Here is a 55,966-nt window from a genome sequence, read left to right as displayed (position 1 = left end):
CGGAACTTACCCGACAAGGAATTTCGCTACCTTAGGACCGTTATAGTTACGGCCGCCGTTTACCGGGACTTCAATCAAGAGCTTGCACCCCATCATTTAATCTTCCGGCACCGGGCAGGCGTCACACCCTATACGTCCACTTTCGTGTTTGCAGAGTGCTGTGTTTTTATTAAACAGTCGCAGCCACCAGTTTATTGCAACCCCTTCACCCTCCTGGCGCAGGCCAGTCAAGCTACAGGGGCGTACCTTATCCCGAAGTTACGGTACCAATTTGCCGAGTTCCTTCTCCCGAGTTCTCTCAAGCGCCTTAGAATACTCATCTCGCCCACCTGTGTCGGTTTGCGGTACGGTCTTGTTAAACTGAAGCTTAGAGGCTTTTCTTGGAACCACTTCCGATTGCTTCTTCGCCTAAGCGAATGGCCTCACACCCTTGAATTACGCGCCCGGATTTGCCTAAGCGCCTTCTCCAATGCAAGGACCGGGACTTCCAACACCCGGACAACCTTCCGCGATCCGTCCCCCCATCGCATTTAACAATGGTGCAGGAATATTAACCTGCTTCCCATCAGCTACGCATTTCTGCCTCGCCTTAGGGGCCGACTCACCCTACGCCGATGAACGTTGCGTAGGAAACCTTGGGCTTACGGCGAGGGGGCTTTTCACCCCCTTTATCGCTACTCATGTCAGCATTCGCACTTCCGATACCTCCAGCACACTTTTCAATGCACCTTCACAGGCTTACGGAACGCTCTCCTACCATGCGAGATAAATCTCGCATCCGCAGCTTCGGTATATTGCTTAGCCCCGTTACATCTTCCGCGCAGGACGACTCGATCAGTGAGCTATTACGCTTTCTTTAAAGGGTGGCTGCTTCTAAGCCAACCTCCTGACTGTTTTAGCCTTCCCACTTCGTTTCCCACTTAGCAATATTTGGGGACCTTAGCTGGCGGTCTGGGTTGTTTCCCTCTTGACACCGGACGTTAGCACCCGATGTCTGTCTCCCGTGATTGCACTCTTCGGTATTCGGAGTTTGCTATGGCGTAGTAATCCGCAATGGACCCCACAACCATGACAGTGCTCTACCCCCGAAGGTGATACACGAGGCACTACCTAAATAGTTTTCGGAGAGAACCAGCTATTTCCAAGTTTGTTTAGCCTTTCACCCCTATCCACAGCTCATCCCCTAATTTTTCAACATTAGTGGGTTCGGTCCTCCAGTACGTGTTACCGCACCTTCAACCTGGCCATGGATAGATCACTTGGTTTCGGGTCTACGCCCAGCAACTGAACGCCCTATTCGGACTCGCTTTCGCTACGGCTGCCTTAATCAGTTAACCTTGCTACTGAACGTAAGTCGCTGACCCATTATACAAAAGGTACGCCGTCACCCCTTGCGAGGCTCCGACTGTTTGTATGCATGCGGTTTCAGGATCTATTTCACTCCCCTCCCGGGGTTCTTTTCGCCTTTCCCTCACGGTACTGGTTCACTATCGGTCGATCACGAGTATTTAGCCTTGGAGGATGGTCCCCCCATCTTCAGACAGGATTTCACGTGTCCCGCCCTACTTGTCGTACACCTAGTTCCACACATCCGCTTTCGCCTACAGGGCTATCACCTGCTATGGCCACACTTTCCAGAGTGTTCGGCTAACGGTCGTGCTAAAGAGTACAGGCTGATCCCATTTCGCTCGCCACTACTTTGGGAATCTCGGTTGATTTCTTTTCCTGCGGTTACTTAGATGTTTCAGTTCACCGCGTTCGCTTCACTGAGCCTATGTATTCAGCTCAGGATGACCCAGAAGGGCCGGGTTTCCCCATTCGGACATCGACGGATCAAAGCTCGTTTGCCAGCTCCCCGTCGCTTTTCGCAGGCTACCGCGTCCTTCATCGCCTGTGATCGCCAAGGCATCCACCACATGCACTTGTTCGCTTGACCCTATAACGAGTGTGTCTCCGAGAGTTCGCTCTACACCGAACCGAAGTTCAATGCCGATGAAACCTCTTTCACACCGCTATAGGTTGAGTATTCGTGTTGCGCCGTATTCCAAAGCAATCTTTCGATCACCTTTTCATACATTGATACAATCACAACCCTGATTCACCTACTCACACACCCATCTCTAAGTGTATTTTCGTGAATCTCTTTACTACTTCTTCCAGATTGTTAAAGAACGACAGCACAACTTAAAGCGCTATGCCTTAAATTGCTTACTGACTGGCTCAATCGCCAATGCATAATCACTCTCGTGTGCAAAGAATGCTATGCGTTGGTGATTGGTGGAGGATGACGGGATCGAACCGACGACCCCCTGCTTGCAAAGCAGGTGCTCTCCCAGCTGAGCTAATCCCCCAAGTACCTTGATGCCTGAGGGTCTGCATTTATCATTTCACGTTCTTTCAAACGCTCAAGAGTAAATGGTGGGTCTGGTTGGATTCGAACCAACGACCCCCGCCTTATCAAGACGGTGCTCTAACCAACTGAGCTACAGACCCTTAGCCTGTCTTCTTACAGCCGATAAGCGTGAGCGCTTTAGCACTTCACTTCAATACGTTTGAGCTCGAGAAAGGAGGTGATCCAGCCGCACCTTCCGATACGGCTACCTTGTTACGACTTCACCCCAGTCATGAATCCTACCGTGGTGACCGTCCTCCTTGCGGTTAGACTAGCCACTTCTGGTAAAACCCACTCCCATGGTGTGACGGGCGGTGTGTACAAGACCCGGGAACGTATTCACCGCGGCATGCTGATCCGCGATTACTAGCGATTCCAGCTTCACGTAGTCGAGTTGCAGACTACGATCCGGACTACGATCGGTTTTCTGGGATTAGCTCCCCCTCACGGGTTGGCAGCCCTCTGTTCCGACCATTGTATGACGTGTGAAGCCCTACCCATAAGGGCCATGAGGACTTGACGTCATCCCCACCTTCCTCCGGTTTGTCACCGGCAGTCTCCTTAGAGTGCTCTTGCGTAGCAACTAAGGACAAGGGTTGCGCTCGTTGCGGGACTTAACCCAACATCTCACGACACGAGCTGACGACAGCCATGCAGCACCTGTGTATCGGTTCTCTTTCGAGCACCCCCACCTTTCAGCAGGGTTCCGACCATGTCAAGGGTAGGTAAGGTTTTTCGCGTTGCATCGAATTAATCCACATCATCCACCGCTTGTGCGGGTCCCCGTCAATTCCTTTGAGTTTTAATCTTGCGACCGTACTCCCCAGGCGGTCAACTTCACGCGTTAGCTACGTTACTAAGTCAATGAAGACCCAACAACTAGTTGACATCGTTTAGGGCGTGGACTACCAGGGTATCTAATCCTGTTTGCTCCCCACGCTTTCGTGCATGAGCGTCAGTATTGGCCCAGGGGGCTGCCTTCGCCATCGGTATTCCTCCACATCTCTACGCATTTCACTGCTACACGTGGAATTCTACCCCCCTCTGCCATACTCTAGCTCGCCAGTCACAAATGCAGTTCCCAGGTTAAGCCCGGGGATTTCACATCTGTCTTAACGAACCGCCTGCGCACGCTTTACGCCCAGTAATTCCGATTAACGCTCGCACCCTACGTATTACCGCGGCTGCTGGCACGTAGTTAGCCGGTGCTTATTCTTCCGGTACCGTCATCCCCTCAGGGTATTAGCCCAAAGGTTTTCTTTCCGGACAAAAGTGCTTTACAACCCGAAGGCCTTCTTCACACACGCGGCATTGCTGGATCAGGGTTTCCCCCATTGTCCAAAATTCCCCACTGCTGCCTCCCGTAGGAGTCTGGGCCGTGTCTCAGTCCCAGTGTGGCTGGTCGTCCTCTCAGACCAGCTACAGATCGTCGCCTTGGTAGGCCTTTACCCCACCAACTAGCTAATCTGCCATCGGCCGCCCCTATAGCGCGAGGTCCCGAAGGATCCCCCGCTTTCTTCCGTAGATCGTATGCGGTATTAATCCGGCTTTCGCCGGGCTATCCCCCACTACAGGACACGTTCCGATGTATTACTCACCCGTTCGCCACTCGCCACCAGGATTACTCCCGTGCTGCCGTTCGACTTGCATGTGTAAGGCATGCCGCCAGCGTTCAATCTGAGCCAGGATCAAACTCTTCAGTTCAATGCCTGTTACTGTTTTCTATTCTTGCGAATAGGTCGCTCACTCAACGTACTGACAAGTTCCTCCCATCTTCCAGTTACCCGAAAGACGCTCAAAACCTACCTTAATACTAGTGTGAGACTTGATACTTTCGCTTCACGGCAGCACCTCCCGGGTTACCCCGGAAAACACCACCACGCTTAAAGCAAAACACCAAGCGCCCACACTTATCGGCTGTTAGTTTTTAAAGAACATTCGCTACCCACCGCACGATCCCAACCCTCAGAACCCTGCCGCTTTCGCGTCGCTGCATCTGCAGCACAGAAACGAGATTATGTCCTGCGTTTCGCTTTTCGTCAACAGGTTTTTTACCGCTTCGTGACAAACATCATCTCGACCACCTGGACTTTTCAATTCCGTCGAAGCGCCGTCCTGCTTGGCTCTCCGGGTACCGAAACTGAACAGCTAACGCCTTACTTCCCGCTTCTCTTCGCCTCATCCAGAAGCGAAGAGGCCGAATTCTAGTGCCCCCTCAGACGTTGCGCAAGGGGTTTGTGAAAAGAATATTAATGGCACGTGAACAACGCATGCGATACGGCGAAATACGACGAAGAACCGAGACTAGCCGAACGTGTTTGATGCCCAAGACTTTTGATGGACGCTGGCCTTCACGGGAACGCCTCCGCAAAACGCGCGGCAGGACCACCACCCATCGCACATCGCGCTATTCAGCCTCACACGATTAACGCCCGCCGAAAAACAAAAACCCCGCGAACCGTTACCGGGCGCGGGGTTTGATACAACTTGATGCTTCACGAAAAGCTAAACTGGTGCCGGCTGCAGGACTCGAACCCGCCACCTTCTGATTACAAATCAACTGCTCTACCTGATGAGCTAAGCCGGCGAAGTCAGCGATTTTACTTCATTTGACGACCTTGAGGTGGCCTCGACCCGATGATTTAGAACCATCGTCGTCAGGAGGCAACTCGTCGTCATCTCGTGCGTCTCGCGCAGACGCCATTGCGCCACGGTTCTCGATCCGCTCAGTCCCACTTTCCTCCGGCCCCAGCTCCGACGAACGCGGCCCGTTTTCGCCCGACAGATCCGGCGCCGCGCCAATTGCAGCGGGGTCGACGGGAAAAGCCATGCCCTGGCCATTCTCCCGTGCATAGATAGCCAGCACGTTGGTGACCTGCACCTCGATCTTGTGCGACTTGCCAGAAAAGCGCGCACTGAACTCGATCCACTCATTGCCCATCTGCAGCTGGCTTGTGGCCTCGAAGCTGATGTTCAGCACGATCTCGTCATTGCGCACGAACTGGCGCGGTACGCGCGTGCCGTTGTCGACCCGCACCGCGATATGCGGCGTAAAGCCGTTATCCGTGCACCACTCGTAGAGTGCGCGCAGCAGATAAGGCTTGGTGGATATTTCTTGCATCGACTTGCCCTCTATCGATGGAAGGCGCCGCCGGTCGAGCCGGCACGCCCCGCCATCGAAAATATTAGCGACGCATCACTTTCTCAGAAGGCGTCAGCGCTTCGATGTATGCCGGCCGGCTGAAAATCCGCTCGGCGTACTTCATCAACGGCGCAGCGTTCTTCGACAACTCAATGCCATAGTGGTCCAGGCGCCACAGCAGCGGCGCGATGGCGACGTCGAGCATGGAAAACTCTTCGCCGAGCATGTACTTGTTCTTCAGGAAGATAGGAGCAAGTTGCGTCAAACGATCACGAATGGCGTTGCGTGCCTTCTCGTGATTCTTCTCTGCAGCCTTGCCCTTCTCGTTTTCCAGCGTGCCAACATGCACGAACAGCTCTTTCTCGAAGTTCAGCAGGAACAAGCGAGCGCGGGCGCGCTGCACCGGATCGGCGGGCATGAGTTGCGGATGCGGAAAACGCTCGTCGATGTATTCGTTGATGATGTTCGATTCGTACAGGATCAAGTCGCGTTCGACCAGAATGGGAACCTGGCCGTACGGATTCATCACCGCGATGTCTTCCGGCTTGTTGAACAGGTCAACGTCGCGGATTTCGAAGTCCATGCCCTTTTCGAACAACACCAGCCGGCAGCGCTGGGAGAACGGGCAGGTAGTGCCGGAGTACAAAACCATCATGATTAAAAGTCCCTTCAGAAAAACATAAGGGCCAGCGTGCGAAAAGCGCCTGCTAGGAGGCGCTTCGACGACGCTGACCCACACCGATCGCGGCGTGTTATTTAATTTGCTTCCAGTATGCCGCGTTGAGGCGCCACGCCAAAAAGCTCAAAACTCCCAAGAACATCAGGACCCAGACGCCCAGTTGCTTTCGCTCCTGCTGGGCCGGTTCCGCCATCCACGAAAGGTACGAAACCAGATCGGCCATAGCCGAATCATAATCTACTGGCGACATCGTCCCCGGAGTCACTTGGGTATAACCCGCGAAATGTTTGACCTTTTCGCCGGTTTTTTCGTCGATTTCGGTATCGAATTTCGCCGTTCGGACACCCTGCAACTCCCACAGCACGTGCGGCATGGCGACATTTTCATACACGAGATTGTTCCAGCCGGTCGGCCGGGTATCGTCGCGATAAAAACTGCGCAAGTACGTGTAGATCCAGTCCTTGCCGCGCGCCCTCGCTTCCACCGACAAATCCGGCGGCGCCGCTCCGAACCACGTTTTTGCATCGTCGGGACGCATGGCGATGGTCATCGTGTTGCCGACCTTGTCAGTCGTGAACAGCAGATTTGCCTGAATCTCCTTCGGATCGATGCCAATGTCCGTCAGCCGGTTGTAACGCATCAAACTCGCGCTATGGCAATTCAGGCAGTAGTTTACAAACAATTTTGCACCATGTTGAAGCGACGCAAAATTTTCGGAGCTATCGGGCGCGGCGTCCAGCGGCACTTCCTGCGCGTGCACCGGCGTCAAGCCGAACGACAACAGCGCCGCGCCAGTCACCATAAGGGTAGAAAACCATTTTTTCATCGTTATGTCTCCTTTGGGGTCAATGCGGCTTGTACCGCACGCGGTCCGGCGGCTGCTTGAAGCGGCCGCGGGTCGTCCAGAAGGGCATGCCGAGGAAAAACGCGAAATAAATCAACGCACAAATCTGCGCTATCAACGTGCTGGAAGGCGACGGCGGTTTCGTGCCGAGATAACCAAGTACAAGGAACGCGAACACGAAGACGCCGTAGAACACTTTGTGGAAAAACGGCCGGTATCGAATGGATTTGACAGGACTTCGGTCAAGCCACGGTAAGAAAAACAGCGACACCACGGCCGTACCCATGACCACTACGCCCCAGAATTTCGATTCGGTCAGCGCCATGAACACAATCAGCAGCAACGCCAGCACCGGCAAACCGATCCGCCATTTGCCACGCGCCCGCAACAACGCCAGCACGCCCAGCAGCGCGACCACGATCATCAGCACGATCTTGAACGGGTCGGTGGTCGCGCGCAGCATCGCGTAGAAAGCGGTGAAGTACCACACCGGCGCGATTTCGTTCGGCGTCTGCAGCGAGTTTGCCGGGACGAAGTTATTGGCTTCGAGGAAATAACCGCCCATTTCCGGCGCGAAGAAAATGATCGCGGCGAAGATGAACAGGAAGATGCAGACACCCATGAAATCGTGGACGGAGTAGTACGGATGGAAGGGAATGCCGTCGAGCGGAACGCCCTTTTCGTCCTTCTTCGCCTTGATTTCGATGCCGTCCGGGTTATTCGATCCCACTTCGTGCAACGCGACCAGGTGAGCGACAACCAAGCCGATCAGCACAAGCGGAATGGCGACCACATGGAACGCGAAAAAGCGGTTGAGCGTCACGTCCGAGACTACGTAATCGCCGCGAATCCAGAGCGACAGATCCGGGCCGATAAACGGAATCGCCGAGAACAGGTTCACGATCACCTGTGCACCCCAGAACGACATCTGGCCCCACGGCAGGAGGTAGCCGAAGAACGCTTCGGCCATCAGGCACAGGAAAATCGCGCAGCCGAAGATCCAGACAAGTTCACGCGGCTTGCGATACGAGCCGTATAACAACCCGCGGAACATATGCAGATACACGACGACGAAGAACATCGACGCGCCCGTGGAATGCATGTAGCGGATCAGCCAGCCCCACGGCACCTCCCGCATGATGTATTCGACCGATGCGAACGCGAGCGTCGCATCGGGCTTGTAGTTCATCGTCAGGAAGATGCCGGTGACGATCTGGTTCACCAGCACCAGCAACGCCAGCGAGCCGAAGATGTACCAGAAGTTGAAATTCTTCGGTGCGTAGTACTCGGAAACGTGCGCTTTCCAGGTCGATGTCAGCGGAAAGCGCCGGTCGATCCAGCCCAGAAACCCCGTTGTTTCCACTTCCTTGTCGGTAGCCGCCATTACGCCTCTCCCTTTTCGTCCTTGCCAATCACGAGTGACGTCGCCGATGTGTACATATAAGGCGGGATGTCCAGGTTGTCCGGCGCAGGCTTGTTCTTGAACACACGGCCGGACAGGTCATAGGTCGAGCCGTGGCACGGGCAGAGAAAACCGCCGGGCCAGTCGTCAGGGAGATTGGGCTGGGCGCCTTCCTGGAAGCGCGGTGTGGGGGTGCAGCCGAGGTGCGTACAGACGGCCACGGCAACGAGCAGGTTCTTGTGTTCGGCACGCGAACGGTATTCGTTATTACAGTATTCGGGCAGCGGCATGCTGAACGCTTTCTTCGACTGCGGATCGGCGAGCTCGGGATCGGCCTTCTTGACGTCGGCGAGCATTTCGTCGGTACGGTTGAGGATCCAGACCGGCTTACCGCGCCAGGCAACCGTCATCAGGTCGCCAGGCTTGAGACCTGATATATCGACTTCGACCGGCGCGCCCGCTGCCTTGGCTTTTTCCGACGGTGCAAACGACCCGACGAACGGGACGCAAGCCGCTACGCCACCGATTCCGCCCATTACGGTCGTCGTGATCAGCCAGGTTCGGCGGCTGCCGTCGACGCGTTGATCTTCGTTGTCTCGCATCACACGCCCCACTTCTGAGTTGGATTTATACCGTCAGTTCGTTCTACCGACGCTAGTGTGCGCGAATGGAGTCGTCATTTACAAGAGTTGAATAGCAAAAAACGCTCGAAGTCCTTCATTCTTAAGGGTTTCCCCGCACTTAATCGTGACTGTCGAATGAAGGGGTTATTTACCGCGCTCGATTATTTATTGCACCGCAAGATAATCAAACCGGATTATCGATATCAATAAACACATGCTCGATATCGAAATGCTCGGCCACATGCGCGCCGAGCGCCTGGACGCCGTATCGCTCGGTGGCATGGTGCCCTGCCGCAACGTAAGCCACGCCGCTTTCCGCCGCGATGTGCATGGTCTGCTCGGACACTTCACCGCTGATGTAGACGTCCGCGCCGGCTGCAATCGCTTGGTCGAAGAACCCTTGCGCGCCGCCCGTGCACCACGCCACGCGGCGCAACTCCCAATCCGGATTGCCGAACACGAGCGGCTTGCGCCCGACTTCGTTTTCGACCGTTGCGGTGAAATGCTCAAGCGACAAAGGCACGGGCAACGACGCGATCCAGCCGAGATCCTGATCGCCGAAGCGGTTGTCCGCGATCAAGCCAAGGCGTTCACCGAGCTGGGCATTGTTGCCAAACTCGGGATGTGAATCGAGCGGCAGGTGATACGCGAACAAGTTGATGTCATGTTCGAGCAGCGTCTTCAGCCGCCGGTACTTGCGCCCCGTGACCTGCGGCGCCTCGTTCTTCCAGAAGTAGCCGTGATGTACGAGCACGGCGTCCGCGCCCCACTCAATGGCCGCGTCCAGGAACGCTTGCGACGCTGTGACGCCAGTCGCCAGTTTGGCTACGCGGCGTGATCCCTCAACCTGCAGACCATTCGGGCAATAGTCCTTGAAGCGCCCGATTTCCAGCAGATTGTTCAGATACAATTCCAGTTCGATCCGATCCATGAATTCCTCTATTCCATCAAATGCTTAGACGCTTCTGGCTGTTTTTTGCCCAAGCGGTGACCGTGCTTTTGGCGCTGATGTTCATCGTCGCGACCTTGAAACCGCAGTGGCTTCAACGCCAGGGAACGTTCGGCAAGCAACTCGCCGAACCGATCGTCGCGTTGCAGGAAGTTGCGCCAAGCATCGGTTCCCGGCCCGCTCAGTCGTCGTATGCGGATGGCGCGCAGAAAGCGATGCCCGCCGTGGTCAACGTGTTTTCGAGCAAGGACGGCACATTGCCGCCCGATCCGCGCGCGAAAGACCCGCTGTTCCGCTATTTTTTCGGCGACAAGAACAAGCGTAAGGGCGACGAAACGCCGGCGTCGAATCTCGGCTCAGGCGTGATTGTCAGCTCCGAAGGCTACATTCTAACGAACCAACATGTCGTCGATGGGGCCGATCAGATCGAAGTTGCTTTGGCGGACGGACGGACGTCGTCGGCGAAAGTGATCGGCGTGGATCCGGAAACCGATCTCGCCGTGCTGAAGATCAACATGACGAACCTGCCCACCATCACGCTCGGCCGAATGGACCAGACGCGCGTGGGCGACGTGGTGCTGGCGATCGGCAATCCATTCGGTGTAGGCCAAACGGTGACCATGGGGATTGTCAGCGCGCTCGGGCGCAATCACCTCGGCATCAATACGTTCGAGAATTTTATCCAGACCGACGCGGCTATCAATCCGGGTAATTCGGGCGGTGCGCTGGTGGATGTGAACGGTAATCTGCTCGGCATCAATACTGCAATCTATTCGCGCAGCGGCGGCTCGCTGGGGATTGGCTTTGCGATTCCTGTGTCGACGGCGCGCAGCGTGCTGGAAAGCATCATCACCACAGGGACGGTCACGCGCGGCTGGATTGGCGTCGAACCGCAGGACGTGACGCCGGAAATCGCGGAATCGTTCGGGCTCGAGCAAAAGTCCGGCGCGATCGTGGCGGGCGTATTGCAAGGCGGACCGGCCGACAAAGCCGGCATCAAGCCGGGCGACATCCTGATCAGCATCAATGACGACACCATCACCGACACCACGCGCCTGCTCAATGTTGTCGCGCAGATCAAGCCCGGGACGTCGGTGAAGGTGCATCTGATGCGCAAGAGCAAGGAACTCGACTTGAACGTGGTGATCGGCAAGCGGCCAATGCAGCCCAAGCAACCCCAGCCGCCAGACGATGACAACGGCGGTGGCGATCAAAACGACGAGTAAGGCAATCTCCAGTTCATCGCGAAGTGCCGTAATGCAAAGGGGCCGTTCCAACTCACGTCTGGAACGGCCCCTTTTGTTTTCCTACCCATCATCCGCCAGCTGGAACCTTCACTCCCCGTCCCGCTTCGCATCCTCTGCAGCTTCCACTTCCTGCTCGATGATCTTGTCCTTGCCCACGATCAACCGTGCCGCAATGATGCCGACCTCGTAAAGAATGATCAGTGGCACAGCCAGAATCAGCTGTGAGAACACGTCGGGCGGCGTCACCACAGCGGAAATCACGAACGCGCCGACGATCACATACGGCCGGATCTGCCGCAATTTCTTGATGGTTACGAATCCCATGCGCGCCAAGATCACCACGATGATCGGGACCTCGAAGGTCACGCCGAACGCGAGGAACATGGTGAGGACGAAGCTCAGGTAATTATCGATATCCGTCGTCATTTCCGCGCCGAGCGGCGCGTTGTAATGCGCCATCACGCGGAAAATAGTCGGGAACACGACGAAATACGCGAACGCCATGCCGCACAGGAACAGGAAATAGCTGCTCCCGACTAGCGGCACGACCAGCTTCTTCTCGTGCTGATACAAACCCGGTGCGATAAACGCCCAGATCTGGTACAGCACGATAGGCAGCGCGATCACCAGCGCGACCATCATGGTCACTTTCATTGGCACGAAGAACGAGCCGGTGACGTCGGTGACGATCATCTTGCCGTCCTTCGGCAAGTTCTGCATCAGCGGACGCGCGAGCAACCGGAAGATATCCGGCGCCCAATAAACCAGCCCGATGAACACGACGATGACTGAAGCGCCTGCGCGGATGATACGGTCACGCAGTTCGACCAGGTGCGAGATAAACGTCTCTTCGACGGGCTCGTCTTTAATCTGTTGCGGGTCGCTCACGCCGGCCCTCTGCTGGGATTCATCGATGGAAGGGAAGTTGGTGTTCGCGAGATGGGAGCGGCGCAAACATCAGAAAAACCGCGTGGGACGGCGCAGCGTCTCAGGCGTATGCCGCGCCACGCGCGCCGCGCCTGATTGAACGCGCGTCTTGCGCAACGTGGTGCGCTTATACCAGTTCGGAATGGCGGCCTGTTTGACACGCCAGTTCTTGCGTTTCCCGGGCGACGCGTTATTGCTGCTGAACGTGTTGTCCGGGCTCGAACGCCAGGTGTCGCCTGAAACATGCGTCAGATTCGGGTCGCCCCCGCCCGCGACGCTGTCCGAGACCGATGTGCCCTGGTTCCAGGCGTCGTTGAGTTCGTTTTCGTGCTGGCGAAGATTGTCGTGAATCTTGTTCTCGACATTCGCTGCCGCCGTTTCGAACTCGGTGCGCATTTTCTTCAGCTCGTCGAGTTCCATCTCGCGCGAGACTTCGGCCTTGACGTCGTTGATATACCGCTGTGCGCGACCGAACAGCGCGCCAGCCGTTCGTGCCACGCCGGGCAAGCGTTCCGGCCCGAGCACTACCAGCGCGACAACGCCGATCAGCGCCATTTTGGTCAGACCAAGGTCGAGCATGGAATCGAAGATCCTGAGGGTGGCAAGTGGAGATGGCCGATGCCGGGCTTAATCGCTACGCAGGCTGAATCAGCTTGATTAGCGGTAGTCGCCCGAGCGGGTCTTGTCCTTCGCTTCCACGTCGACCGCGCCGTTGCGCGGCAATTCGCGCTGCTCGGCCGGCGCTCCTTCGCCTTCCTTCATACCTTCCTTGAAACCCTTTACCGCGCCGCCCAGATCGCCGCCAATGTTACGCAGCTTCTTCGTGCCGAAAACCAGCGCCACGATCAACAAAACAATCAACCAGTGCCAAATGCTCAACGAACCCATGACTGAAAACTCTCCTTGGCTTCGCCGCGCGAGTCGCACGCGACGAAGAATGTGAACCTTGCGGTCCGAGTCGAAGCGTCGACGCTCCGATGACTAAACCGATAGTGTGCGCGCCTAATATTGCGATGGAAAGACGCTTTCGTTTTCATTACATTCCGGGGCGGACGATCAGGCGCATCCTATCCGCCGCAATCGACCGTTCAACCCATCCGGCGCCACGGGCGTTCCCCGGCGAGGATATGAGCGTGAACGTGATACACCTCTTGCCCGCCGCCCGGTCCGGTATTAATGACCGTTCGGAAACCGGTGTCGCCACCGGTGTACGCCACGCCCAGCTGGTCAGCAAGCCGTGCCGTCAAACTCAACATTCTACCAAGCAGCGGCGCATCGGCTTCGGTGCAGCTCGACAGCGTCTCAATATGTTTACGCGGGATCACGAGCACATGGACGGGCGCGGCCGGGTTGATATCGTGAAAAGCAACAAACTCGTCGTCTTCATGGACTTTCTTGCTTGGAATTTCTCCCGCAGCGATCTTACAGAAAATGCAGTTCTCTTGGCTCATGTGTGTCGCGGGATATCCCGGTATGAATGCATGTTGAAGATCAGGCGTTCGGTCTCAAACCCAGGCACCCGGTTGCAATGGCTTGTTCTCATACAGGAACAGCCAGCCCTTTATAACGCGATAAAGCGTCCAGATACCGACCACGAACAAAATGGGGAAACCGATAAACACCCAGAGCAACGCTATGCCGATCACATGACCGAGCAGCGCGAACCAGAAGGTGCGAATTTGCCATCGGAAATGCGCTTCATAGGGCGTCCCGGCGACGTCATCGCGCTTCAGGTAGTTGATGATGACCGCGATCAGCACGGTCAGTCCGCCGGTGAGCCAGTACGCGGCGTAAAGCGCGTACAGCACGTGAGTCAGCGTGCGCAAGCTGCGCAGACGTTCGGATTCGGGCGAGTTTTGATAAACAGGCGGCGGATACGGCTCGTAAGACTGATTCATTTCATCCTCCTCGGCGACCGGTCGAGCGGGACCCGATCTGCAGCTTAGCCGCCGTTTTCGTTTTGCTCGCGATCGCGGGATTTGCGTAACGCCTTTTCCTCGATTCCCGACATCCCTTCCCGCCGTTCCAGTTCGGCAATGACGTCGGCCGGACTGAGGTCGAAATGGGACAGCATCACGAGGCAATGGAACCACAAGTCGGCCACTTCACCGACAAGCGCCTTGGGTGCACCGCCGTGCCGCGTGTCCTTGGCGGCCAGCACGACTTCGGTCGCTTCCTCACCAATCTTCTTGAGAACGGCGTCGTCACCTTTATGAAAGAGTCGGGAAACGTAGGATTGTTCCGGGTCTCCGCCCTTACGGCTATCGATAATCGCCGCGAGGCGCAGCAGCGTGTCTTGCGTAGGAAGCGTGGCTTGAGTCATTACTTATAGATATTTTCAGGGTCCATCAAGACCGGTTCAACCGCGACCCAGTCGCCCGTTTCCACCGATCCCTCGAATTTCTGGAAAAAGCACGAATGGCGTCCGGTGTGGCACGCAATGCCCGACACCTGCTCCACTTTCAGCAAGACGACGTCTTCGTCGCAATCGAGCCGCACTTCGTGCACGTGCTGAACGTGTCCCGATTCCTCGCCCTTGAACCACAGGCGCTGGCGCGAACGCGAGTAATACACGGCGCGCTTCAATTCGATGGTTTTCGCCAATGCTTCGCGGTTCATCCACGCGAACATCAGCACGTCGCCCGTCGTGGATTCCTGCGCGATCACCGGCACCAGGCCGTTCGCGTCCCACTTGACCTTCTCGATCCAGCCCGCTTCTTCAGTTTGTGCAGTCACCGCTTAAATCCTCACCGAGATGCCCTGGTCGGCCATGAAGTGTTTCGCTTCGCCGACCGTGTGTTCGCCATAGTGAAAGATGCTGGCGGCAAGCACCGCATCGGCGTGACCTTCGGTGATGCCGTCGGCGAGATGCGCGAGCGAGCCCACGCCGCCCGACGCAATCACCGGAATGGAAATAGCGTCGGACACCGCTCGCGTTAGCGCAAGGTCGAAGCCGCTTTTCGTGCCGTCACGATCCATGCTGGTCAGCAGGATTTCGCCGGCGCCGAATTCCGCCATCTTGCGCGCCCACTCGATCACGTCGAGTCCCGTGTTCTTGCGGCCGCCGTGCGTGAAAACTTCCCAGCGCGGCGTTTCGCCCGCGGCGCTGACGCGCTTTGCGTCGATGGCGACCACGATGCACTGCGAGCCATGTTTATCCGATGCATCCCGCACGAGTTGCGGATTCGACACCGCCGATGAATTCATGCTGATCTTGTCGGCGCCCGCGTTCAGCAACCGGCGCACGTCTTCCACCGCGCGCACGCCGCCGCCAACCGTCAGCGGGATAAACACCTGCGACGCCACTTGCTCGATGATCGGCAAGATCAAGTCCCGCTGGTCGGAGGTGGCGGTGATATCGAGGAACGTGAGTTCGTCGGCGCCCTGATCGTCGTATCGGCGAGCAATTTCGACGGGATCGCCCGCGTCGCGTAATTCAAGGAAATTGACGCCCTTGACCACACGGCCAGCGGTGACGTCGAGACACGGGATGATGCGTTTAGCGAGAGCCATGTTGTTGCGAATGCCGTTGCGCTGCGAGTGAGTGCTTAGGATAAGCGAGGCGGTTCAATCGAATTTGACCGTCGTGGAAAGAAACCCGCCCCGCCTGAATGGACTTGTGGCGCGGCTTCGTCAAACCGCGTAGAAAACAGTCCGCAAGCACAGGAGGCGCTTAAAAAAACACGCTTAAGCCAGGCGTGATGAGAAGGTCACCGCATGCGCGGTCTGCTGACCACGACCCGCGGCGCCCTCACGAACATGCCGGGATTCAGGCGTCGTCGGCTTCGCGCAGTTTGTCGGCGCGCGCTTGCGCTGCGGCGAAATCCAGGTCGCCCGAATAAATCGCGCGCCCGCAAATCACGCCGGAAATACCTTCGTCTTCCACTTCGCACAAGGAGTCGATGTCGCCCAGGTTCGACAATCCGCCGCTGGCAATCACCGGAATCTTGACGGCTTGCGCGAGGCGCACAGTGGCTTCAATGTTGATGCCCTGCAACATGCCGTCGCGCCCGATATCCGTATAGATGATCGCCTCGCAGCCGTAGTCTTCGAACTTGCGGCCGAGGTCGATGACTTCGTGCCCCGTCAGCTTGCTCCAGCCGTCGGTCGCGACCTTGCCGTCCTTCGCATCCAGCCCGACGATGATATGACCCGCGAACGCGGTGCAAGCATCTTGCAGGAAGCCCGGATTCTTCACCGCCGCCGTGCCGATGATCACGTATTCCAGACCGTCGTCGAGATATCGCTCGATGGTGTTCAGGTCGCGAATGCCGCCACCCAGTTGCACCGGGATGTCGTTGCCGACTTCCTTGATGATGGCGCGAATGGCTTCTTCGTTTTTCGGCTTGCCGGCAAAAGCGCCGTTCAGGTCGACGAGATGAAGCCGCCGTGCGCCCCGGTCGACCCATAGCCGGGCCATTGCCGCCGGATCTTCGGAAAAAATGGTCGCCTGGTCCATATCGCCTTGTTTGAGGCGTACGCACTGACCGTCTTTTAGATCGATGGCCGGAATGAGCAACATAGAAATAGCGTTATCGGATAAGGGTTGATCGAACGGTTGCAAACCAGGCGCTCAGCGCCTTTGTTTCGCAAGCCGTCTCGCTAGTGTAGTACAAGTGATGCAAGGCTCGTTCGCTGCAAACGGCATAAGCCAAAACGTCAAACCGTCGCAAAAAACAGCACTGAAAACCCGAACCTTACGGTTTCCAGTGTACGAAGTTTCGATACAGCCGCAAGCCCGCGTCGGCGCTCTTCTCAGGGTGAAACTGGGTCGCGAACAGATTGTCCCGGGCAATAGCGGAGGTAAACGGTGCGCCATAAAGGGTTTCGCCCGACGTGTGCGCCGGATTGTCCGGGACACCGTAGTAACTGTGCACGAAATAGAAAAACGATTCGTCGGGCACGCCGTCCCACAGCGCATGCTGCTGCGTCTGGCGCACGCGGTTCCAGCCCATTTGCGGGACCTTGAAACGCGAGCCGTCGTCCTGCAGTTGGCCTTCCAGTTCGAAGCGCACAACCTTTCCGGGAATCAGGCCGAGACCATTCGTGCCTTTCTCGCCCCCTTCCTCGCTCCAGTCGAACAGCATTTGCTCGCCGACACACACGCCCAGCATAGGTTTGTCACGCGCAGCTTCCATCACGGCTTCTTGCAAGCCGGAGGCGCCGAGGTGCGCCATGCAGTCGCGCATCGCGCCCTGTCCCGGCAGCACAATGCGTTCTGCTGCGCGGATTGCTTCGGGCTGCTCGACGATCGCCACGTCCGCTTCCGGCGCGGCCTTGCGGAGCGCCTGATACACGGAGCGCAGGTTGCCCATGCCGTAATCCACGATTGCTATCGAAGTTTTCATCGAAGTATTCAATTCAGCACGTTCCAGAACGCTATTTCAAAGAGGGTATCAACGCCTTCAATCCATTGACGATAAATTCCACCGCCAGCGCCGAGAGCATCAAACCCATCAGCCGCGTGCCAATGTTAATGCCGGTCCGTCCCACCCAGCGCGCGATCGGTTCGGCGAGCATCAACGCACCGAAACACAGTCCTGCCAGAACCGCGCCGATCATGACCAGCCCGATCCGCTCATACCAGTGCACCACACTTGCAGAATAGACGATCACCGTGCTGATGGAACCCGGTCCCGTCAGCAGCGGAATGGCGAGCGGCACGACCGCGATGCTGTTTTTCATCTCCGCTTCGTGGCGTTCTTCCGGCGTGGAGCGCGTGTTGCCGACTTGCGCGTTCAACATGTTGATCGCCATCAGCAACATGATGATGCCGCCGCCCACTTGAAGAGAGCCGACCGAAATCCCGAAGAACGCGATGATCTGTTGCCCGAGCAGCGCCGTCACCGCAATCACGCAGAAGACCGAAATGGACGCGATCCGGATCGTGCCAGCTTTTTCCGAGCTCGACATATCGGTTGTCAGGCTCAGGAAAAACGGGATCGCGCCGACCGGATTGATCAGCGCGAGCAACGATATAAACGATTTGAGTAGATTCATTGCACGCCGGCATGGCTCGTATCGACGCGGACAGCGCGGGCGCGCTTGGAAGCACGCCCGATAGTCGCCGGTTCCGCGTTATTTAGAAGGCGCTTAAAGGCTGCCCTTGGTCGATGGAATCTGCCCTGCCGCGCGTTCGTCCAGCTCAACCGCCATGCGCAACGCGCGGCCGAATGCCTTGAACACGGTTTCCACCTGATGATGCGCGTTGATACCGCGCAAATTGTCGATGTGCAGCGTCACGCCCGCGTGATTCACGAAGCCGCGGAAAAATTCGATGGTGAGATCGACGTCGAACGTACCAATGCGGGCACGCGTGAACGGGACGTGAAACTCCAGTCCCGGCCGGCCCGAAAAATCGATCACGACGCGTGAAAGCGCTTCGTCGAGCGGCACGTAGGAATGGCCGTACCGGCGAATGCCCTTGCGGTCGCCGATGGCCTTCGCCACTGCTTGTCCCAGCGTAATACCTGTGTCTTCGACCGTATGGTGGTCATCGATATGAAGGTCGCCATGCGCCTCGACTTCAAGGTCGAAAAGGCCGTGACGCGCGATCTGGTCGAGCATGTGATCGAGAAACGGCACGCCGGTCGCGAGCTTTTGCTTACCGGTGCCGTCCAGGTCGAGCTTCACACGGATCTGCGTTTCGCTGGTGTTGCGAACGACTTCCGCAATGCGCATGGTGTTTCCTTTGAGACTTTTAAGAGATTTCAGTGCAGCGCGAGTTTCAAAGCCGCGATCATTTGCGCATTTTCTTCTGCCGATCCGACCGTCAAACGCACGCAATTTGCCAATAACGGATGCATTTTACTCACGTTTTTGATCAAAACCCGCGATGTCAGCAGGGTTTCGAACACGGCTGCAGCATCCGGAACACGAACCAGGAGAAAGTTGCCGGCGCTGGGATAAACCGTCACGCCGGGCAGCGCCTTGACGGCGTCTTCCAGACGCGTGCGCTCAGCCCGAAGTTCTGCGGCCTGGGCATCGAGCACGTCGAGGTGATCAAGCATGAAATCCGCTGCGGCCTGCGTCAGCACATTGATGTTGTACGGCGGGCGCACTTTATCGAATTCGGTTGTCCACGACGCCTTGCCCGCCAGATAACCCAGCCGAATACCCGCGAGGCCGAGCTTCGACATTGTCCGCATGACAACCACGTTGTCGAAATCAGCGGCGCGCGGCAACCAGCTTTGCTGGGCGAACGGCTGATACGCTTCATCGATGACAACCAAACTATTCGATGCCGCCGCGATCACGCATTCAATATCCGCGTCGTCGTAGAGCGTGCCGGTCGGATTGTTCGGGTACGCGAGATACACCAGAGCCGGATTGTGCGTTTCGATCGCGGCGATCAGCGCGTCCACATCGAGCGTGAAATCGTCTTTCAACGGCACGCCGATAAATTCCAGCCCCGCGAATTTCGCCGACATCTCGTACATGACAAAGCCGGGAACCGGCGCGACGACGGCGGCGCCGGGTTTCGCGCACGCCATCGACATCATGCTGATCAATTCGTCCGAGCCGTTGCCGAGCAGCAATTCGCACGCGGCGGGCACCTGCATGACGCGCTTGATCTTCTCGATCAACGCGGTCGGACGGGGTTCGGGGTATCGGTTCAAAGCGACGTCCGCCAGACGTTCGCCCAACTGAGCGGCGAGGTCCGCCGGCAATCGATACGGATTTTCCATCGCGTCGAGCTTCACGAGGCCGGTTGAATTCGGCACGGGATAACACGTCATCGCGAGAACGTCGGGGCGCAGAATGTCTTGTGGTCGTGTCATGGTATTGCCGGACGCCAAGCGCCGGACGTTGGGCGGCTCTAAGGCCGCCTCGGGTTTAACGCGTTGCTCGCGACTATTGCGACGTATTTTTCATTCGATACTCAGCGCTGCGCGCATGCGCCTGCAAGCCTTCGCCATACGCCAGTTCGGCTGCAATCTCGCCGAGCGTCTGCGCGCCTTCCGCGCTGACTTCAATCACGCTCGAGCGCTTCATGAAGTCATACACGCCCAGCGGCGATGAAAACCGCGCGGTACGCGATGTCGGCAGCACGTGGTTCGGTCCCGCGCAGTAATCGCCGAGACTTTCGCTCGTGTAACGGCCCAAAAAGATGGCGCCCGCGTGACGGATCTGCGCCGCCCAGTGATGCGGATCGAGCGCGGAAATTTCGAGATGTTCCGGCGCGATGTCGTTGGCGATCGCGCAGGCTTCGTTCATGTCGGCGACCTTGATCAGCGCGCCGCGATCTTCGAGCGAGCGCTGGATCACATCGCGACGGGGCAACGTGGGCAGCAATTCATTGATCGCGTCTTCCACGCGCTGGATGAACGTGGCGTCCGGGCACAGCAGGATGGATTGCGCGAGTTCGTCGTGCTCGGCTTGCGAGAACAGGTCCATCGCGACCCAGCGCGGGTCCGTGGTGGCATCGCAGATGATCAGGATTTCCGACGGCCCCGCGATCATGTCGATACCCACGGTGCCGAATACGCGCCGTTTCGCCGATGCCACATAAGCGTTGCCCGGGCCACAGATTTTATCGACGGCGGGGATGGATTGTGTGCCGTAAGCCAGCGCGCCAATCGCCTGCGCGCCGCCGATGGTGAACACGCGATCCACGCCGCCCAGCAACGCTGCAGCGAGCACCAGCGGATTTTTCACGCCTTCCGGCGTGGGCACGACCATCACGATCTCCTTCACGCCAGCCACGCGCGCGGGAATCGCATTCATCAACACAGACGACGGATATGCGGCCTTGCCACCCGGCACATAGATACCGGCGCGATCCAGCGGCGTGACCTTCTGGCCGAGCACCGTGCCGTCGGCTTCCGTGTATTGCCAGCTATGGCTGCCGCACTCGATCCGCTGTTTCTCGTGATAACCGCGCACGCGCGCCGCCGCCGCCTCCAGCGCGGCGCGGCGTTTCGGGACGAGCCCTTCGAGCGCCGCTTCCAGTTCCGATTGCGGCAATTCCAGTGACGCGACGTTCTCGGCCTTCAGGCGGTCGAACTTGTTCGTGTAGTCCAGGACCGCGTCGTCGCCGCGCTTTTTGACATCGGCGAGAATCTGCGCGACCGAGCGCTCGATAGCTTCGTCCTCGCTCGCCTCGAACGCGAGCACCGCGTGCAGCGCCGTGTGAAAACCGTTGGCGCTGGAATCGAGTTTGCGAATCTTGATAGACATGCTGGTATCCGGTTGTTTGCCCTGCTCTGCTTGACCCTGCTTTACGGTACTTTTATGCGCCGACCGACGCGCGTTCGAACGCATCGAGATACGGCTTCAACGCCGCGCGCTTCAACTTCAGCGCGGCCTGGTTGACGACCAGACGCGACGATATTTCCATGATTTCTTCCACTTCGACCAAATCATTCGCGCGCAACGTATTACCTGAACTGACCAGGTCGACAATGGCGTCCGCCAGACCGACCAGCGGCGCCAGTTCCATCGATCCATACAGCTTGATCAGATCGACGTGAACGCCCTTCGCCGCGAAATGCTCACGCGCGACTTCAACATATTTTGTCGCGATGCGCAGGCGAGCGCCCTGGCGCACAGCGGTTTCGTAATCGAAGCCGTTTTTCACCGCGACCGACATCCGGCAACGCGCAATGTTCAGATCGATCGGCTGATACAACCCGCCGCCGCCATGCTCGATCAACACGTCCTTGCCCGCCACGCCGAAGTCGGCTGCGCCGTATTCGACGTACGTGGGGACATCGGTGGCACGCACGATGATCACGCGCAAATTCGGGTTCGTGGTCGGCAGGATCAGCTTGCGCGACGTTTCGGGATCTTCGGTCACTTCCACGCCGGCAGCGGCGAGCAGCGGGAGGGTTTCATCGAAGATGCGTCCCTTCGATAACGCCAGCGTCAACATCGCACTCGCCGGCACCGAACTCAATGCCTTGGAAGTTTGCAGCGTACTCATTGCTCGCCCCCGCTACCCTTGATGCGCCGCACGTTCGCGCCGACGGCCGTCAGCTTGCTTTCCATCCGGTCGTAGCCGCGATCAAGGTGATAGATACGATCAATCAGCGTTTCGCCTTCCGCGCACATGGCCGCGATCACCAGACTCGCCGATGCCCTCAGGTCAGTCGCCATCACCTTCGCGCCCGACAGTTTCTGCACGCCGGTCACGAGCGCCGTATTACCGTCGATGGTAATGCTGGCGCCCAGCCGATTCAGTTCCTGCACGTGCATGAAACGGTTCTCGAAGATGGTTTCCACCGCTTGCGACGTGCCGGTCGCGAGCGTGTTGAGCGCCATGAACTGAGCTTGCATGTCGGTGGGGAACGCCGGGTATTCCGATGTACGGAAGCTGACCGCCGTCGGCCGTTTGTTCATCCGCACGCGTAGCCAGTTCTCGCCTTCCTCAATAGATACACCCGTTTCGTGGAGCTTTTCAATCACGGCTTCGAGCAGCGATGGATTTACGTTGCGCAACGTGACGTCGCCGCCGGTCGCTGCGACCGCGCACAGGAACGTGCCCGCTTCAATCCGATCCGGCACGACCGAATGGCGCGCGCCGTGCAACTTGTCGACACCATGAATCACCAGCCGGTCCGATCCGATCCCATCGATCTTTGCGCCCATCGCGACGAGCAGATTCGCGAGATCGCTGACTTCCGGCTCGCGCGCCGCGTTTTCGATAACCGTTTCGCCTTCCGCGAGCACGGCCGCCATCAGCAAATTTTCCGTGCCGGTGACGGTGATCATGTCGGTGACAATGCGCGTGCCCTTCAGCCGCTTCGCCCGCGCTTCAATGAAGCCGTGCTCGATCGTGATCTCGGCGCCCATCGCCTGAAGGCCCTTGATGTGCTGGTCGACAGGACGCGCGCCAATGGCGCAGCCACCCGGCAACGACACCTTCGCTTCGCCGAACCGTGCGAGCAGCGGCCCGAGCACGAGAATGGACGCGCGCATGGTCTTGACCATTTCGTAGGGCGCAACCAGATTGTCGACTTTCGATGCATTCAGCCAGACCTTCCCGTCCGCTGATTCAGAACGCAGGCCCATCTGGTTCAGCAATTTGAGCATCGTGCGCACGTCTTGCAGGTTGGGCACGTTTTCCAGATGCACGTCGTCAGCCGTGAGCAGACCGGCGCAAAGAATGGGCAGCGCCGCATTCTTCGCACCCGATACAACGATTTCGCCCGAGAGCTTCGCGCCCCCGACAATCACGAGTTTGTCCATGCTTGGCGTTCCTTCTACGGAGCTTCCTGCTGCAGCGCCGTTATCGGCGTCGCGGTTGTCTTGAGTGAATCGCACTAAATTTTCAGCCAGTCGGTTACGGGTGATGCGTTGACATCATCAAATGTGGGGAACGCTGCTCAGACGGGTTTCCACTCGGCCGGGGTCAGCGTTTTCATGCTTAGCGCGTGGATTTCCGCGCGCATGCGGTCGCCGAGCGCCGCGTAGACGAGTTGATGGCGAGCGATGGGCCGCTTGCCTTCGAATGCGTCGCTCACGATGGTCGCGAAGAAATGCTGGCCGTCGCCTTCTACTTCGACATGCTGGCAAGCGAGGCCGCCAGCAATGTATTCCTTCACTTGTTCCGGAGTCGGCAACATGGAAGTCTCCTGAAAATTAAGCGAACTGATTAGTGACGCAATTTGTAACCGCTTGCCAGCAAGCGCAGGGCGATTCCCGCCAGAACGATGAAAAACCCGCTGACAATGCCAAGGCTCACGAGCGGATTGATGTCGGACAGGCCGAAGAAGCCATAGCGGAATCCGTCGATCATGTAGAAGAACGGATTCAGCCGCGACACTTCGCGCCAAACTGGCGGCAGCGTATGCGTGGAGTAAAACACGCCCGATAGAAAAGTCAGCGGCATGATCAAAAAGTTTTGGAATGCGGCCAGCTGGTCGAATTTATCGGCCCAGACGCCGGCGATCAATCCGAGCGTTCCTAGAATTGCGGAGCCAAGGATCGCAAAGCCGAGAATGTAGAACGGCGCGGCAAAGCTCATGGGAATAAACCAGACCGTGACGATAAACACGCCAAAACCGACCGCGATCCCGCGCACGACGGACGCAAGCACATACGCGAAATACATTTCCCAGTGCGACAGCGGCGGCAGCAGCACGAATACGAGGTTGCCGGTGATCTTCGACTGGATCAGCGACGACGAACTGTTCGCAAACGCGTTCTGCAACACGCTCATCATCACGAGGCCCGGCACGAGGAAGCTCGTGTACGCCACGCCCGGATACACCTCGACGTGATTCGTCAGCGCGTGCCCGAAGATCATCAGGTACAAAAGCGCCGTGATGACCGGCGCGAGCACCGTTTGAAACCCAACTTTGTAGAAGCGCAGGAGTTCTTTGTAGAACAGGGTACGAAAGCCGCTCATGAAAGGCCCTCGACCACTTCCGGCTCATTCATCACCTGCACGAACACGTCCTCCAGATCGGCTTTGCGTACATCGATTTCATCGAACGCGCAGCCCGCCGCGCGGCATTTCGCCAGAATCGGCTCAACGTCGTCGTAGCTGGCGAGCCGCAGCAAATGGTTGGTCCCGGAGGCAGCGCGGGGATCGACTTCCAGCGCACGCAATTCAGCGGGCAATACGCCGTGCGAGAAACGCAACGAAAGCTGCATGCCCGCAAAACGCTGCAACAGTGTGCTGGTTCGTTCAAGCGCGACGACTTCACCGCGACGCAGCATGGCGAGCCGGTCGCACAGCGCCTCGGCTTCTTCAAGATAGTGCGTGGTCAACACGATGGTGTGGCCTTCGCGATTCAACCGGGAGATGAATTTCCAGAGCGTCTGGCGCAATTCGACATCGACGCCCGCGGTCGGCTCGTCGAGCACGATCACCGGCGGCTTGTGAACCAGCGCCTGAGCGACCAGCACGCGGCGCTTCATGCCGCCCGAGAGTGCGCGGGTATTGACGTCGGCTTTCTCGGTGAGATCGAGATTGGCCATGATTTCGTCGATCCAGTCGTCGTTCTTGCGTAGCCCGAAATAACCGGACTGGATACGAAGCGACTCGCGGACGGTGAAAAACGGATCGAAGACGAGTTCCTGCGGCACCACACCCAGCGAGCGGCGCGCCTGGCGGAAATCCGTCACCACGTCGTGGCCGAGCACGGAAATGGCGCCGCTATCGGCGCGCGCGAGGCCTGCGAGGATGCTGATAAGGGTCGTTTTACCGGCGCCGTTGGGGCCGAGCAGGCCGAAAAACTCGCCTTCTTCGACGACGAGGTTCACGCCTTTGAGCGCTTGCAGCTCTTTGTAGCGCTTCTTGACGTTGCGTATTTCTATGGCTGACATGACAGTGCGCGCGCCGGCGGGGCTGCGCCTCGATGTGTGCGGATCGGAACCAGAACCGGCCTTTACAAGACTGAAAGGCGGATAGCAGGCCGAAAAAACGGTTGATTATAGGCCAAACGCGGCAGAGCTTCGCCGCTAGCTAGTCCGTGACAACCCTGCGAACCCTGCGGGGCGCGTTCGATCAATATCGAATCGCGCCGATGTTTCAGCAGGACAGGGTCAATGTCGGAGGGTGAGGAGCGTGTCTACGCCATAGGCTTGCGCGAGACTGGCAAGCCCGGAGGGGAGGTTGACGACAGTAAGCGCCGCGCCGCGCGCCGCTGCCGCGCGTTGCCACGCGAGCAGGACGGCGAGCGCCGACGAATCGAATTGCTTGAGCGACGCGCAATCGACTTCGGTCGCGCCCGCGGCGATACGCGACAAACCCGCGTCGAGCGCGCTTCTTGCGCTCTCGTGCGTGAGCGCCGCGGCGGTTTCGAAGCGATTCACGATGCCTTGCCGTTCGCCAGTTGCTGATTACGCTGCGTGAGGAACTGCACCAGCCCTTCAACGCCGTGTTGCTGGATCTGCTCGTTGAACTGCTGCTGGTAAGCCTGGATCAGCCACGCGCCGAGCACGTTGATGTCATAGACCTTCCAGCCCTGCGGCGTCTTGTACAGTCGGTAATCGAGCTCGATCGGCGAACCGTTGTTCAGCACCACCGAACGCACCACCACGTCTGTGTCGCTGGGATCGGCACGGAACGGCTTGTACTGGACCTGTTGGTCGCGAACCTGCGCAAGCGCACCCGAATACGTACGGATCAGCAGCATCTTGAACTGCTCGACGATGTCTTTCTGTTGCTGCGGCGTCGCCGTGTTCCAGTTGCGTCCCATGACCAGACGCGTGGTCCGCGTGAAGTCCGTGTACGGCAGGATCTTCTCGTTGACCAGTTGTGTGATGCGCGTGATGTTGCCGGACTGGATCTGCTTGTCGGCCTTGATCTGATCAAGCACTTGCGACGTCACCGTCTTGACCAGCCCGTCCGGGGTGGACATGTCGGCGGCCTGCGCGAACGCACCGCTGCAAAACGCCATCAGCACTGCAAACAGGGGAAGTAGAAATAGTTTTTTCATTTACGGACTCTGCAAAAAAAGTGGCCTGGGTTTGAGCGCGGCGTTCACCATGAGTTCATCCTCCACGCTCTATTCGGCCATCAAAAGGCTTTCGTTATATTACCGGGTCGTCATCCTGCATGCTTTTAACGCAGCCTGAACGACGGGAACGACGGAATCCGCGGAGGCACCATCTGGTCCGGCCGCACTGAAGTCGCGCCGGGTTCGCTCGCGGCAGCCGCACCGGAAGCTGCTTCCGCTCCTGATGCCGCCGCAGGCGCCGCTGTGGTTGCTGAAGCAGGCGCCGCGCCTGCTGCCGCACCGCCGTCTACATCTTCGTACTTCGGCAGCGATTCATTGCTGTCGCTCATGCTGCTATTACCGGTGATCAGGTACTGACGACGCTGCAGATACGCATTACGCACGAACGAATACTTGTCGAGCGCTGCGTCTGACAGTACATCGCCGGCGCCAAGCAAGTTCGCCCGCGTGTTGACCAGTTGCACGCCGAACAGCGTGGTACGGAACCAGGTCGGATCGACATAGCTGGTCACGCTGCCGAAATAATCGACGACCGTTCCTGCTGTATCACGCACCGTGCTGGGTCCCAGCAACGGCAACACGACATACGGACCCGCCGGCACGCCGTAGTGGCCGAGCGTCAAGCCGAAATCCTGCGTGTGCTTCGGCAGTCCGGCAACACTCGCTACGTCGAACAAGCCCGCCACGCCGAAGATCGAGTTCATCACGACGCGCATGATGTCCGACACGCCGTCTGCAATCTTCAACTGCACCAGATTATTTGCAGCCGTATAAATATCGCCGATATTGCCAAAGAAGTTCGTGACGCTGTCGCGCACCGGCTGCGGCGTTACGTACACGTAGCCCTTCGCAATCGGCTTGAGCGCGACTTCATCGATCTTGTCGTTGATCGTGAACATCGTCCGGTTGTAACTCTCGAACGGATCGCCCTTGGTCGGTGTTGTAACGGTTGCGCACCCGGCAAGCATCGCCACCGCCACCATCACAGCCGCGCTGCTTACGCGCATTGCCTGCATTTCTTTTTCTCCTTATTGATGCTGACCCGAAGGCGGCCTTGCACTGCGAGATCGGCCGGCCTTCGGCTGCCTGGAATTTCCTGGCTCATTAAGCGACGTGTCGGGCGGCTTTTATTGAGCCGCCGCGCTCGCGCCCATCGCACTCGCCGCACCCGGGAATGTCGGTGCAGCGGGCGTTGCAGCAGGTGCGGCAGCGCTTGCCGGACTCTTCGAAGCGCCGGAATCCGCCGCCTTGTTGTACAGGAATTGCCCGATCAGATTTTCAAGCACGACCGCCGATTGCGTCATCGAAATGGTGTCGCCCGCCTTGAGCATCTGGTCGTCGCCGCCCGGCTCCAGGCCGATGTATTGCTCACCGAGCAAGCCCGACGTCAGGATCTTCGCCGACGAATCCTTCGGAAACTGATACTGCTTGTCGAGATCGATCGTGACCAGCGCCTGATACGTGTTCTGGTCGAAACCGATGGTATCCACACGACCCACCGTCACGCCCGCGCTCTTCACCGGCGCACGCGGCTTCAGTCCGCCGATATTGTCGAATTTCAGCTTGACCGCGTAGGTCGGCTGAAACGACAGCGAACTCATGTTGCCCGCCTTCAACGCCAGGAATAACAGCGCCACGAAACCCAGCACCACGAAGAGGCCGACCCAAAAGTCGAGAGCAGCAGTCTTTTTCATCGTCTTCCCAAAGAATCTTGTCGCAGTTTTTTGCGTGAAGGACTGTGCCCTTCACAACGTCCACGAACCGGTGAACCGAATCGCCACGCACAGCGCGTCGCGCAACGTCCCGGACTAATCAGTTGAACATCAGCGCGGTCAGCAGGAAATCCAGCCCGAGCACGGCCAGCGAGCCGTACACCACTGTCTTCGTGGTCGCGCGCGAAACGCCTTCCGGTGTCGGCTGGGCTTCATAACCCTGGAACAGCGCGATGAACGTGACGGCAAAGCCAAACACCAGGCTCTTGATCACGCCGTTGCCCACGTCGCTCCATACGTCGATGCCGCCTTGCATCTGGGACCAGAACGCGCCCGAATCCACGCCGATCATCAGCACACCGACCACATAACCGCCGAAAATACCGACCGCGCTGAAAATGGCAGCCAGAACAGGCATGGCGATGATGCCGGCCCAGAAGCGCGGGGCCACCACCACTTTGAGCGGATCGACGGCCATCATTTCCATGGCGGTGAGCTGCTCGCCGGCTTTCATCAGGCCGATCTCAGCGGTGAGCGACGTTCCCGCGCGGCCCGCGAACAGCAACGCGGTCACCACCGGCCCGAGTTCGCGTACCAGCGAGAGCGCGACCAGGAGGCCGAGCGCTTGCTCGGAGCCGTATCGGTTAAGGGTGAGATAACCCTGCAAACCGAGCACAAAACCCACGAACAAACCGGAAACCGCGATGATCAGCAGCGAATAGTTACCGACAAACAGGATCTGTTTCGTGACAAGACGCGGCCGGCGCATCAACGGGAAAAATTCGACGACCAGGCGCAGGAACATGCGCGTGGCGTAGCCAATGGTGCCGAAGCTGCCGAGCACCGTGCGTCCGATGGCGCTGATCATGCCTTTGCTCCGAGTCCAAAATCCGCCGCCAGCGGCGTCGTGCTTGGATAGTGAAATTTGAACGGGCCGTCCGGCGTACCGTCGATAAACTGCCGTACCGACGGTTCCTGGGACGCCCGCAATTGCGCCGGCGTGCCTTCAGCCAAAACGCCGCCGTTCGCGATGAAATACACGTAATCGGCAATGGCGAACGATTCGGGCACGTCGTGCGTCACCAGGATGGACGTGGCGCCCAACGCACTGTTCAGCGTGCGGATCAGATTCGCCGTGATGCCGAGCGAAATGGGATCGAGGCCGGCGAACGGCTCGTCGTACATCATCAGTTCGGGATCCAAGGCAATGGCCCGGGCAAGCGCCACGCGACGGGCCATGCCGCCTGATATCTCCGATGGCGCGAGATCGCGCGCACCACGCAAACCGACCGCGTTGAGCTTCATCAGCACGAGGTCGCGCAGGAGTTCTTCAGGCAGATCGGTGTGTTCGCGCAGCGGGAATGCGACGTTATCGAATACGGATTGGTCGGTAAACAGCGCGCCGAACTGGAACAGCATGCCCATCTTGCGGCGAAGCTCGTAAAGACCGTCGCGATTCTGCGTGCCGACGTCTTTGTCGCCAAACAACACCTGGCCGCGTCTGGCCTTCACCAACCCGCCAATCAAGCGCAACACGGTCGTCTTGCCACAGCCGGAACCGCCCATGACAGCCACAACCTGACCGCGCTTGAAGCGCATGTTCAGGTTCGATAATACGAGCCGGTCGCCGTAGCCGAAATCGACGTCGCGAAGCTCTAGCAAGGTCTCGGGAGAAGCTGACACGGAGGCTGACGATCCTTTTACACAAGAGGCCGAATTATAGGGCCTCTGCATGACAGGTGTCGTGGCGGTCCCTTTCGACTGGTTTAGCGGGCTGAACTTTTTTCCGAATCCGGGGCATTATCGCCCGAATTCGTGTTGCAGCGCAGAAATGGCGGCGGCCAGATCGGGCGCCTCTGTAACGGCACGCACGACTGCTGCGCTTCCTACACCGGTTGACATAATTTGTCGCAAGACCGAGCCGTTGACCCCACCGATTGCAACGAGCGGCACGATGCCGTCGAGCAAGCGCACATAACGTGCCAAACGCGACAAACCTTGGGGCGCCGTCGGCATGATTTTGGTCGTGGTCGGGAACACGGCGCCGAGGGCGAGGTAGCTCGGCTTGAAATGCAGCGCTTTCAGCATTTCATAGTAGCCATGCGTCGACAGGCCGAGGCGCAAGCCCGCTTCGGCGATCGCGTTCAGGTCGGCCGTGTCCACGTCTTCCTGCCCGAGATGCACGCCATATGCGCCGGCCTTGATCGCTGCCTGCCAATGATCGTTGATAAAAAGCTGCGCCTCGTGTTTCTTGCCGGCCGCCACCGACCGTTCGATTTCCTGTTTTAAATCGCCGGAATCGGTGGTCTTGCGGCGTAGTTGTGCCGTTCGGACACCCTGGTCGAGAACGCGTTCGACCCACTCCGCGCTTGGCAGGACCGGATAAAGACCGAGCTTGTCCGGACAAGGGGGGAACGGCTTCGACGGTGCCGCCGGTAAGTTGGCGACCTTTGGGAACGTGGAAAAATCGATGGGCCACGCGTCGAGTTGATCCAGATTGGCCGGACGCCACGCGAACGCCAGCACGAGCGCGTCGTGACGCTCGAAACCGCAATCAAGGAACGCGGCCAGCGCGGCTGGCCAATCGTCCGACCAATCCCCTTCCAGCGCGTATTCGACGTTATCCAGATGCAGCGTCGCCCGGCCCGCTTCTACTTCCAAGCGTCCAACTCCGTCCGGCAGCGGTTCATCGCCGGCGCCTACGATCAAATCTCCCGAGCGCGGATGATCCGGCTCGCTCAGGCAGATTCGCCATGACTTCGATGCGGCCGGCCACTCGCCCAGCCGCCGCCGGATTCGCTCGGCGGCTTCGAGCAGTTCATCGGCGGGCGGCCAAAACACTTCCTTATCCAGCAACACCGTACTCATACAGCACTCCCGTCTTGATGCCAGAACGGCATGCCGACCACCGGCGTGCTCGCTTGTGCGCTATCCCGTTCGGCCATTGGCCCGGCGAGATAAGCCATCCGCCCCGCTTCGACGCCCAGCGCAAACGCGCGCGCCATTTGCGGCGGAAACGTCGCTTGCGAGACGGCCGTGTTCAGCAACACGCCATCGAAACCCCATTCCATCACCTGGCACGCATGCGACGGCACGCCAAGACCGGCATCAACGATAAGCGGTACATCCGGCAACCGCTCGCGCAACGTGCGCAATCCATAGGGATTCGTCACACCTTTCCCCGTCCCGATAGGCGCGCCCCAAGGCATCAACGCCTCGCAGCCGACATCGAGCAGACGACGGCCAATCACCAGATCTTCCGTGCAATAGGGCAGCACCTTGAAACCTTCGCGGATCAATATGCCAGCGGCTTCCACGAGGCCGATCGGATCGGGTTGCAGCGTGTAATCGTCGCCAATCAGTTCGAGCTTCAGCCACGGGGTATCGAAGAGTTCGCGGGCCATGCGCGCCGTGGTCAGCACTTCGTCCACGGTTTGGCAGCCAGCCGTATTGGGCAACAACGCGACGCCGTGACGCTTGAGGACATCGAAGAAACCGGCTTCGCCTGTGTTCGACTGGCGCCGCAACGCGACGGTGACCATGCCGGGACGGGCGGCATCAATGGAATCCGACAGCGATTGCAACGACGGATAACGCGATGTCCCCAGCAGCACCCGGCTCGGGAATGACGTGCCATAGAGCGTGAGGCCGTCCGCGGTGGTGATGGTGGAAGTCATGATTCGATTCCTTTTAATAGTGCTCAGCCGCCGGCAACCGGCGAGACGATGTCGAGTTTGTCGCCGGCCGCAAGCGCCTTCGATGCGTGTTCGCCGCGCGCGACGAATTGCCCGTTCAGGGCCACGGCGAACGGCGGCTTTGCGCCGAAGGCCGCGAGGGCGTCGGTGACGGTGGCCGCGTCGGGCACGGAAAAAGACTGCTGATTGATGTGAATGTTCATGATGAAAGTCAAAGCACAGGCGCCGCGTGTTCGCAGCGCATCAAGGCGGACCAGCGGGCCCGGCGGCGCCAGTCGTCGAAGGAATCGGGGTTGGTGATCGCGCCGCCGAGCAGCGCTTCGGCCAGCGCACGGGCGGAATCGGCGACTTCGGGCGCGATCATGTAACCGTGTCGATACAGTCCGTTCACTCGCAAGGTTCGTGCGCCGTCCCAGACAATTGCCGGACGATGGTCGGGCAAGGTCGGCCGGCATTGCGAGTTGAGTTCGAGAATGCGCGCTTCGCCGAAACCCGGATGCACCGCGAACGCCGCGCTCAGGAGTTCGAGCGCTGAGCGCACGGTCATCGGCGACATGTCTTCGCCTTCCACTTCGGTTGCGCCGATCACGTAAAGGTCGTCCTGCTTCGGCGCGATATAAAGCGGATAACGCGGATGCAGCAAACGCACCGGCCGCGTCAGGCCGATACCCGGCGCATGCACGCGTGCGACTTCACCGCGAATGCCCCTTAACGCGGGCCATGCCGGCTTGCCGCCGAGCCCCCGGCAATCGATGACGAAATGCGCATCCGGCGGGGTATCGGTATCGATTGATGTATTCCAGTGAAGATCGACGTTACGTTCGGCCAAACCCGCGGCCAACGCTGTCAGCGCTTGCCGGTTGTCGAGCTGGCCTTCGTTCGGCAGCAGCCAGCCCTGCGGGAAACGCGTGCCAAGCGCCGGTTCCGCCGACGCGACTTGCGCGCCGGAGAGTTTGACGAAGCCATCGTGGAAAAGCTCGGCGGGCGCGTTCGCGCGCAAACGGCGCTCGAACAGCGGCGCCTCGGCGCGGTCGCCCGCATGCCAGACGACCAGCGTGCCATTGCGCTGAAAGAAGACCGGCTCCGGCATCTCGGCGATAAAACCCGGCCAGCGCTCAAGCGATGCCGCTCCGAGTTCGGTAATCAGCAATTCAGCGCTGGCGGCCTCGGCGAGCGGCGCGAGCATGGCCGCCGCGACCCACGCGGCCGATTGCGTGCCGGCGGCGTCGCCGCGGTCATACAGCGCCACCCGGTGCCCCGCACCCGCCAGCAGCCAAGCGACCAGCCGCCCGCACAAGCCCCCGCCCACGACGGCAAAGTCGTCTCGCCCGGACGCTCGGGAACGAGTGGAATGCACGACGGTCTTCACAATGACAACGCCTCCTCAGCAAACGCTGCAGAACGCACGGAGCACGGCACGGAAATCGAGATCGGGGGGAATGCCCGTTTCGAACCCTGGTTGCACGCACGGCGTACAAAACATATTTCAGGGACGAAACCACGGCGAGAAAGCGGCTAGGGAGCGCATTACTTGCGGCTCCTGCGCCAGCCAATACTGGAAGAAACTGGAAACGCGGCGGTTTCCGGAAACTTCCCTCGCCGGTATTACCCGGATCGGGTGCAAAGGGACTCTCTCAGCCTCGCCGCGCGTTTCTCCGTTGTTTTCAAGGGAGACGCGTGCCGAAGCACCCCTGTTTCGTCATCGATCATTAAAACATAAAAGCGAAACGACCCGCAAACGCGCTCACCTACATCAGGGATCAGCCGGCGAGCTTGCGCAGACAAACTGGACAGCCTTTCCTTTCGTTGATGCTGCGCGCACTCTGGCACAATGCCGCGAATGCCCGAGTTCGTCTGCAGCCCACGCGCAAGGCCCGCCGTTGGGTTGCGATAGCTCAGCCGGACCTGGATTAAGGAACACTTAAGTCACGCCCGAAACAATGCTGCGGCGCGCGTCGTCTTTAGTGGCCTTGATCATTGGGACGGAGCAGGACCATCCGCATCGATACCGCCAAGTTACAACCTGCCGCCGAGCCGGCACGCCTTCAGGAAGCTCATGACCACCACCACTCCCGACAACACAGAACAAAACGCCGACAAAGTGTCGGCGTGGAGTCTTATCAAACCTTACTGGGTATCGGAAGAACGCGGCATTGCATGGCTTTTGCTGATTGCGATCATCGCGATCAACATGACGGTCGTGTATATCAACGTGCGCCTGAACACGTGGAGCGCGGACTTCTACAACACGCTGCAGGCCAAGAGGGTCGCTGAGTTTCCGCGCTTGCTGCTGATCTTCGCCGGCCTCGCGTTCGCGTACATCCTGCTCGCCGTGTACGGGCGGTACTTGCGGCAAATGCTCGGCTTCCGGTGGCGCCAATGGCTCACGCACCGGTACCTCGAACAATGGCTCGGCGATAAAGCCTTCTATCGTATAGAACGCGATCGTCTCGCCGATAACCCCGACCAGCGGATCAGCGACGACCTGCAGTCTTTCGCGACAACCACGTTGTCGTTGTCGCTGGATTTGTTATCCACGCTCGTCACGCTCGTGACCTTCATCACGATTTTGTGGACGCTGGCGGGCGCGCTGACCTTCTCGCTGCTCGGCACGCCGATCACCATTCCGGGCTACATGGTCTGGGCCGCCGCGCTGTACGCAGTGCTCGGCTCGCTCCTGATTCAGCGTTTCGGCCACCCGTTGGTATCGATTAATTACCAGGCGCAGAAAGTGGAGGCCAACTTCCGTTTCGGCCTGATCCGTATTCGTGAGAACGCCGAGCAAATCGCGTTCTATGACGGCATCGAGACGGAAAACACTAACGCCAAGGGTATCTTCGAAACGATCCGCCAGAACTACTGGCAGATCATGAAGTACACGCGGCGGATGACCTTCGTGCTGTCCTTCTACGGCCAGATCGCGATTATTTTCCCGATCATGGTCGCGGCGCCCCGCTACTTCGCAGGCGCCTTCACGTTCGGCGTACTGATGCAGATCAGCTCGGCGTTCGGCACGGTCAGCGACTCGTTTTCGTGGTTCATCAATAGTTACTCGACCTTGGTCGAATGGCGCGCCACCGTGAACCGGTTGCGCGAATTCAAGCGCGTGATGCGCTCCACGCACATCAAGGAAGCGATTTCGCCGGCGACCGCCCACGGCGGCATCAACCTGCATTACACGGATACGAAGGCGCTGACCACGACCGGGCTGAAGCTCGCGTTGCCGAACGGCACGCCACTCGCGACAGTCGCAGACGTGGTGGTAAAGCCCGGCTCGCGCTGGCTTGTGCAAGGTCCGTCCGGATCGGGCAAGAGCACGTTGATGCGTGCGCTGGCCGGCCTTTGGCCGTTTGGAGATGGCACGATCGACGCGCCGGTCGACGCCAAGCTGATGTTCATTCCGCAGCAAAGCTATTTGCCGATCGGCACGTTGAAGGCGGCGTTGAGTTATCCGTCGACGGCAGAAGTCTTCTCCGATGAAGACTGTCGCCAAGCCTTGCGCGCCTGCAACCTGAACGGGTACGGCACGCGTCTGGAGGAGTCGGGGCATTGGGCGAAGATGATGTCGCCGGGTGAACAACAGCGGCTGGCGGCTGCCCGCGTGTTGCTGCACAAGCCGGACTTCATGTTCCTCGATGAAGCCACCAGCGCGCTCGATGCCGAGAACGAGATGCTGATCTATACGGCCATCATCGATGCGTTGCCGAACGCCGCGATCGTCAGCGTCGCGCATCGCGAGTCGGTAACCGGCTTCCATGAGAGCCGGATCGAGATCGAGCGCGCGGGGGTTGAAAGCGCGGTGGTTTGAGGTCGAAGGGGTTGGTTAGTGTACGTATGAACGCCGTGTAAGTTTTCAAAAGCAGGTTCTTTTTGGCCTGCTTTTCTCGTTTACCGACGCACCGTAGAATGCTCCTGAGCCTGCATGGCAGGCTTTGAACGGGAGATCGGATTTGCGAGCGTTCGAGTGGTTCACTGAGCTAACGACGCGCGAGCGCCGCACGCTTTACGCAGGTTTCGGCGGTTACGCCGTCGATGCCTTCGACTTCATGATCTACTCGTTCCTCATTCCCACGCTGATTGCCACGTGGGGCATGACGAAGAGCGAAGCCGGAATGATCGCGACGAGTTCGCTGATTTCATCGGCTATTGGCGGATGGCTCGCCGGCATTCTCTCCGACCGATACGGCCGCGTCCGCGTGTTGCAGTGGACCATCGGCACGTTTGCGTTCTTCACGTTTCTTTCCGGCTTCACGCATTCATTCGGGCAGTTGCTGGCCACGCGCACGCTGCAAGGCGTGGGCTTCGGCGGCGAATGGTCCGTGGTCACCGTGATGATGGCCGAGACCATTCGTTCGCCGCAGCATCGGGCGAAGGCCGTGGGGACCGTGCAGAGCAGCTGGTCATTCGGCTGGGGTGCAGCAGCGATTCTCTATTGGGCGTTCTTCGCGTTGTTGCCGGAAGATACCGCCTGGCGTGCGTGCTTCTGGATCGGCATCTTGCCGGCGCTGTGGATCCTCTACATTCGCCGCAATGTGAGCGACCCGGAGATCTATCTTGCGACCCGTCGGGCGCGTGATGCCGGCACTGAAACCGCCACTTTCTCCGATATCTTCAAAGGCTCGCATCTCAAGACAACCGTGCTCGGCAGCGCGTTGTGCACCGGCATGCTCGGCGGTTATTACGCCATCACCACATGGCTGCCGACGTACCTGAAAACCGAGCGTCATTTGTCCGTGTTCAACACGAGCGGTTATCTCGTGGTGCTGATCGTCGGCTCGTTTCTGGGTTACGTTTTCGGAGCCATTCTCTGCGACAAGATCGGGCGGCGCGCGTCGTTCGTGCTGTTTGCCATCGGCTCGTTTCTGCTTGGGATGATCTACACCATGATCCCCATCACCGACCACGCCATGCTGCTGCTCGGCTTCCCGCTTGGCATCGTCGTGCAAGGTATTTTTGCTGGGGTTGGTGCGTATTTATCGGAGCTGTATCCAAATGCGATTCGTGGCTCGGGACAGGGGTTTTGCTACAACCTCGGGCGCGGGCTCGGCTCGTTTTTTCCGATTCTCGTGGGCGTGTTGTCGCAGGGAATGTCGCTGGTCAAAGCGATAGGCGTTGTGGCTGGGACGGGGTATTTGCTGGTGATCGTTGCCGCGTTGTTGCTGCCGGAAACGCGCGGGAAGGTGCTTGGGTGAGATGACGGGATGAAAGTGATTTATTGAGCAGCAAAGGCCGTTTAACTCGCGTTAAATGGCCTTTTTTCTTGATGCGCGTGGTTTCTCAAACGCGATCGCTTTCCATGGTCAGATCACTCCACTTCCCATATCTCGCGCCCGTTAAGGGCTTGTACCGGCCGTTGATTGCCGTGATAGAAACGATGCATGGCATCGAGTTGTTGCTGAGTGATAGTCATCGATTCCTTGAACTCGATCCACGTCACGCCTTCCGAACATGGCGGCGTAGTCAGCGAACCGCTGTAGGTGTAATAGCCCGTTTGTTTGGGCAGCAACTCGAGCGGGTTGACCATCACGGCGTCCACCTTGAACTCGGCCCCCGGCTCTTTCGGAATACGGTCCAGCATCGCCTGGATGACAGGGTTAGGTTGGGCACCTATCTTGAATTGAACAGCCAGCACGAGGAGCTTGCCATCTGAGGAGCGATGGACGAGATGTGCGTCCATCGCGCTGTCCTTGCCGGCAAAACGTTCCTCGCCCGGGGAATGGAAGTGGAATTGGACGAGCTGGTAGGCCTGATCGCCGAGGGTGATGCTGTCGGTGCCGGGCGTTGCGTTGAACTGAACTGCGTGGCCGGTGTTGATGATATCGATGGGGAGCGGCTGATAGTTGAACTTGAGGCGGGGCATATCGGCTGGGGCCTTCTTTGCACCATCGATATTGATCGGTGACTCAGCACGACCGCTTTCGCAAGCGTGGAGCGCTTCGCTCATTGCGCCCCAGTGGGCAGGGCCGTGTTCGCCGTCGTAGGTCCAGCCATGACCCGTGGTTTCAGCCGATGCAGTGAGCGAAACGACGGCGGCAAATAGGAACGCGCCGCTGGACAAACGTTTGATGTTGGTCATTCCATGCCCCTGAAATTGTGAGGGCATGAGCATGCGCTGATAGGCGTGCGGGGGATATCGGAGAAGTCGTAATAGAGGCGGACGGAAACGGAAACATTGGCGAGCGAGGTTCAATCAGAACCGTCAATAAAAAAACCGGGTTCAACATCGAGCCCGGTTTTTCAACGACCATTCGCGCGAGAAAAATCTCAACGCGGCAATTCACTGGACCCCATCAAAAACGCATCGACCGAACGCGCGCACTGCCGTCCTTCGCGGATCGCCCAAACCACGAGCGACTGGCCGCGCCGCATATCGCCAGCGGTGAACACCTTTGGCACCGACGTAAAGTAAGCCCTCTCCCCTTCGGTAGAAGCCTTCGCATTCCCACGCGCGTCCTTATCCACGCCGAACGCTTCAAGAACCGGCGACGTGGGCTGCGTAAAGCCCATCGCGAGCAGCACCAGATCGGCTTTCATTTCGAACTCCGATCCCGCCACTTCCTGCATCTTCCCGTCCTTCCATTCCACGCGCACAGCGATCAGCTTTTCGACCTTGCCGTTCTTGCCTTCGAAGCGCTTCGTCGCGACCGACCAATCGCGCTCACAACCTTCCTCGTGCGATGACGACGTCCGCAACTTGATCGGCCAGTACGGCCAGACCAGCGGCTTGTTCTCGGTCTCAGGCGGCTGCGAAAGCAACTCGAACTGCGTCACGCTCTTCGCACCATGCCGATTCGATGTCCCGACACAATCCGAACCCGTATCACCGCCACCGATCACCACAACGTGCTTACCCTTGGCGATCAACTGATCGACAACCGTATCGCCAGCATTGACCCTGTTCTGCAGCGGCAGGAATTCCATCGCGTAATGAATGCCTTGCATTTCACGTCCAGGCACTGGCAGATCACGCGGCGTTTCCGACCCGCCCGCAATCACGACAGCGTCGAACTCTTCGCGAAGCTGATCAGGCGAAATGGTTTCACGCGATGAATTCGCGATATGCCCCGGCAGCGGATCCTTGCCGATAAACACATTGGTCTTAAACGTCACGCCTTCGGCTTCCATCTGCCGCATGCGGCGATCGATCAGCCACTTTTCGAGTTTGAAATCGGGGATGCCATAGCGCAGCAATCCACCGACGCGATCATTCTTCTCGAACACCGTCACGTCATGCCCAGCACGCGCGAGTTGCTGCGCAGCGGCCAATCCGGCGGGACCCGATCCAACCACGGCCACCTTCTTGCCGGTCTTGTGCTTCGACGGCAACGCGGCGACCCAACCTTCGGCCCAGGCTTTATCGATGATCGCGTGTTCGATCGACTTGATGCCGACTGGATCGTCGTTGATACCGAGCGTGCAAGCCGTCTCACACGGCGCCGGACAAATGCGCCCGGTGAACTCGGGGAAGTTGTTCGTGGAATGCAGCACATCAATGGCCGTCTTCCAGTTTTGCTGGAACACCAGGTCATTGAAGTCCGGGATGATGTTGTTCACAGGACAGCCGTTGTTGCAGAACGGAATGCCGCAGTCCATGCAGCGCGCGCCCTGGATCTTCGCGTTCTCGTCCGACAGCGCGTGAACGAATTCCTTGTAATGCTTGACGCGAGCGAGCGGCGCTTCGTACGTCTCATGCTGGCGCTCGAACTCGAGAAAACCGGTTGCCTTGCCCATGTGGTTCTCTTTCTCTGTATTTGGGGGTTAATCCACCCTTCGACGTTCAACGTCGAAGGGCCGTACTAAGTCAGATCAGCGAACACTCAAGCCGCGATCGCATCCTTCGCTTTCTTCGCGCTCAACTCGCCAAGCGCACGCTTGTACTCGGTCGGGAAGACCTTCACGAATTGACGACGCGACGCGTCCCAGTTCTCCAGCAACGCTTTCGCGCGCGTCGAACCGGTGCACTGGAAGTGCTGCTCGATCAGGTCCTTGAGCAACGCTTCGTCGGTCTTGCCGGTGTGCCACAAAGCCCGATCCACGGTGCGTTCCTGTTCTGCCTGCTGCAGGACAGGATCGAGCGCGACCATCGCCTTGTTGCACTTGCCACCGAACGTGCCGTCTGCATCGAAGACGAATGCCACACCGCCCGACATGCCCGCCGCGAAGTTGCGCCCGGTTTCGCCGAGCACCACCACCGTGCCGCCGGTCATGTATTCGCAACCGTGATCGCCGGTGCCTTCAACGACCGCCGTCGCGCCCGAGTTACGCACCGCGAAACGTTCGCCCGCGACACCCCGGAAATACGCATCGCCTTCAATCGCGCCGTACAACACCGTGTTGCCGCAGATGATGTTTTCCTCCGACTTGCCGCGGAAATCGTTAGTCGGGCGAATGATGATGCGCCCGCCCGACAGACCCTTGCCGACGTAATCGTTGCCATCGCCGACGAGGTCCAGCGTGATGCCCTTCGCCAGGAACGCACCGAAGCTCTGCCCCGCCGTGCCCTTCAACTGGATATGAATCGAGTCGTCAGGCAAGCCGTCATGACCATACTTGCGTGCGATCAAACCGGACAACATTGCGCCGACCGTGCGGTTCACGTTGCGCACCGGCTGGATGAACGAGACGTGCTCACCCTTCTCGATAGCCGCTTTCGACTTCTCGATCAGCACATGATCCAGCGCCTTCTCAAGCGCATGATCTTGCGTTTCAACATGCTTCGTCGCGATGCTGCCGTCGTTCGGCACTTGATAGAACACCTTCGAGAAATCCAGGCCCTTCGCTTTCCAATGCTCGACGCCCTTCTTCGTATCGAGCAATTCGGCGTGACCGATCAAATCGTCGAACTTGCGGATGCCCAGCTGCGCCATGATTTCCCGCACTTCCTCAGCGATAAAGAAGAAGAAGTTCACCACGTGTTCCGGCTGGCCCGTGAACTTGGCGCGCAGCACCGGATCTTGCGTCGCGACGCCGACCGGGCACGTGTTCAGGTGACACTTGCGCATCATGATGCAACCCTGCACGACGAGCGGCGCGGTCGCGAAACCAAATTCATCGGCGCCAAGCAGCGCACCGATCACCACGTCGCGGCCGGTCTTCATCTGACCATCGGCTTGCACGCGGATACGGCCACGCAGGCGGTTGAGCACCAGTGTTTGCTGCGTTTCGGCCAGACCCAGTTCCCACGGCGTACCGGCGTGCTTCAGCGATGACAACGGCGAAGCGCCCGTGCCGCCATCGTGACCGGCGATCACGACGTGATCGGCCTTAGCCTTGGCAACGCCGGCGGCAACGGTCCCAACACCGACTTCCGACACCAGCTTCACCGACACGCTCGACGACGAGTTCACGTTCTTCAGATCGTGAATAAGCTGCGCCAAGTCTTCGATCGAATAAATATCGTGGTGCGGCGGCGGCGAAATCAGACCCACGCCCGGCACTGAATATCGCAGCTTGCCGATGTAATCGCTGACCTTGTGACCCGGCAGTTGTCCGCCTTCGCCCGGCTTCGCGCCCTGCGCCATCTTGATCTGGATCTGATCAGCCGACGACAGGTATTCCGCCGTCACGCCGAAGCGTCCGGACGCAACCTGCTTGATCTTCGAGCGCAGTGAATCGCCGTCTTTCAACGGAATGTCCGTGACGACTTCTTCGCCGATAACGGAGCGCATGGTGTCGCCGTTCTTGATAGGAATGCCGCGCAGTTCGTTGCGATACCGGTTTGCATCCTCACCGCCTTCGCCCGTGTTCGACTTCCCGCCAATCCGGTTCATGGCCACAGCCAACGTGGCGTGCGCTTCGGTGCTGATCGAACCCAGCGACATCGCGCCGGTCGCGAAACGCTTGACGATTTCCTTCGCCGGTTCCACTTCGTCCAAAGGAATCGCCTTCGCCGGATCGACCTTGAACTCGAACAAACCACGGAACGTCATGTGACGCTTGGTCTGGTCGTTGATCAGGTGCGCGTATTCCTTGTACGTCTGATACGAGTTGCTGCGCGTGGAATGCTGCAGCTTGGCGATGGCATCCGGCGTCCACATGTGCTCTTCACCGCGCACGCGATACGCATATTCACCGCCGGCATCGAGCATGGTCGCGAGCACGGGGTTCTCGCCAAACGCCTCGCGATGCAGGCGAATTGCTTCCTCGGCCACTTCGAAAATGCTGATCCCGCCGACCTTCGATGCCGTGCCCTTGAAGTACTTCTCCACGAGTTCACTGGACAGCCCGACCGCTTCGAAAATCTGCGCGCCGGTGTACGACATGTACGTGGAAATACCCATCTTCGACATGACCTTGTACAAGCCCTTGCCGACCGCCTTCGTGTAGTTGTAGATGGCTTTATCGGCGGAAAGATCGCCCTTCAGGCCTTCGGCCATTTGTGCGAGCGTTTCCAGCGCCAGGTACGGATGCACCGCTTCCGCGCCATACGCGGCAAGCAATGCGAAGTGATGCGTCTCGCGCGCCGACCCCGTTTCCACGACCAGACCCGTGCTCGTGCGCAGACCGTGCTGCACGAGATGCGTATGGATGGCGGACGTGGCAAGCAGCGCCGGAATAGCCAGGTTGTCGCGATCCATCTTGCGATCGGAGACGATCAGCATGTTGTAGCCGGACCTGACTGCATCCACGGCTTCCGCGCACAGCGAAGCGAGGCGCGCTTCCACGCCTTCGTTGCCCCACACGACCGGATAGCAGATGCTCAACTCATACGAGCTGAACTTGCCGCCAGTGTATTTATCGATAGCGCGAATCTTCGCGATGTCCTTGAAGTCGAGCACGGGCTGCGAGACTTCGAGACGCATCGTCGGGTTGATGTTGGTCGTGTCGAGCAAGTTCGGCTTCGGGCCAACGAACGACACCAGCGACATCACCATGTTCTCGCGGATCGGGTCGATCGGCGGGTTCGTGACCTGCGCGAAGAGCTGCTTGAAGTAGTGATACAGCGTCTTGTTCTTGTTGGACATCACCGCGAGGGGCGAGTCATTCCCCATCGAACCGACGGCTTCTTCGCCCAGCTGGGCCATCGGCGCCATCAGGAACTTGACGTCTTCCTGCGTGTAGCCGAACGCCTGCTGGCGATCCAGCAAAGCGGCCGCCTCACGACGCTGCGTTTCGACTTCCTCGGCCTTCGGCTCGATTTCATCGAGCTTGATGCGCACAGCGTCGATCCAGCTCTTGTACGGCTTGCCGTTCGCGAGATTGTCCTTGAGTTCCTTGTCGTCGATGATCCGGCCTTGCTCCATGTCGATCAGGAACATCTTGCCCGGCTGCAGACGCCACTTCTTCACGATCTTCGATTCCGGCACCGGCAACACGCCCGATTCCGATGCGAGGATCACGAGGTCGTCGTCCGTGATGACATAACGCGCCGGACGCAGGCCGTTACGGTCCAGCGTGGCGCCGATCTGACGGCCATCCGTGAACGCGATCGCGGCGGGGCCGTCCCACGGCTCCATCATCGCGGCGTGATATTCGTAGAACGCGCGGCGGTTGTCGTCCATCAGCGTGTGCTGTTCCCACGCTTCCGGGATCATCATCATCATGGCGTGGACGAGCGGATAACCTGCCATGACCAGGAGTTCAAGGCAGTTATCGAACGATGCCGTGTCCGACTGGCCCGGATAGATCAGCGGCCAGAGCTTCGGCAGGTCGTCGCCCAGCACGTAACTGGCGATCGCGCCGGTCCGCGCGTTCAACCAGTTGACGTTGCCCTTCACGGTGTTGATTTCACCGTTGTGCGCAATCATCCGGTACGGGTGCGCGAGTTCCCACGCGGGGAACGTGTTCGTGGAGAAGCGCTGGTGCACGAGCGCGAGCGCCGACACCGTACGCTCGTCCTGCAGGTCGCGGTAATACACGCCGACCTGACCTGCCAACAGCAGGCCCTTATAGACGACCGTGCGCGCCGACATGGACGGCACGAAGTATTCCTTGCCGTGCTTGAGCTTGAGCGCCTGGATCCGATGGCTGGCGGTCTTGCGGATCACGTACAGCTTCCGCTCGAGCGCGTCGGTCACCACAATATCCTTGCCCCGGCCAATGAAGATCTGCCGGATCAGCGGCTCGCTGGCCTTCACGGTCGGCGAAATCGGCATGGTGGCGTCGACGGGGACGTCACGCCAACCGAGCACCAGCTGACCTTCGGCCTTCACCGTGCGTTCCAATTCCTGCTCGCACGCGAGACGCGACGCATTCTCCTTCGGCAAGAAGATCATGCCGACGCCGTACTCGCCTTCCGGCGGCAGCGTCACGCCCTGCTTCGCCATTTCCTCGCGATAAAACCCGTCAGGGATCTGGATCAGGATGCCCGCGCCGTCGCCCATCAGCTTGTCGGCGCCGACAGCGCCGCGATGGTCGAGGTTTTCGAGGATCTTCAGACCCTGCTCGATGATTTCGTGGCGTTTCTTGCCCTTGATGTGCGCAACGAAGCCGACGCCACAGGAGTCGTGTTCGTTCTCGGGGTCATACATGCCCTGCGCGGCGGGAGCGGAACCGAGAGTCGGCGGCAGTTGATCGTTCATGGGTCACCGTGTTCTGTGGGGGGCCGCGGGCGGCCGTTGAACATGTTTTTGCTTGAGCCTTGCTGCTTACATGCTGCTCGTGTGCTGCTTCTATGCGCTGCTCGCGTCTTTCGGGAGGCCAAGACCCTGAACCTGGGCGAAAAACACGAAGCGATGATCGCAAGCCGGTCGTGCAATTTGACGCATCGCGTCACGAACAGCCGGAAAACGAAATATACGCGATGAATCAAAAAGTTGGCAATCAAAACACGTTGATCTGACACCTATTATCGAGTTGGTGCACGAATGCCTCATTTAATTAGTGCCATATCAATTCCGATAAAAATAAAACGGCATGCCGATTTTTGTCGTCATGCCGTTCAGTCATTCTTCGGGGACTCTTCAGTTCCGGCGTAAAAGCTCCGTTAACGGGTCTGAGGAGTCTCGCGAATCTTGCGCGGCCGGCCGCGAGGCAGCGGAGAGACCCGACGGTTAGCGGCGCGCCCGGCCCACTCGCGGTAGGAATCGCTGCCGAGCACCCAGCCCTTGAGCGTCGCCTGAAGCAGCCGGTTCGCTTCGCGTTCATCGAGCGGCTGTTCGCACAGCTCCGTATAGGCGCGCTGGCGCTCGAAAGGCGTGTTGCCGAGCTTCCAGTACAGCGGGTGGTCGGTGATCAGGCTGTCGAGCGTCAAGCCGATGTGATGGCGGTAGCTGGACCATTTGTAGTCTTGCGGCAGGGTGGCAAGTTCGGCGTGTACGGGCGCCATCTCGACCACCCGGCTCGCCAGCAGGAAGTAGGTTTCACCTTCGATCACCGTTGCGCGGTAGCGGCCTTCCCACAAGGTTCCGCGACGGGCATAACGGCGATTGAAATGGGCAACGTAGCGCCGGCCGACCGCCTGCATGGCTTTCGGGAGGCTGGCTTCGTCGCGGGGAGTGACGAGCAGATGTACCGCGCCTGGCATCAGCGCATAAGCGTGGATGGCGAGATGGTGGTCGCGGGAGGCCGTGCGCAGGCATTCGATAAAAAGCTCGTAGTCCGGAGCTTCGACGAAAGCGGGCTGCTGGTCGAGACCGCGCAAGATGACGTGCTGCGGCTGTTCGGGAACGTAGAGTCGTGCTAGCCGTGCCATGCTGGATTTTCCGTTAGTCGAGCGTTGGTCGGGTATTCCGGCGGTCCGTCAAAGCTACATTCTGGGCCACCTTTAGATTTTTCGTTCAAGTCGTGCAAGACATGCGTCAGCGGGAAAAGTCAGGGGCCTGGCACCGCGCTAATCCAATTAGAGCCCGCATTCTTCTTAGGGAAAACGCTCTGAGGCGAAGCATGGTTTGTTTCAAATGTTCTGTTCATAATTAGCGTGCTTTTTCGGAGGAGCACTCAATGAAAATAAAACGGGTAGTTACGGGGGTCGCCGCGTTTGCGTGCGTGTCTGGCGCGGCACATGCCCAGTCGGCGAACACTTTCTACGTCACTACAGGCTGGTTCCATTTCGCTCCTATTTCCAGTAGCGGCCCACTGAAGGAAACAAGCGTAGGCGGATCGCCAATCGGCATTGAAGTACCTAACACCGGCGCAAGTCTCTCTAGCGGCGACACCGCAGGCTTCACGGCCGGCTACTTTGTCACCGACCATATTGCCGGCGAATTCGTTCTTGGCATTCCACCCAAATTCGACTTGCAAGGTGAAAAGGGGTATTCGCAATATGGCAACCTCGGTTCGGCCAAGCAGTGGAGCCCGACACTGTTGCTGAAGTACTACTTCATGCAGCCCCAATCGAAGATTCGCCCCTACGTGGGTATCGGCGTGACGCGCGTGTGGTTCACCGACGCGAAGATTACGAATTCTGCCTTCGAAGCCAACGTACTGCATGGTCCGACCGACGTATCGACGGATAGTTCGTGGGCGCCCGTGTTTAATGCAGGCCTTACTTACTCGTTCAACGAGCACTGGTTCGCCGGTTTCTCGATCTCCTTCGTGCCCCTCCACGCCACGGCCAAGCTGACAACCCAGGCGCAGACGCCGGTTGGCGAGCTCACCGTGAAGTCGGAAGCAAAACTGAAGCTGAACCCGATCGTGACGTACTTGAACGTCGGGTATCGGTTCTAAGCGCGGTTCTAAGCGCCGCTCAAGTTTTCAGCTGTTGCGTCAAAGCAAGTCATCAAACAAACGCCGTTGCGAGGAATCCTCGCAACGGCGTTTGTCTTTCCGCGCTTGTAAATATGACTCGCATCGAGCCATTTTCCGGGTTGATCAGGGGAGTTTCTACTTTTCCTGATTCTTTCCTTTTCGCTGGATGCCTTGCGTGACAACGCGCAAGCGTGCAATGTTGAACGCCGCGCGCTAACCGGCATCCAACTTGCTCACCTTTTGTTTTTCCGCACTTTCGCGGCCCATCCACGATTCATCCATCGACGGAGCGATCCTATGAACGCATTCCCCAATACGCGAGATGCCCTCGGAGATTCATGGAATTCCACCAGCCGTCGTGCACGCCGCATTTCGCGTCACAGCAAAGACGCGGCGCAGGACATTGGCGGCGAATTGCGCACGCTGATTTCGGAGATTGAAGAAACGCTGTCGGAAGGGACGTCGGCTGACGTCGCCGCATTGCGAGCTCAACTGGGCAAGAGCGTGGACTCAGCACGCGCACGTTTGAACGACACACAAGATGCCGTTCGCGCCCGCGCGAATGCGGCGCTAGCCGATGCGGACACCTACATTCACGACAAACCGTGGCAAACCATTGCCCTGGTTGGCGGCCTGGCGTTGGTAGCCGGCGTATTGCTGGCCCGCGCCCGCTAAGCCATTTGCTGTATCGATGAAAAAACCGCGCGCAGGAATCGCTTCCGGCGCGCGGCTTTTGCTCGTTCGTCGCTTTGCTCAGTCCAGGAAATCCGCGCCGATCACATCGATACGATCCGTGCAGATCGCGTCCACGCCCCACTTCGCAAGCTCACGCGCCCGCTCCGGGTCGTTGACGGTGTAGGCCAGGATCCGCAAGCCGGAGTCCTTGATCTCCGCGACCAGACGTTCGTCCAGCGTCTTGTGATCCGCGTGCAGCGATACGCACGCCAACGCCGCGGTCTGGGCGCGCCAGTCGGCTGGAATGGCTTCGTAGAGCATGCCGCGCGGCAGATCGGGGGCAGCCCCGGCGGCGGCCTCAAGCGCAGCGTATGAAAACGACGACAACAGCGGCGCCGGTTCTGCCGTTGACCACAGCCGCGCCGCTTCCTGCGCCACTAAAACACCCGTTTCAACGTCACGCCCTTCGCATGGCTTGATTTCGATATTTGCCGCCAATCCGTGCGCAAAACATCGTTCCGCGACCTGGACGAGCGTCGGCATGCGCGCGCCGGCGAAACTTGGATCGAACCAGCTTCCGGCATCGAGTTGCTCGAGTTCGTCGTAGCGAAGGTTTTTCGCCGCGCCACGCCCGTTCGATGTCCTGTCGACCAAGTCATCGTGTAGCAAAAACACAACGTTGTCCGCCGATAACTTCGCATCGAATTCGATCATTTTCAGACCGAGCCGCGCGCCGGTATCGATACCGTCAAGCGTGTTTTCCGGCGCAACCTTCCCGCCACCACGATGCGCGACGATGCGCGGATAAGGCCAGATTTTCATCGTTTTTCCTGTTTTAGTTCACGCGCAAGCCGGTCGCCGGATCGAAGATATGCAGGCGATGCGCCGGCAACGCCACTTCCAGCGCGTCGCCTCGCGCGGGACGATGTTCGTGCGGCAAGCGCACCGCGACGTCATGCTTGCCCCAACGTCCGTGCGCCAGATTGTCGGCGCCGAGGAGTTCGCAGGAATCAACCGTCAACGATACATGCGCGCTCTGCTGTTCGGGCAGCATGTGTTCCGGCCGAATGCCCAATACCCACTCACGGCCCTTCAGATCCTGTTGCAGCGACTGTATGCCCGCGAGCGGCAAGCGTGGCCCGTTACCCGCAACTTCAAAACTCGAGCCATCGTCCGAGACACGGCCTTCGAGCAGATTCATTGCCGGCGAGCCGATAAAACTCGCAACGAATACGGTCGCCGGACGCTCGTAGACTTCGGTCGGCGGCCCGATCTGCTCGGCACGGCCGCGATTCATCACGATCACGCGCTGCGCGAGCGTCATCGCCTCGATCTGATCGTGCGTCACATAAAGGCTCGTAGTCGCAAGACGCGCGTGCAGCCGCTGGATTTCCAGCCGCATTTGCACGCGCAACTTGGCATCGAGATTGGACAGCGGCTCGTCGAACAGGAAAACGGCCGGTTCGCGCACGATCGCGCGGCCCATTGCCACGCGTTGCCGCTGGCCACCGGACAACTCGCGCGGCTTGCGGGCGAGCAGCGGTTCCAGTTCCAAAATCTTCGCGGCATTCTGCACGCGCCGATCGATTTCCGATTTACTCACGCCGCCGATCTTCAGCGCGTACGCCATGTTCTGCGCGACGCTCATGTGCGGATACAGCGCGTAGTTCTGGAACACCATCGCGATGTCCCGGTCCTTCGGCTCAAGCGTATTCACCACCTTCTCGCCGATGGAAATCTTCCCTTCGGACACGCTTTCCAGCCCCGCGACCATGCGCAGCAAAGTCGATTTTCCACAGCCGGACGGACCGACCATCACGACGAATTCGCCGTCCGTCACTTCCACGTCGATGCCGTGCAGAACGAACTGTTTGCCGTCGTAAGTTTTCTTGACGCCTTGAAGGCTCAGTGCAGCCATCGACCCGCCTTCATTTAAGGGCGCCCGCGATCGTCGCAAAATGCGCGACCGCGACACCCGGTTCATAGAATTTATGCAGCAGCTCGCGCCACGTCTGGTAGTCGGCCGAGCCGCGAAAACCTTCCTCATGCGCCGCGACCGTTTCCCATCGGACGAGCAGCACGTAATGCGAAAAGTTGTTCGCGTCGGCGCCGCGCACGAGTTCGTGCGAGAGAAAGCCTGGTTGCGCCGAGATGATCTTTTCGGCTTGAGCGAACGCCGTTTCGAACGCGGCCTCTTCGCCTGCCTTTACCGGCAATTGAGCAACTTCAAGGATCACTGAATGAGCCTCCGTTATTTTTCGGAATCGACGAGACCGCGCACGAACCAGCGCTGCATCGTCAGCACAACCGCGAGCGGCGGCAACATGGCCAGCAACGTCGCGGTCATCACCAGATGCCACTCGGTGGCGGTGTCTCCAGAAGCGATCATGCTCTTGATGCCGACCACCGCTGTTTGCAGCGACTGGTCGCTCGTGATCAGGATTGGCCACAAATACTGGTTCCAGCCATAGATGAACGTGATCACGAAAAGCGCGGCAATGTTCGTCTTCGACAGCGGTAATACCACGTCCCACAAGAACCGCAATGCGCCGGCGCCGTCGATGCGCGCCGCCTCCATGAGTTCATCGGGCAGCGTCATGAAGAACTGGCGGAACAAAAACGTTGCCGTCGCCGATGCAATCAACGGCAGCGTCAGGCCGGCGTACGTGTTGCTGAGATGCATCGATGAAACGACCTGGACTGTCGGAAAAATCCGCACTTCCACCGGCAGCATCAGCGTGATGAAGATGAGCCAGAAGGCCAGGTTTTTAAACGGGAAGCGAAAAAACACAATGGCATAGGCCGACAGCATGGAGATAGCGATCTTGCCGATCGAAATCACCAGCGCCATGACCAGGCTGTTCAGCAGCATGTGGCCGAACGGCGCTGCCGCGTTGCCGCTGCCGTGCGTCCAGATATTCGCGATGTTCTCGAACAAATGCGTGCTCGGAATGAGCGAGATCGGCACGCTGAATACTTCTTTTTCGCTCATCGTGGCGGCGCAGAACGCGATGTACACCGGAAACACGACCAGCACCACGCCCACGATCAGCACCGCGTGGCAAAACAGGTCAAAACCGCGACGGTTCTCGATCATGAGTACTGCACCCGACGTTCAATAAAGCGGAACTGCACGACCGTCAGCGCCACCACGATCACCATCAGCACGACCGACTGAGCACCGGAACTGCCGATATCGAGACCTTGGAAGCCTTCAGCGAAGATCTTGTAGATAAGCGTTTTTGTGGACTGGGCGGGGCCGCCGCCGGTCGCTGCATCGATTACCGGGAAGGTATCGAAGAAGGCGTACACCACGTTCACGGTCAGCAGGAAGAAACTGGTTGGCGAGAGCAACGGCAACGCAATGCCGAAGAACCGCCGCACCGGCCCGGCGCCGTCAATTGCCGCCGCCTCGATCAGCGAACGCGGAATGGCCTGCAAACCGGCATAGAAGAACAGAAAGTTATAGCTGACCTGTTTCCACACCGACGCCAGCACGACCAAAAACATGGCCTGGGAGCCGTTGAGCGCGTGGTTCCAGACAATGCCGTATTTCGCGAGCGCATAGGTCACGAGACCAATGCTCGGATTGAACAGGAACGACCACAGCACAGCGGCAATCGCGGGCGCAACCGCGTACGGCCAGATCAAAAGCGTCTGGTACAGCTTCCTGCCACGCGTCACCCGATCGGCGCACGCGGCCAGCAGCAGCGAAATCACGAGACCCGACACGGTCACGAGCGTGCAGAAGATGATGGTCGTGTTGAACGACGCGAGGTAAAGCGGATCGGTGAAGATCTGCTTGAAGTTCGCCAGCCCCACAAACTCGCTCGATGTCCCGAACGCGTCCTGGGTCTGCGTGGCCTGCCACAGCGCCTCGCCGGCCGGCCACAGGAAAAAGAGCGCGGTGATGGCGAGTTGCGGCGCGACCAGCAGATAAGGCAGCAGGCTCGTATTGAACCGCGATCGTTTTTCCATGGCGAGTTTAGTTTCCGGCCTTTTCGAAGCGGCGCAGCAAGTCGTCACCACGCGATGCCGCCGAATCAAGCGCGTCCTTCGGCGTTTTCTTGTCCGCCCAGACCTGCTCGAGTTCTTCGTCAACAATCGTGCGGATCTGCGGCATGTTGCCCAGACGCAAGCCCTTCGTGAACGGCAGGGGCGGCTTGTTCAGCATCTGTTTGATCGCGGTATCGGCGCCGGGATTCTTTTCGTAGAAGCCCTGCTTTTGCGTGAGCTCGTAAGCGGCCGTCGTGACCGGGAGATAACCCGTGTCCTGATGCCACTTGGCGGCAACGGCCGGCGACGTCAGGTAAGCCAGGAACTTGGCGACACCCTTGTACGTTGCAGCATCCTTGCCGGACAGAACCCAAAGACTCGCGCCGCCGATAATCGCATTCTGCGGTGCGCCCTTCACGCTCGCGTCGTACGGCATCATGCCCGTGCCGAAATCGAATTTTGCGTACTTCTTGATGTTGGCAAGCGAGCCCGACGAGTTGGTGAGAATGCCGCAATCGCCGCTATAGAACTTCGATACAGGCTCGTCCTTCCGGCCGACGTACGTGAATGTGCCGTCCTTCGCCATGTTCTGCAGGAACTGGATGTGCGCGATCTGCAGCGGCTTGTTGAATTCGAGCACAGCGTTGGTGCCATCGAAGCCATTATTCTGTGATGCGAACGGCAGTCCGTGCCACGCACTGTAGTTCTCAAGCTGAATCCAGCTCTGCCAGCCCGACGTATAACCGCATATGCCAACCGCTTTCAGCTTTTTCGAATCGGCTGCGACTTCTTCCCAGGTTTTCGGCGGATGAGTCGGATCGATACCGGCTTTCTTGAACGCGTCCTTGTTGTAATAGAGGACAGGCGTGGAGCTGTTGAACGGCATCGAAATCAGGTGACCGGTTTTCGAGTCGCTGTAATAGCTGGCGATGGTCGGCACGAACGCCTTTTCATCGAGCGGAACGCCGGCTTGCTTGAATACGTCGGAGACCGGAATGACGGCCTTCCTGGCCTGAATCATTGTGGCCGTGCCCACTTCGTACACCTGCAGGATGGCCGGCGCGTTGCCGCTGCGATACGCCGCAATGCCCGCAGCCATGGTCTGATCGTAGCTGCCCTTGAAGACCGGTACGATCTTGTAGTCGCTTTGCGACGCGTTGAAATCGTTTGCGATGTCATTGACGCGCTCGCCGAGTGCGGATTCCATCGCGTGCCAGAACTGGATTTCAGTGGCGGCTTGTGCCTGACTGGCGCTAAAAGCAAATACAGCGGCAATGGAAAAGGCGCTGACCAATAACTTGCGACTACTCATGAGTAACCTCTCCTCGAACCCCGGTGGAGTTTTTTTGATTGGGACAAACGCAGAACGCGTCTGGAACGCGGCATTCTAATTGTCGTCTATGACGAATAGACGTCCATATTCTTTTAACGCGTATCGATCCGTCATGCCCGCGATGTAATGCGCGATCAGGCGTGCCTGCGTGCTGCCGGAAGCAGCCTCGCTGCCGCGGGGGTCGTTGGCAGACTCCTCGCCGATCGGACCGCGCGCCTGATAAGCCGGCGGCAGCAGGCGCGGGTCGTCGTTGAACGCCTTGAAAAGGCCGCTCACCACGCGCCCCGCTTTGTTAGCCATCCGCATGACCTGGTAATGGCGATACAGGTTCTTGTACAGGAAGCGCTTGAGTTCGGTCGCCTGGGCCGCGACGGGCTCGCTGTGCGTGACGAGCGCCGGAGCATTGCGCACGTCATCGACGGATTGCGGATTCAAGCGCGCCAGATTCTCGCTGGTCGACTCGATCAGATCCACGATCAACGTATTGATGATTCGACGGATGGTCTCGTGAATCAGTCTTCGCCCTTCGATATCCGGATATTCGCCGCGCGCGACTTCGTAGTGCGTCTGCCACAACTCGACATCGGCCAGTTGCTCGAGCGTGATCAGCCCGGAACGCAGGCCGTCATCCACGTCGTGGTTGTTGTAGGCAATTTCGTCGGCAACGTTGGCGATCTGGGCTTCTATCGACGGCTGCTTGCGATTGAGAAACCGCTCTCCCAGCGCGCCGAGCTTCAGCGCGTTTTCATGCGAGCAGTGTTTGAGAATGCCTTCACGAGTTTCGAAGCAGAGATTCAGACCGTCGAACGCGCCGTAGTGCTCTTCGAGTTCATCGACAACCACAAGGCTCTGCAAGTTGTGCTCGAAGCCGCCGTGATCTCGCATGCATTCATTCAGCGCATCCTGTCCGGCATGGCCGAACGGCGTATGGCCAAGATCGTGTGCCAGCGAAATGGCTTCGACCAGATCTTCGTTCACGCGCAGATTGCGCGCCACAGAGCGCGCGATCTGCGCGACTTCCAGACTGTGCGTCAGACGCGTGCGAAACAGGTCGCCCTCGTGATTGACGAAAACCTGCGTCTTGTATTCGAGCCGGCGGAAAGCCGTCGAGTGAACAATGCGATCTCGGTCGCGCTGGAACTCGGTGCGCGCAACAGGCGGTTTTTCTTCGAAGCGGCGGCCACGCGACTCGGCCGAATGCGCGGCATACGGGGCGAGATGCGCCTCGAGCGCGAAGGGCGTCGGCGTGATGCTGGAAAACTGGAATGTCTTGTCGCTCACCGGCTGCTCCGAATCATCGTTGCTTCGTTGTTTGCTTCTTTGTTTTTGCTTGCTTGGGACTTGGCTTGGTCGTGGGTTTAACGTGTTCTCTGCGGCAACGGTTTTGTTTCGGTGCAGCGTTTGATGGTGCAGAGTCAGCGCGATGGAAAGTCAGCGCCATGCTCGAATCGCTTGTCTCTCGCGGCTTGGCGGTCGCTCCAACCCGGCGTCATGTGCTTCATGGCGATGGCCGCGCCTCGACCTGGGTCAACGAAGCCAGCGCGAATGGCCTCAATATCCGGAAGGTAGTGCGTAGTACGGCTTGCGTGTTGCGTAAGCGATGGTTTCTTCTTCACCATGGCTACCGGCAATATCTGGCAAGCGCCAAGAAAACCAACCCCCGATTGAACGCCGACATCTCGCAGCGAAATTCAGCCGCTCAGACGCTGGCCGCGAGCGTTGCGCGCACTACCTCGTCCGGTGCCCCGGTGATCTTCGTACTACCGAAACGCTCGAGCAGGATGAATTTGATCTCGCCTGCTTCGGCTTTCTTGTCGACCTTCATCAAGTCGATATACCGATCCGCGCCCAGCGCCGGTGCCTTGACCGGCAGCTTTGCCGCAGCGATCACGCGCGTGAGCCGCTTACGTGACGCTTCGTCGAGCCGGCCGAGCCGAACGGATAGATCCGCCGCCATCACCATGCCGCATCCAACCGCCTCGCCATGCAGCCATTCGCCGTAACCGAGGCCGGCCTCAATCGCATGACCGAACGTGTGACCGAAATTGAGAATGGCGCGCAAACCGCCTTCGCGTTCGTCGGCCGCGACGACCGAAGCCTTCACCTCGCACGAGCGCTTCACCGCATGCGTCAGCGCAGTGGCGTCGCAATCGTTCAACGCCGGAATGTTAGCCTCGATCCAGTCGAAGAATTCGCTGTCTGCAATTGCGCCGGTCTTGATCACTTCCGCGATACCCGCGGCGAGTTCACGCGGCGGCAGCGTCTGGAGCGCGCCAATATCCGCGATGACCGCTTGCGGCTGATAAAACGCGCCGATCATGTTCTTGCCGAGCGGATGATTAATGCCGGTCTTTCCGCCCACCGATGAATCGACTTGCGCGAGCAACGTGGTCGGCACCTGGATAAACGGCACGCCGCGCATATAACTGGCGGCGGCAAAACCCGTCATGTCGCCAATCACGCCGCCGCCCAGCGCAATCAGCATGGTCTTGCGGTCGGCACGCTCGGTCAGCAGCGCGCTGAAGATCTGGTTCAGCGTCTCGAGATTCTTGTGAGCCTCGCCATCGGGTAAAACGATGGTCGTGACTTTCTTGCCGAGCGGCGCGAGCGCGACGCGGAGCGCATCGCCGTAAAGCGGATCGACGGTCGTGTTGGTGACAATGGCCACCGACGAGCCCGCGATATGCGGCGCGAAGAGCTCGGTCCGGCCAATCAGCCCGGCGCCGATATGGATGGGGTAGGCGCGATCGCCCAGTTCGACGTTGACGGTAATCATGGCGGACATTATGACGTAGCCGGTTTCACGATGCCGGCCATCTCCAGTTGCATCAACACCATGTTGACGAGGTTATTCACGGTCGGCCGGCCAGTTTCCACGATGAAATGCGCGCACTCCTGATACAGCGGATCGCGCGTCTTGTAGAGCGCTTCCAGCTTGCCGCGCGGGTCGTCGGTTTGCAGCAGCGGCCGGTTTTTATCGCGTCGCGTGCGTTGCCACAATTCGTGCGGCGTGGCGCGCAGGTAGATCACCAGCCCGCGACTCTTCAGATGTTCCCGATTCTCCGCGCGGAGAATCGCGCCGCCGCCCGTTGCCAGCACAATGTTCTCGCGCCGCGACAACTCGTCGATCACATCCGCTTCGCGCTGCCTGAAACCGTCTTCGCCTTCGACTTCCCAGATTACCGGGATGCGCGCGCCCGTTCGGGCCTCGATTTCGTGGTCGGAATCGATGAAAGAGCGCTGTAACCGGCGCGCGACCGCCCGCCCCACGGTGGTCTTTCCAGCCCCCATGAGTCCGACAAAAAATACGT

The 55,966-nt window shown here is 58.9% G+C and carries 53 protein-coding genes, 3 tRNA genes, 2 rRNA genes and 1 riboswitch; of the genes, 5 read left to right on the top strand and 53 right to left on the bottom strand.

From position 1 onward, the window contains the following. From ACMX25_RS25775 to ACMX25_RS25725, 11 genes are all read right to left on the bottom strand, one after another. Positions 1-1,936, bottom strand: a 23S ribosomal RNA gene (locus tag ACMX25_RS25775); the annotation flags it as partial. A 339-nt stretch (positions 1,937-2,275) separates the two neighbouring features. Next, positions 2,276-2,351, bottom strand: a tRNA-Ala gene (locus ACMX25_RS25770). Between the two features lie 65 nt (positions 2,352-2,416). Further along, positions 2,417-2,493 (bottom strand) — tRNA-Ile (locus tag ACMX25_RS25765). 70 nt (positions 2,494-2,563) lie between these two features. Then, positions 2,564-4,096, bottom strand: a 16S ribosomal RNA gene (locus ACMX25_RS25760). An 807-nt stretch (positions 4,097-4,903) separates the two neighbouring features. Further along, positions 4,904-4,979 (bottom strand) — tRNA-Thr (locus ACMX25_RS25755). Positions 4,980-4,997: 18 nt separating this feature from the next. Continuing rightward, the gene (locus ACMX25_RS25750; RefSeq protein ID WP_414952838.1) at positions 4,998-5,513 is read right to left on the bottom strand and encodes a ClpXP protease specificity-enhancing factor; all 516 of its coding nucleotides are present in this window, start codon (positions 5,511-5,513) and stop codon (positions 4,998-5,000) included. A gap of 64 nt (positions 5,514-5,577) precedes the next feature. Next, a complete protein-coding gene (locus tag ACMX25_RS25745; RefSeq protein WP_031362199.1) occupies positions 5,578-6,189 on the bottom strand; it encodes a glutathione S-transferase N-terminal domain-containing protein in 612 nt (203 codons plus the stop codon). Positions 6,190-6,286: 97 nt separating this feature from the next. After that, on the bottom strand, positions 6,287-7,039 hold the full coding sequence (locus ACMX25_RS25740) for a cytochrome c1 (protein ID WP_414952837.1): 753 nt from the start codon (positions 7,037-7,039) through the stop codon (positions 6,287-6,289). Between the two features lie 19 nt (positions 7,040-7,058). Further along, positions 7,059-8,441 carry a cytochrome b gene (locus ACMX25_RS25735; RefSeq protein ID WP_414952836.1) on the bottom strand — a complete coding sequence of 461 codons (1,383 nt, stop codon included), beginning with the start codon at positions 8,439-8,441 and terminating at the stop codon, positions 7,059-7,061. Continuing rightward, positions 8,441-9,061: a ubiquinol-cytochrome c reductase iron-sulfur subunit gene (petA, locus tag ACMX25_RS25730; protein ID WP_414952835.1), complete on the bottom strand. Its 621-nt coding sequence runs from the start codon at positions 9,059-9,061 to the stop codon at positions 8,441-8,443. The genes ACMX25_RS25735 and petA overlap by 1 nt, the downstream gene beginning before the upstream one ends. Before the next feature lie 205 nt (positions 9,062-9,266). Then, entirely contained in the window at positions 9,267-10,013 is a 747-nt protein-coding gene (locus ACMX25_RS25725) for a Nif3-like dinuclear metal center hexameric protein (RefSeq protein WP_299701247.1), read from the bottom strand. A 20-nt stretch (positions 10,014-10,033) separates the two neighbouring features. Between ACMX25_RS25725 and ACMX25_RS25720 the strand changes: the two genes are divergently transcribed. Next, positions 10,034-11,257, top strand: a complete 1,224-nt coding sequence (locus ACMX25_RS25720; protein ID WP_414952834.1) for a Do family serine endopeptidase — start codon at positions 10,034-10,036, stop codon at positions 11,255-11,257. Positions 11,258-11,365: 108 nt separating this feature from the next. On the opposite strand, the gene tatC is transcribed toward ACMX25_RS25720, so the two are convergent. The 29 genes from tatC to ACMX25_RS25575 all read right to left on the bottom strand — a co-directional run bounded on the left by tatC (position 11,366) and on the right by ACMX25_RS25575 (position 33,380). Then, a complete protein-coding gene (gene tatC / locus ACMX25_RS25715; RefSeq protein ID WP_414952833.1) occupies positions 11,366-12,166 on the bottom strand; it encodes a twin-arginine translocase subunit TatC in 801 nt (266 codons plus the stop codon). Positions 12,167-12,235: 69 nt separating this feature from the next. After that, on the bottom strand, positions 12,236-12,784 hold the full coding sequence (gene tatB, locus ACMX25_RS25710; protein ID WP_414952832.1) for a Sec-independent protein translocase protein TatB: 549 nt from the start codon (positions 12,782-12,784) through the stop codon (positions 12,236-12,238). A gap of 78 nt (positions 12,785-12,862) precedes the next feature. Further along, on the bottom strand, positions 12,863-13,093 hold the full coding sequence (gene tatA, locus ACMX25_RS25705) for a Sec-independent protein translocase subunit TatA (RefSeq protein ID WP_414952830.1): 231 nt from the start codon (positions 13,091-13,093) through the stop codon (positions 12,863-12,865). Between the two features lie 200 nt (positions 13,094-13,293). After that, positions 13,294-13,656 (bottom strand): histidine triad nucleotide-binding protein, encoded by a 363-nt coding sequence (locus ACMX25_RS25700; protein ID WP_414952829.1) that lies wholly within the window; start codon positions 13,654-13,656, stop codon positions 13,294-13,296. Positions 13,657-13,710: 54 nt separating this feature from the next. Continuing rightward, positions 13,711-14,103: a DUF4870 family protein gene (locus ACMX25_RS25695; RefSeq protein WP_414952828.1), complete on the bottom strand. Its 393-nt coding sequence runs from the start codon at positions 14,101-14,103 to the stop codon at positions 13,711-13,713. 44 nt (positions 14,104-14,147) lie between these two features. Next, positions 14,148-14,528, bottom strand: coding sequence for a phosphoribosyl-ATP diphosphatase (locus ACMX25_RS25690; protein ID WP_414952827.1), 381 nt, complete (start codon positions 14,526-14,528; stop codon positions 14,148-14,150). Continuing rightward, positions 14,528-14,941 carry a phosphoribosyl-AMP cyclohydrolase gene (gene hisI / locus ACMX25_RS25685; RefSeq protein WP_414952826.1) on the bottom strand — a complete coding sequence of 138 codons (414 nt, stop codon included), beginning with the start codon at positions 14,939-14,941 and terminating at the stop codon, positions 14,528-14,530. The genes ACMX25_RS25690 and hisI overlap by 1 nt, the downstream gene beginning before the upstream one ends. Positions 14,942-14,944: 3 nt before the next feature. Further along, positions 14,945-15,718: an imidazole glycerol phosphate synthase subunit HisF gene (gene hisF / locus ACMX25_RS25680; protein WP_414952825.1), complete on the bottom strand. Its 774-nt coding sequence runs from the start codon at positions 15,716-15,718 to the stop codon at positions 14,945-14,947. A gap of 256 nt (positions 15,719-15,974) precedes the next feature. Further along, the gene (gene hisA / locus ACMX25_RS25675) at positions 15,975-16,727 is read right to left on the bottom strand and encodes a 1-(5-phosphoribosyl)-5-[(5-phosphoribosylamino)methylideneamino]imidazole-4-carboxamide isomerase (protein ID WP_089166109.1); all 753 of its coding nucleotides are present in this window, start codon (positions 16,725-16,727) and stop codon (positions 15,975-15,977) included. Between the two features lie 175 nt (positions 16,728-16,902). Further along, positions 16,903-17,553, bottom strand: a complete 651-nt coding sequence (gene hisH, locus ACMX25_RS25670) for an imidazole glycerol phosphate synthase subunit HisH (RefSeq protein WP_414952824.1) — start codon at positions 17,551-17,553, stop codon at positions 16,903-16,905. A gap of 31 nt (positions 17,554-17,584) precedes the next feature. Beyond that, a complete protein-coding gene (locus ACMX25_RS25665; RefSeq protein WP_414952823.1) occupies positions 17,585-18,205 on the bottom strand; it encodes a MarC family protein in 621 nt (206 codons plus the stop codon). A 93-nt stretch (positions 18,206-18,298) separates the two neighbouring features. Next, the gene (hisB, locus tag ACMX25_RS25660; RefSeq protein WP_031362181.1) at positions 18,299-18,886 is read right to left on the bottom strand and encodes an imidazoleglycerol-phosphate dehydratase HisB; all 588 of its coding nucleotides are present in this window, start codon (positions 18,884-18,886) and stop codon (positions 18,299-18,301) included. 29 nt (positions 18,887-18,915) lie between these two features. After that, positions 18,916-19,986, bottom strand: a complete 1,071-nt coding sequence (hisC, locus tag ACMX25_RS25655) for a histidinol-phosphate transaminase (protein ID WP_414952822.1) — start codon at positions 19,984-19,986, stop codon at positions 18,916-18,918. A gap of 73 nt (positions 19,987-20,059) precedes the next feature. Further along, positions 20,060-21,385: a histidinol dehydrogenase gene (gene hisD, locus ACMX25_RS25650; protein ID WP_414952821.1), complete on the bottom strand. Its 1,326-nt coding sequence runs from the start codon at positions 21,383-21,385 to the stop codon at positions 20,060-20,062. A 52-nt stretch (positions 21,386-21,437) separates the two neighbouring features. Next, positions 21,438-22,130, bottom strand: coding sequence for an ATP phosphoribosyltransferase (gene hisG, locus ACMX25_RS25645; RefSeq protein WP_414952820.1), 693 nt, complete (start codon positions 22,128-22,130; stop codon positions 21,438-21,440). Next, positions 22,127-23,395, bottom strand: a complete 1,269-nt coding sequence (gene murA, locus ACMX25_RS25640; protein ID WP_414952819.1) for a UDP-N-acetylglucosamine 1-carboxyvinyltransferase — start codon at positions 23,393-23,395, stop codon at positions 22,127-22,129. The genes hisG and murA overlap by 4 nt, the downstream gene beginning before the upstream one ends. 137 nt (positions 23,396-23,532) lie before the next feature. Further along, positions 23,533-23,772 carry a BolA family protein gene (locus ACMX25_RS25635; RefSeq protein ID WP_031362176.1) on the bottom strand — a complete coding sequence of 80 codons (240 nt, stop codon included), beginning with the start codon at positions 23,770-23,772 and terminating at the stop codon, positions 23,533-23,535. A 29-nt stretch (positions 23,773-23,801) separates the two neighbouring features. Further along, the gene (locus ACMX25_RS25630) at positions 23,802-24,557 is read right to left on the bottom strand and encodes an ABC transporter permease (protein ID WP_414952818.1); all 756 of its coding nucleotides are present in this window, start codon (positions 24,555-24,557) and stop codon (positions 23,802-23,804) included. Further along, a complete protein-coding gene (locus tag ACMX25_RS25625) occupies positions 24,554-25,480 on the bottom strand; it encodes an ABC transporter ATP-binding protein (protein WP_414952817.1) in 927 nt (308 codons plus the stop codon). The genes ACMX25_RS25630 and ACMX25_RS25625 overlap by 4 nt, the downstream gene beginning before the upstream one ends. A gap of 219 nt (positions 25,481-25,699) precedes the next feature. Beyond that, positions 25,700-25,969: an STAS domain-containing protein gene (locus ACMX25_RS25620; protein WP_414952816.1), complete on the bottom strand. Its 270-nt coding sequence runs from the start codon at positions 25,967-25,969 to the stop codon at positions 25,700-25,702. Next, complete coding sequence (locus ACMX25_RS25615) at positions 25,966-26,595, bottom strand: MlaC/ttg2D family ABC transporter substrate-binding protein (RefSeq protein ID WP_414952815.1); 630 nt, start codon at positions 26,593-26,595, stop codon at positions 25,966-25,968. The genes ACMX25_RS25620 and ACMX25_RS25615 overlap by 4 nt, the downstream gene beginning before the upstream one ends. A gap of 125 nt (positions 26,596-26,720) precedes the next feature. Beyond that, positions 26,721-27,632 (bottom strand): MlaA family lipoprotein, encoded by a 912-nt coding sequence (locus ACMX25_RS25610; RefSeq protein ID WP_414952814.1) that lies wholly within the window; start codon positions 27,630-27,632, stop codon positions 26,721-26,723. Between the two features lie 111 nt (positions 27,633-27,743). Beyond that, the gene (gene mlaD, locus ACMX25_RS25605; RefSeq protein ID WP_414952813.1) at positions 27,744-28,310 is read right to left on the bottom strand and encodes an outer membrane lipid asymmetry maintenance protein MlaD; all 567 of its coding nucleotides are present in this window, start codon (positions 28,308-28,310) and stop codon (positions 27,744-27,746) included. Positions 28,311-28,428: 118 nt separating this feature from the next. Continuing rightward, positions 28,429-29,196, bottom strand: a complete 768-nt coding sequence (gene mlaE, locus ACMX25_RS25600) for a lipid asymmetry maintenance ABC transporter permease subunit MlaE (protein ID WP_031362169.1) — start codon at positions 29,194-29,196, stop codon at positions 28,429-28,431. Continuing rightward, the gene (locus ACMX25_RS25595) at positions 29,193-30,011 is read right to left on the bottom strand and encodes an ABC transporter ATP-binding protein (protein WP_414952812.1); all 819 of its coding nucleotides are present in this window, start codon (positions 30,009-30,011) and stop codon (positions 29,193-29,195) included. The genes mlaE and ACMX25_RS25595 overlap by 4 nt, the downstream gene beginning before the upstream one ends. 117 nt (positions 30,012-30,128) lie before the next feature. Beyond that, positions 30,129-31,196: a thiamine phosphate synthase gene (thiE, locus tag ACMX25_RS25590; protein WP_414952811.1), complete on the bottom strand. Its 1,068-nt coding sequence runs from the start codon at positions 31,194-31,196 to the stop codon at positions 30,129-30,131. Then, positions 31,193-32,005 (bottom strand): thiazole synthase, encoded by an 813-nt coding sequence (locus ACMX25_RS25585; RefSeq protein WP_414952810.1) that lies wholly within the window; start codon positions 32,003-32,005, stop codon positions 31,193-31,195. Before ACMX25_RS25585 ends, thiE begins: the two co-directional genes overlap by 4 nt. 23 nt (positions 32,006-32,028) lie before the next feature. Next, positions 32,029-32,226: a sulfur carrier protein ThiS gene (gene thiS / locus ACMX25_RS25580; RefSeq protein ID WP_414952809.1), complete on the bottom strand. Its 198-nt coding sequence runs from the start codon at positions 32,224-32,226 to the stop codon at positions 32,029-32,031. Between the two features lie 8 nt (positions 32,227-32,234). Further along, on the bottom strand, positions 32,235-33,380 hold the full coding sequence (locus tag ACMX25_RS25575) for an FAD-dependent oxidoreductase (RefSeq protein WP_414952808.1): 1,146 nt from the start codon (positions 33,378-33,380) through the stop codon (positions 32,235-32,237). A gap of 217 nt (positions 33,381-33,597) precedes the next feature. After that, a riboswitch (TPP riboswitch) is annotated at positions 33,598-33,726 on the bottom strand. Between the two features lie 353 nt (positions 33,727-34,079). Between ACMX25_RS25575 and ACMX25_RS25570 the strand changes: the two genes are divergently transcribed. Together ACMX25_RS25570 and ACMX25_RS25565 are read left to right on the top strand one after the other, a co-directional pair. After that, a complete protein-coding gene (locus ACMX25_RS25570) occupies positions 34,080-35,831 on the top strand; it encodes an ABC transporter ATP-binding protein/permease (protein WP_414952807.1) in 1,752 nt (583 codons plus the stop codon). A 142-nt stretch (positions 35,832-35,973) separates the two neighbouring features. Beyond that, a complete protein-coding gene (locus ACMX25_RS25565; protein WP_414952806.1) occupies positions 35,974-37,215 on the top strand; it encodes an MFS transporter in 1,242 nt (413 codons plus the stop codon). A gap of 113 nt (positions 37,216-37,328) precedes the next feature. On the opposite strand, the gene ACMX25_RS25560 is transcribed toward ACMX25_RS25565, so the two are convergent. The 4 genes from ACMX25_RS25560 to ACMX25_RS25545 all read right to left on the bottom strand — a co-directional run bounded on the left by ACMX25_RS25560 (position 37,329) and on the right by ACMX25_RS25545 (position 45,656). Continuing rightward, the gene (locus ACMX25_RS25560; RefSeq protein ID WP_414952805.1) at positions 37,329-38,099 is read right to left on the bottom strand and encodes a carbonic anhydrase; all 771 of its coding nucleotides are present in this window, start codon (positions 38,097-38,099) and stop codon (positions 37,329-37,331) included. A gap of 188 nt (positions 38,100-38,287) precedes the next feature. Then, positions 38,288-39,754, bottom strand: a complete 1,467-nt coding sequence (locus tag ACMX25_RS25555; RefSeq protein WP_414952804.1) for a glutamate synthase subunit beta — start codon at positions 39,752-39,754, stop codon at positions 38,288-38,290. 86 nt (positions 39,755-39,840) lie between these two features. After that, on the bottom strand, positions 39,841-44,544 hold the full coding sequence (locus ACMX25_RS25550; protein ID WP_414952803.1) for a glutamate synthase-related protein: 4,704 nt from the start codon (positions 44,542-44,544) through the stop codon (positions 39,841-39,843). A 404-nt stretch (positions 44,545-44,948) separates the two neighbouring features. Next, a complete protein-coding gene (locus ACMX25_RS25545; RefSeq protein ID WP_414952802.1) occupies positions 44,949-45,656 on the bottom strand; it encodes a transposase in 708 nt (235 codons plus the stop codon). A gap of 248 nt (positions 45,657-45,904) precedes the next feature. On the opposite strand from ACMX25_RS25545, the gene ACMX25_RS25540 reads away from it, so the two are divergent. Together ACMX25_RS25540 and ACMX25_RS25535 are read left to right on the top strand one after the other, a co-directional pair. Then, complete coding sequence (locus tag ACMX25_RS25540; protein WP_414952801.1) at positions 45,905-46,630, top strand: OmpW/AlkL family protein; 726 nt, start codon at positions 45,905-45,907, stop codon at positions 46,628-46,630. Between the two features lie 318 nt (positions 46,631-46,948). Continuing rightward, complete coding sequence (locus ACMX25_RS25535; RefSeq protein ID WP_414952800.1) at positions 46,949-47,326, top strand: ElaB/YgaM/YqjD family protein; 378 nt, start codon at positions 46,949-46,951, stop codon at positions 47,324-47,326. Positions 47,327-47,404: 78 nt separating this feature from the next. Here ACMX25_RS25535 and ugpQ read toward each other — a convergent pair whose 3' ends face one another. The 9 genes from ugpQ to ACMX25_RS25490 all read right to left on the bottom strand — a co-directional run bounded on the left by ugpQ (position 47,405) and on the right by ACMX25_RS25490 (position 55,946). Then, entirely contained in the window at positions 47,405-48,148 is a 744-nt protein-coding gene (gene ugpQ, locus ACMX25_RS25530; protein WP_414952799.1) for a glycerophosphodiester phosphodiesterase, read from the bottom strand. 13 nt (positions 48,149-48,161) lie between these two features. Beyond that, positions 48,162-49,244 (bottom strand): sn-glycerol-3-phosphate import ATP-binding protein UgpC, encoded by a 1,083-nt coding sequence (locus ACMX25_RS25525; RefSeq protein WP_414952798.1) that lies wholly within the window; start codon positions 49,242-49,244, stop codon positions 48,162-48,164. Positions 49,245-49,254: 10 nt separating this feature from the next. Then, positions 49,255-49,563, bottom strand: a complete 309-nt coding sequence (locus tag ACMX25_RS25520; RefSeq protein WP_414952797.1) for an antibiotic biosynthesis monooxygenase family protein — start codon at positions 49,561-49,563, stop codon at positions 49,255-49,257. Positions 49,564-49,577: 14 nt separating this feature from the next. Further along, positions 49,578-50,423, bottom strand: coding sequence for a sn-glycerol-3-phosphate ABC transporter permease UgpE (gene ugpE, locus ACMX25_RS25515; RefSeq protein ID WP_414952796.1), 846 nt, complete (start codon positions 50,421-50,423; stop codon positions 49,578-49,580). Beyond that, positions 50,420-51,304 (bottom strand): sn-glycerol-3-phosphate ABC transporter permease UgpA, encoded by an 885-nt coding sequence (ugpA, locus tag ACMX25_RS25510; protein ID WP_165092696.1) that lies wholly within the window; start codon positions 51,302-51,304, stop codon positions 50,420-50,422. Before ugpA ends, ugpE begins: the two co-directional genes overlap by 4 nt. A gap of 7 nt (positions 51,305-51,311) precedes the next feature. Next, positions 51,312-52,634, bottom strand: coding sequence for a sn-glycerol-3-phosphate ABC transporter substrate-binding protein UgpB (ugpB, locus tag ACMX25_RS25505; protein ID WP_414952795.1), 1,323 nt, complete (start codon positions 52,632-52,634; stop codon positions 51,312-51,314). Positions 52,635-52,709: 75 nt separating this feature from the next. Beyond that, positions 52,710-53,936: a deoxyguanosinetriphosphate triphosphohydrolase gene (locus tag ACMX25_RS25500; protein ID WP_414952794.1), complete on the bottom strand. Its 1,227-nt coding sequence runs from the start codon at positions 53,934-53,936 to the stop codon at positions 52,710-52,712. A 418-nt stretch (positions 53,937-54,354) separates the two neighbouring features. Beyond that, a complete protein-coding gene (aroB, locus tag ACMX25_RS25495) occupies positions 54,355-55,431 on the bottom strand; it encodes a 3-dehydroquinate synthase (protein WP_414952840.1) in 1,077 nt (358 codons plus the stop codon). Positions 55,432-55,439: 8 nt separating this feature from the next. Next, entirely contained in the window at positions 55,440-55,946 is a 507-nt protein-coding gene (locus ACMX25_RS25490; RefSeq protein WP_414952839.1) for a shikimate kinase, read from the bottom strand. Positions 55,947-55,966 lie beyond the last annotated feature (20 nt).

The organism is Caballeronia eucalypticola, from assembly GCF_047608185.1.
Classification (GTDB): domain Bacteria; phylum Pseudomonadota; class Gammaproteobacteria; order Burkholderiales; family Burkholderiaceae; genus Caballeronia.
Note: the sequence above shows the minus strand (reverse complement) of the source record. Positions and strands in the feature narration are given on the sequence as shown.

Bases quoted from the DNA above. Each gene is read 5' to 3' on its own strand.
- ugpB (WP_414952795.1), bottom strand. From the start codon at position 52,634: ATGAGTAGTCGCAAGTTATTGGTCAGCGCCTTTTCCATTGCCGCTGTA.
- ACMX25_RS25630 (WP_414952818.1), bottom strand. From the start codon at position 24,557: ATGAGCGGCTTTCGTACCCTGTTCTACAAAGAACTCCTGCGCTTCTAC.
- ACMX25_RS25735 (WP_414952836.1), bottom strand. From the start codon at position 8,441: ATGGCGGCTACCGACAAGGAAGTGGAAACAACGGGGTTTCTGGGCTGG.
- hisG (WP_414952820.1), bottom strand. From the start codon at position 22,130: ATGAGTACGCTGCAAACTTCCAAGGCATTGAGTTCGGTGCCGGCGAGT.
- ugpA (WP_165092696.1), bottom strand. From the start codon at position 51,304: ATGGAAAAACGATCGCGGTTCAATACGAGCCTGCTGCCTTATCTGCTG.
- tatB (WP_414952832.1), bottom strand. From the start codon at position 12,784: ATGCTCGACCTTGGTCTGACCAAAATGGCGCTGATCGGCGTTGTCGCG.
- ACMX25_RS25560 (WP_414952805.1), bottom strand. From the start codon at position 38,099: ATGACCAACATCAAACGTTTGTCCAGCGGCGCGTTCCTATTTGCCGCC.
- ACMX25_RS25625 (WP_414952817.1), bottom strand. From the start codon at position 25,480: ATGTCAGCCATAGAAATACGCAACGTCAAGAAGCGCTACAAAGAGCTG.
- ACMX25_RS25750 (WP_414952838.1), bottom strand. From the start codon at position 5,513: ATGCAAGAAATATCCACCAAGCCTTATCTGCTGCGCGCACTCTACGAG.
- ACMX25_RS25585 (WP_414952810.1), bottom strand. From the start codon at position 32,005: ATGACTTCCACCATCACCACCGCGGACGGCCTCACGCTCTATGGCACG.
- ACMX25_RS25490 (WP_414952839.1), bottom strand. From the start codon at position 55,946: ATGGGGGCTGGAAAGACCACCGTGGGGCGGGCGGTCGCGCGCCGGTTA.
- thiS (WP_414952809.1), bottom strand. From the start codon at position 32,226: ATGAACATTCACATCAATCAGCAGTCTTTTTCCGTGCCCGACGCGGCC.
- ugpE (WP_414952796.1), bottom strand. From the start codon at position 50,423: ATGATCGAGAACCGTCGCGGTTTTGACCTGTTTTGCCACGCGGTGCTG.
- ACMX25_RS25570 (WP_414952807.1), top strand. From the start codon at position 34,080: ATGACCACCACCACTCCCGACAACACAGAACAAAACGCCGACAAAGTG.
- ACMX25_RS25695 (WP_414952828.1), bottom strand. From the start codon at position 14,103: ATGAATCAGTCTTACGAGCCGTATCCGCCGCCTGTTTATCAAAACTCG.
- ACMX25_RS25535 (WP_414952800.1), top strand. From the start codon at position 46,949: ATGAACGCATTCCCCAATACGCGAGATGCCCTCGGAGATTCATGGAAT.
- hisB (WP_031362181.1), bottom strand. From the start codon at position 18,886: ATGCGCATTGCGGAAGTCGTTCGCAACACCAGCGAAACGCAGATCCGT.
- ACMX25_RS25525 (WP_414952798.1), bottom strand. From the start codon at position 49,244: ATGGCTGCACTGAGCCTTCAAGGCGTCAAGAAAACTTACGACGGCAAA.
- ACMX25_RS25615 (WP_414952815.1), bottom strand. From the start codon at position 26,595: ATGAAAAAACTATTTCTACTTCCCCTGTTTGCAGTGCTGATGGCGTTT.
- ACMX25_RS25555 (WP_414952804.1), bottom strand. From the start codon at position 39,754: ATGGGCAAGGCAACCGGTTTTCTCGAGTTCGAGCGCCAGCATGAGACG.
- ACMX25_RS25550 (WP_414952803.1), bottom strand. From the start codon at position 44,544: ATGAACGATCAACTGCCGCCGACTCTCGGTTCCGCTCCCGCCGCGCAG.
- ACMX25_RS25745 (WP_031362199.1), bottom strand. From the start codon at position 6,189: ATGATGGTTTTGTACTCCGGCACTACCTGCCCGTTCTCCCAGCGCTGC.
- ACMX25_RS25725 (WP_299701247.1), bottom strand. From the start codon at position 10,013: ATGGATCGGATCGAACTGGAATTGTATCTGAACAATCTGCTGGAAATC.
- murA (WP_414952819.1), bottom strand. From the start codon at position 23,395: ATGGACAAACTCGTGATTGTCGGGGGCGCGAAGCTCTCGGGCGAAATC.
- hisD (WP_414952821.1), bottom strand. From the start codon at position 21,385: ATGTCTATCAAGATTCGCAAACTCGATTCCAGCGCCAACGGTTTTCAC.
- thiE (WP_414952811.1), bottom strand. From the start codon at position 31,196: ATGAGTACGGTGTTGCTGGATAAGGAAGTGTTTTGGCCGCCCGCCGAT.
- ACMX25_RS25610 (WP_414952814.1), bottom strand. From the start codon at position 27,632: ATGCAGGCAATGCGCGTAAGCAGCGCGGCTGTGATGGTGGCGGTGGCG.
- ACMX25_RS25690 (WP_414952827.1), bottom strand. From the start codon at position 14,528: ATGACTCAAGCCACGCTTCCTACGCAAGACACGCTGCTGCGCCTCGCG.
- ACMX25_RS25700 (WP_414952829.1), bottom strand. From the start codon at position 13,656: ATGAGCCAAGAGAACTGCATTTTCTGTAAGATCGCTGCGGGAGAAATT.
- hisC (WP_414952822.1), bottom strand. From the start codon at position 19,986: ATGACACGACCACAAGACATTCTGCGCCCCGACGTTCTCGCGATGACG.
- ugpQ (WP_414952799.1), bottom strand. From the start codon at position 48,148: ATGAAAATCTGGCCTTATCCGCGCATCGTCGCGCATCGTGGTGGCGGG.
- mlaE (WP_031362169.1), bottom strand. From the start codon at position 29,196: ATGATCAGCGCCATCGGACGCACGGTGCTCGGCAGCTTCGGCACCATT.
- hisA (WP_089166109.1), bottom strand. From the start codon at position 16,727: ATGTTGCTCATTCCGGCCATCGATCTAAAAGACGGTCAGTGCGTACGC.
- ACMX25_RS25665 (WP_414952823.1), bottom strand. From the start codon at position 18,205: ATGAATCTACTCAAATCGTTTATATCGTTGCTCGCGCTGATCAATCCG.
- ACMX25_RS25740 (WP_414952837.1), bottom strand. From the start codon at position 7,039: ATGAAAAAATGGTTTTCTACCCTTATGGTGACTGGCGCGGCGCTGTTG.
- ACMX25_RS25540 (WP_414952801.1), top strand. From the start codon at position 45,905: ATGAAAATAAAACGGGTAGTTACGGGGGTCGCCGCGTTTGCGTGCGTG.
- ACMX25_RS25635 (WP_031362176.1), bottom strand. From the start codon at position 23,772: ATGTTGCCGACTCCGGAACAAGTGAAGGAATACATTGCTGGCGGCCTC.
- hisF (WP_414952825.1), bottom strand. From the start codon at position 15,718: ATGGCTCTCGCTAAACGCATCATCCCGTGTCTCGACGTCACCGCTGGC.
- ACMX25_RS25720 (WP_414952834.1), top strand. From the start codon at position 10,034: ATGCTTAGACGCTTCTGGCTGTTTTTTGCCCAAGCGGTGACCGTGCTT.
- tatA (WP_414952830.1), bottom strand. From the start codon at position 13,093: ATGGGTTCGTTGAGCATTTGGCACTGGTTGATTGTTTTGTTGATCGTG.
- petA (WP_414952835.1), bottom strand. From the start codon at position 9,061: ATGCGAGACAACGAAGATCAACGCGTCGACGGCAGCCGCCGAACCTGG.
- hisH (WP_414952824.1), bottom strand. From the start codon at position 17,553: ATGAAAACTTCGATAGCAATCGTGGATTACGGCATGGGCAACCTGCGC.
- aroB (WP_414952840.1), bottom strand. From the start codon at position 55,431: ATGATTACCGTCAACGTCGAACTGGGCGATCGCGCCTACCCCATCCAT.
- ACMX25_RS25545 (WP_414952802.1), bottom strand. From the start codon at position 45,656: ATGGCACGGCTAGCACGACTCTACGTTCCCGAACAGCCGCAGCACGTC.
- mlaD (WP_414952813.1), bottom strand. From the start codon at position 28,310: ATGAAAAAGACTGCTGCTCTCGACTTTTGGGTCGGCCTCTTCGTGGTG.